The organism is Embleya sp. NPDC001921 (genome assembly GCF_053594475.1).
The window spans coordinates 1-47,623 of sequence record NZ_JBSFEO010000066.1; the positions used below are offsets into that span (position 1 = coordinate 1).

The window sequence follows — 47,623 nt, forward strand, 5'->3', positions numbered from 1 at the left end:
GTCGCGGACCGCCTCGCACGCGCGCCGGATCGCCGGGCCCACGTAGGCGACGGTCTGCGACCCGATCGACGGCGGCGCCTCCGGCACCACCGCGTTGTCCGACGGCCCGGCCGAACCGCGCCCGACGAGGCCGTTGCCGTACGTATCCCTCACCGGAGGCCGAGGGCGGATACCTGTGGCAGTCGCCTCAACTAGGTTGGCCCGCACATCGGTTGAGCAGGCAGCACGACGTCTTGTGGAGGAGATCGGGTGCACGGGGGCACGATCATCGGGGGCCGCTATCGCGTGGAACACGTCCTGGGAAGAGGTGGATTGGGGGAAGTCTGGGAAGCGCTGGACCTGACGCTCGACCGAAGGGTCGCCGTCAAGTTCGTCACCGGCGTGATGCAGTACCCGGAAGCCGCAACGCGGTTCGCCCGCGAGGCCCGGACCCTCGCCTCGCTCCATCACGCGGGCATCGTCACCGTCCACGACGCCGGGACGATCGACCACGACGGCGGGCCCCTGCCCTACCTCGTGATGGAGAAGCTGCACGGCTCGACCTGGGAGACCGCACAGGTGGACTCGGTCGTCGAGACCGGCGCGCGCCTGGCGGACGCGCTCGCGCACGTGCACGCGGCGAGGATCCTGCATCGCGACGTCAAGCCCGCCAACATCATGATCTGCCCGGACGGGCGCGTGGTGCTGATGGACTTCGGCATCGCCCGCGACGACGCCTCCCTCACCCGCACCATCACCGCCCCGGGGAGGGCCTTCGGCACCCCCGCCTACATGGCCCCCGAACAGCTTCAGGGCCATCCCGCCACGCCGGCCTCGGACGTGTACGCGCTCGGCCTGGTCCTGGTCGAGAAACTCACCGGCCACCGCCTGCCCGCCGAACAACTCACCGCACAGGTCCAGACCGCCGCCCCCGGGCATCTGCTGCCCCTGCTCACCCGCATGACCTCGCCCCGTCCCGACCAGCGACCCACCGCCGCCGAGTGCGCCGAACTGCTGCGGACGCCCGCGGAGCCGGTGAGGTCGCGCGACCCGGTGCGACACGACGCGTTGGAACGCTTCCTTCCGCCGGCGGTACTGCTCACGCTGTTCGCGATCTCCCTGTTCCTGCCCGCCTACACGTTCTCGGGGACGGGCGAGGCCTGGATCGACGACCAAGACGGGCAATGGACGGTCAAGGAGGCTTTCGGCGGCGGTGGCCTCGTCAAGACCGGCGCCTTCGTCGGATTGGCGACGACCCTGGTCACGACAGTGGTGCTCGTCCCGGGCTCCGGCGCGCGCACGCGGCTGGCGGGCTACGCGGGAGCGGCACTCGCCGTGGGCTGCCTCCTGTGGCTGGGCTCGTCCAACCCGCCCTACTACGACCTCGACGACGAGGAGCAGAAAGCGATCCGCTCCGGAATGTGGCTCTTCTACCTGACGACGGCCGCCGGCGTCGCCACGTACATCCGCCGCGATGTCCGTACCCGCAGCGGGACCGCACTGCCACAGGAACGGCTCGCCGCCCCGGCGATGCTGGTCACGCTGTTCGCCATCACCTTGTTCCAGCCCGCCTACTTGGACTCGAAAGGCTATTGGAGCGTCATGGAGGCCGTCGCCGGTGACGGCCTCACGAGCGTCGGCGTCTTCGTCGGACTGGCGACGACCCTGGTGGCGACGGCGGTGCTCGTCCCGGGCTTCGGCCTGCGCACGCGGCTGGCGGGCTACGCGGGAGCGGTGCTCGCGGCGGGCTGCCTCCTGCGGCTGCACGCGGCCCCCGACGCCGACCGCGACTTTGATCCGACCTACCTCGCGCTGCGGCTCTTCTACGTGACGGCGGCCCTGACCATCGCCACGTTCATCTACCGCGACACCACCAGGAAGACCACGGCTCATTAGGCCACCGACCCGCACTTCCACCGCGCCCTCGAGGCCACGTGCCTCGACTGGGATCGACGCACGCCCGACCCGACGTCCCGCAGGGCCTTTACGACGCCGGCCTCGCGTGGCGCAACGTTCGCATACAGGCAATGCGCCGTGAATCGGGAGGTGTCGCGTCCGATGCACCGGATCCGATCGGAGCGTGCATCGGCCCCGTCGGCGGAACGCGGACGGGGCGTGAGTGCGGGTCCCGCAGCTGATCTATCGCAACCCGCCTTTGGGCGCGCGGTGTCCAGGGCATCGCGTCGCTGCTCGTCCGTCCTCCACGCCCCGATCAGGTAAACCCCGGCGTACGGCTGCCGGCCGATTGGGCGTGGCCGCGCGTCGGACCCCGCGGCGGCAGATGCTCGACGCGGAGGCCGAGGAGACCTCCCGTCGGGCACCGCCGACCCCGGTCGTCGCGACCGATGGCGATGCGTCAACGCAAGCTCCGGCGCGGCCCGTTCGAGGGCCGAGCCGCGAAGTGGACCGACGGCCTCGCCTGGTCCCGCGCGGCCAGGCCTTCGGCGAAAGGACGTCCGCGCGCCGGTCGGGAACGCCAGGACGGGCCCGACGGGCGCTTGGAGTCACGAACGGCCGGACGTGTCGCGACGATCGCCGCTTCGACGCGGTCGCCACCTGGCCCGAGTGGGTCGACGCGCGCCAACGGATGCGCGGACGGGTGCGGGTGGTGCTCACCCAGGGGCACGAAGGCGACTCTGCCGAGAGAGGGCAGGCCCCCGCCGACGCCGCAACTGTGATCACGCTCTACCGACTTCTCGGCGACTTCCGCACTACGCGGGGACAGCCGGACGGTCTCGCCGGGGTCTTCCGGGATACCAGTCCTGGATGGTCACCCAGGACTGGTATCAGCTCGAAACAGCGGAGCCTGCCCGGAGCAGGCGAGGGGAACCGGTGTCGATAGACCTGTTCGTGGCGGGCGAAGCCGGCTCACCCGGCGGTCGATGACCGCCGTGTACGTCACCAGGGCACTACGCCGGCGTCGTCGAAGAACTTGCCGGTGGGGCCGTCGTCAGGAAGGGTCGCGAGGTTGATGGCGATCGCCGCGCCCTGTTCGGGGGTGCGCACGCCGCGGAAGCCGTTGAGGTCGGTCGCGACGTAGCCGGGACAGCCGACGTTGATCAGGATGTTCGTGCCGCTCAGCTCCCGCGCGTACTGGAGGGTGACGGCGTTCAGGAAGGTCTTCGACGGCGCGTACGCCACGGCCACCGGGCCCGTCGTCTGCTCGGCGGCGGTTCCCGACTGCCGGGTGAGGGAGCCGACGCTGCTGGACATGTTCACGATCCGTGGCGAGGCGGATCGGCGCAGCAGCGGCATCATCGCGTTGGTGACGCGAATGACGCCGATCACGTTCGTCTCCACGGCCGCCCGGATGGTGGCGGGATCGACCCGGGTGGGCTCCTGCGGCATGCCGCCGGTGATGGCGGCGTTGTTGACGAGCACGTCGAGACGCCCGGCCCGTTCCTCGATCAGCCGCGCGGCGGCGGTGGCGCTCGCGTCGTCGGTCACGTCCAGCGGTATGCCGAACGCGTCGACGCCGGCCGCGCGCAGTCTCTCTACCGCGCCCTCACGGCGCCGATCGTCGCGAGCGCCGACGCCGACGCTCCAGCCGAGGGCGCCCAGGCCCATGGCGATCTCGTAGCCGATTCCCTTGTTCGCGCCGGTGACCAGCGCAATCGTCCGTTCGCTCATGGGGACCATGCTGCTCTCGGACCCCGACCGCGGTCCAAGACCGATCAGGTGGCCGGCGATACCGTCAGGGTATTGATCCCGAGTATCGTGGCGAAATGGAGACCAGGGAACTGCGATATTTCGTCGCTGTCGCCGAGGAACTGCACTTCGGGCGCGCCGCGCAGCGGCTCGGGATCGCGCAGCCGCCCTTGTCACGGGCCATACAGCAGCTCGAACGCCGACTCGGGGCAGCATTGTTGGATCGGACCAGCCGCACCGTCACGCTGACCGAGGCCGGCTCGGTGCTGTTGGTCGAGGGCCGGGCGGCGCTCGACGCGGTCGACGCCGCCGAGCGCCGGACCCGACGCGCAGCCCTTTCCGTGACCGGCCGTCCCGGCCTGGCCCTGGTCACGAAGGCCAGCGCGTCCAGCGAGCTGCTGGCGAAACTGCTCGACGCGTACGCCGCCGAACCCGACGCGGTCCCCGTCGACGTCATCCTGTGCGGCCCGGCCGAGCAGCAACGACTCCTGCGCGAAGGCCGGGCCGACGTGGCGCTGCTGCACCGGCCGTTCGACTCGGCAGCCGGGTTCCACACCGAAGAGCTCAGCACGGAGGGCCAGGTCGCGGTCCTGCCGGCCGGGCATCCGCTCACTGCCCGGGCCCATGTGCACATGGCCGACATCACCGGGCTGCCGGGCCTGCCCCTGCCACGCTGGCCCGCCCCCGACGGCACCTACCCGCCCGGCCCCGGCCCACAAGTGCGCGACCACGCACAGTTGTTGCAGCTCGTCGCGCTCGGCCGGGCGTGCGCGGTCTCACCGGAGTCGTGCCGAGCCCAACTGCACGGTGACCTCGCCGCCGTGCCCGTGCTGGACGCGCCCCCGGTCACCACCGTGATCGCCTGGCCACCGCACAGCCGGTCCAGAGCCGTCGCCGACCTTGTCCGGACCGCGACACGTCTCTAGTGGCTCCGGCATGCCCGGCCGGGTTCCAGCTATCGTGTCCCGGCTCGAAACCGCCGACCGGCGCAGGTCGGTGCGAGCCGGGCGGGGCAGGTCGGTGCGAGCCGGGCGGCGCACGTCAACGGCCTGTGCGACGCCGCCGTGGAGGGGTATCTGTCCCTGACCACCGGCGTGCACACCGGCCGCATCGGGCCGACACCGAGGTTCACGACGCCCCACCCGCGTCGGACGGGTAGTGGGAGCACGTGGTCGAGGCGCCGTTCACTCCGCAGACGCGCACCGTGCGGCTCGAGCAGTGGGGGACGAGGACGCGTGCGGGTTCGAACTCGATCCGGTCGACCATCGGGTGCGTTACCGCGCGGTGGGGATGGACGAGGCCGGTGTCCGTCGCAGCGGTTGGTTCCTGGCGAACTGTGGGATCTGGTGACGCCCTTGCTGCCGCCGTTCAGGCCGCGTCCGCAGGGCGGCGGAACCGCGCCGGTGGACGAGCGGGCGGTCTTCACCGCCGTGGTGTACGTGTTGACCAGCGGCTGCGAGTGGCGGCATCTCCCCCCCGACGGTCGGGGTGTCCGCAGCAAACACCAACGACATCCTGGCGCTCAAGCACTTGGTGCGCGGAATACCGGCCGTGCGGTCCCGTCGTGGACCGCGTCGTCGACGGCCCGTCAAACTCCGCGCCGGCAAGGCGTACTCGGATCACGAATACCCAATGCCCCTGTCCCTTTCGGTGGGTCTCCTGGTGGGGGCCCCATGGGGATTGCGCAGATTTTCCCGCCCTGCGGAGGGATGCGAGGGGGCGCTTTCCGGATTCGCTCGATGACGCGGAGATCCTCCGCCGAGTTGCCTCCGAAGATCCGCTACTGGCCCTAGATATTTCCCGACATCCAGGTCTCGTGGTTCGCGCGCCCTGCCCGGCCCCGTCAATTCAAAACGGGTGGGAATATCACGACCTGGAGGCTCTCGTTCCCAAAGGAAGTAATCTTGACCCGGCCGTGGCCATTTCAGATATTGACGATTTCCAAAACTCCGTAGAACACCGTCTTTGACGATGGATATCCTGGCGCTCCCACCCCCATCCACATGGGCGCCCCAGTGGAACCCGATGTCGGCCGTTATGATGTCGCGCGTCTGGGCGGGTGTCACTCCCGGAAAGGTCGAAGAGCCCGGCCGCCCGTCGAAAAGTCGGATGTGCGTACGATCGTCGAGCCCGCCGTAGACCACCATCCTGATCGCCTGCAGGTCCGTGAAGACGGGCCTGGTGCCCAACGACGGATCCTGGTTTATGGGATGAGCGAAAAAATCCGGTGTCTTCAGCGAAGGCCCAGAGGAGACCGCAAACTCGGGCAGGTTATCCGCCCGTAAGGAGCCGATACTCTTGATGGCGAGGCGGTTTTCTCCCTTCCGGTTGACGTGCTCTTCCGGGCATCGGACCACAAGGTCATGGGCGAAAATGTCCATCCCGCCCTGCGGAGCGACGGCCACGGATGTGAACGTGCCATCCTCCGAAGCCATGAATCCGACGTCCGACCGTGATTCTGCGGCGGGCATGACGGGGGTGAAACGCGAGCTTTCGTCCAGGCACCTTTTGCTACCGGTCTTGGGGTCTCGTCTCAGGGTGACCCTGATGTTGCCGTTCCCATACACATGACTCTGCGCATCTCGGTCGGTCCTACTACCTGCCCAGGTCAGCGTCCTTCCGTTGAGCGATAACTCGCCACTTGCCGCTATGTGGTCCATCGCGAGCTCTCCGTCACGGATGTAGAGGGCCTCCCGATCAACCACGGGCATACCGAGAATTCGGCCTTCACTGATGATGAGATTGAGGCTGGCCTGCCGGGGAATAGCGGATGCTTCATCCAGAAAGGTGAAGAAAGTCGCCGAGGTGCTGGCTGAAACACCTGGAGCGTGAACGAGCATGCTTTCTGGACGTGGCGTGATGCGCATCGCCGCCCGGGCGTCTTCAGGCGCCCAGTTCAGGTCGTACGAGTTGGTGAACGTGCCATCGTCAAAGAAGTGTGGATGCATGTCCAACTTGAACCCGTTGTCGAGCGTGATCTCACAGGGTTCGACCGGGCGATCGACCTCGGTCTTCATGAACTCATGCGCATCGCGAAGTGACGAGAAGCGTCGGCTTTCAGGCCCCAAAACTTTTCACCAAAAATATGGATGGTTCATCGAGCGTCCATCTATTTACACGCGGCCACCATGGTCCGGAGGCCGGACTCGCCGTACGGTCGCCGCATTCCGGCGAACGTCTTCAGGCTTCGCACCCGGATGGCGTGAGACGGTCTCCGGCCGGGAGCAGGGCCTTAGGGCGGAGGCCGGCGGCGTGGCATCTCGGGGAAACGGCGACGCCAGAATCCGGCCGATCCGTTCTTCCCCTGGTGCCGATACGGCCCACGATCCTGCGGCTGCATTCCGCCGGGCCGGATAATGTCCAGCCAGCGCACTTCGTGCAGGGCAACGAGCAGGGAAGAGGCCGTCGAGGGATCGATCCACCAGACCTGGCCGGGTTCCGACGTGCGCGGCCGGGACAACCCCCCCGCAGGCTCGTAAAAGGAAGCCACAAGAACGAGCGGTGTCGCACAGTGCCACACAGGCGGCGGCTCCGGAGCAGGTCCGCGGTCGCGCAGGACCCGGGACTCGTCCGGCGTGCTGTACTCGAACATCTCCCCGGCCATCAGCAGCGACTGGATATCCACCCGGGCCCGGCAGGCATAATCCAGCCGAGCACTCAATCGCTGCGCGTCATCGGTGCAGTCCCCGTAGCTCTCGATGAGGAGCCCGAGAAGCCCATCGGGTGTCTTGGCGCGCAGACGCCGCCCGGCACACCGGACTTCCACATAACGAGCCGCGCTGTCCTTGCTCGCCGACTCGTCCGGCTGTTTCAGGAAGTGATCAGCCACGACATCCGCCACTCCTCGGAGATTAATCCACAGGAAACCCAGCCTGAGCCTACCGGCCGAGCTGGGTCCGTAAATCATAGCCGAATCTGATTGTGCCCAGACCTTCCGACAAATTGGTCAAACTGCAGCCGACAAGCGCTGTCAAATACGGTTATCAGGTATGTTCCACCAACTTGCCCATGACACCACGGATGGGCTTCCTATCGGACCCAGGGTCATTGCAGAAGGGGAGTTGTCCGGTTCGTGTCGATCGTGTGTGGCGTGACGCCATGCGCCGCCGACCTGCGCCGGCTGGACGCGGTGCCCGATCCGCGCGACGGACGGGGCCGCCGCTACCCGGCTGCCGTACTGCCGGCGGGCTGCCGACGCCGGTGCCGGCTTCGGGCTGCACGTGCTCGCCAGTGGTCGGCGCGCAACACCCGGCGGTGCAGCGGCTCCGGTTCTTCCTGTTCGAGTCGACCTGGGACCACGAGCGGGTCGACACCCGCCGCGTGGAGTTGTTGCTCGCGGATCCGGCGACCGCGCCGCACGCGGGCGGGGTCTGGGATCGACGATTCCGACGTGCGCGACCGCAAGGACGGGACGGCGACCGCGCACGTGGGCAAGCAGTACCCGGGATCCGTCGGGAGGATCGACCGCGGCGTCGTCACGGTGACCACCTGTTGGGCGGACGAGCGCCTCCACCATCCACTGCACGCCGTCCCCTACACGCCGGCCCATCACTTCGCGAAGGGGAAGGACGACCCCGGGTTCCGCACGAAACTGCAAACCGGAACCGCTGGCCCGTGAGGCAAAGCACGCGGGCGTGTCCTTCCGGGCGGTTGCCGCGGACTGCGCGTACGGCGACCAGGACGGCTTCCGCTGTGAACTCGCCCACCTCGTAGTGCCGTTCGTGATGGCGTTGAGACCGCGGCACGGGATCCGGGCACGCGCCGACCAGGCCCACTCTCCCGTCGACGCCGCCCGCGTCCCGGCCTGGGGCGGACCACGGGATCCCGGCGACTGGCACGCGGTGCCCCGCACCTTCCGTGACGGCCACACCGAGACGTGGTGGGCCGCCGACGCGACACTCGGGTGGTGGGGCCCGGACGGAACGACCCGACTGGTGGTGGCGACCGCCGACCCGGCGACCCTGCCGGCCAAGGCCACCTGGTATCTCGCCACCAACCTGCCCCGCCCGGGCGGGCCACGCGAGGACGAAAGCCCGCATCCCGCAGCCGACCCGACGGAGATGGTCCGCATCCACGGGATCCGTCATTGGATTGAACAGAGTTACAGGCAGGTGAAGGGCGAACTCGGCTGGCCCGACTTCCAAGTCCGCTCCGACACGGCGATCCGTCGCCATCAAACCCTGGTGAACTGCGCGTTCTCGTTCTGTTGGGAGGCCTGGTTCACCGAACGGGAGCCGACGAACACCCCGGCGCCGCAGCCCCGCGACGACGCCGGAGAGAGGGGACCCGAAACCACCCCGCCGCCCCCGCCGCCGTCCCGGCCCCGGGCGTTCCGGGCCGTCCGCGCCTGGACGACCCCCTGGATCGTGCCGCAACGCTACTGGCGGGCATGGTCGAACGCGCCCCCACCCACCCGGTTACAGGCCCTGATGAACTCGGTCGGTGCAGGCCATGGCCTGCACCTGTATCTCCCGAACCAACAATCCACCGGTAGGTGCGGCTGTCGGTGGGCACTCGACCGTGGCGGCCGATGTTCGTGGCGCTGCTCGACCCGGCCGAGGTCACGGGCGGGCTGGTGGATTCGGACGACGCCGATCCGGACGAGGTCTGCGACGACCCCGCCGCCCGCCTCGGCGCCGGCCTGTCCGACCTGCCCGCCTACGCCCCACCCGGGCGGCGTACGTTCCGCGAACGCCTCGCCGGAGCAACCGCCGTACGCCTCGTCCCGGACACGAATGGGCGCCGCGAGTGGCGCGCGTTCCCGGTCGCCGAGATCCTCTGCCGCCACCTCGAACACCGCCCTGCCCCCGAGACCCCGGAAACAGCAGGCGAGTTGGGCCGTTCGGCACCCACCACTCCGCCCGACGTCCTGGTCAGTCGTGCCTTCCACGCCGAAGGTCGTATCGACGTTCCTCGGCGGAGGCCATCGCGGTGATGCCGTCGAGCAGGGCGCGCAGGCCGAAGTCGAAGGCGTTTGCCCTGGCCTGGGCGGCGTTGCGGTCGAAGCCGCCGTCGGCCCACGAACGGGCGATGGCGGGGTAGCGGGCCGGGTCGAAGACCTCGTCCCAGAAGACCTGGCGGGCGGACCACCAGTCGTCCTCGGACTCGCCGCTCACGGCGGAGGCCCGCACGTGTTCGGCCTGGGCTGCCGCGGCGGCGTCGACGAAGGTGACGATCGCGTCGACCGCGGCCGACACCTCGGGCGGCGACAGGTCCGTTCGGGACAGTGCCGCCAACAGGTGGTTCTGCCGGGCGAACAGGCCCGGGCCCAGGGGAGGGCGGACGGTGGATACGGCGCGCAGCCACGGGTGCCGGACGTACAGGGCGACGGTCTGGTGGGCGTAGTGCGTGACCTGAGCGCGCCACGAGCCGGAATCGGAGAGGTCCAGGGACTGCCAGGCCGCGTCGACCATGAGGTCGATCAGTTCGGCCTTGCCGGGGACGTGCGTGTACGGCGTCATCGTCCCGACGCCGAGGACGGCGGCGACCCTGTCCATGGTCATGGCGTCGATGCCGTCCCGGTCGGCCACCGAGATCGCCGCGGCGATGATTCCGGACAGCGTGACCTTGGGTGGCCTGCCACGGCCTGACCTGGCCTTTTCTTGCTGCCACAGCAGACGCAGGGTCTCGCGGGGATCGCCTCCGCCACTGCGTTCCATCGCGCCTCCTTATTTTCCGTAGAGTGTATGGTAATCTTTATCCGTAGGGCATACGGAAAAGGGGTGCAAGGTGCGAGTACTGGTGACGGGCGCGACGGGCACCGTGGGTCGGCTGGTCACGGCCGGGCTGCGGGACGTCCAGGTCAGGGTGATGACGAGGGATCCCCGAAAAGCGCCCGCCGGAGTGGACGTGATGCAGGGCGACCTCACCCGGCCCGAGGAACTCGGGCCGGTGCTGGCCGGGGTGGACAGGATGTTCCTCTTCCCGGAACCGTCCACGGCCGACAAGGTGGTCGAGGCCGCGAAGCAGGCAGGCGTCCGGCGGATCGTCGTGCTGTCGTCCGGCGCGGTGACCGGCGGCCTCGACACGACGTTCCACCCGCCCGTGGAAGAGGCCGTCGAACGGTCCGGTCTGGAGTGGACGCACATCCGGCCCGGCGAGTTCGCGGCGAACAAACTCGCGCTCTGGGGCCCGTCCATCCGCGCCGAACGCGTGGTGCGGGACACCAACCCGGACAGCGGGTGGTTCCCGGTGCACGAGCAGGACATCGCCGATGTGGTGATCCAGGCGTTGCTGGAGGACGGCCACACCGGAAAGGCCTACGACATCAACGGTCCCGGCCTGATCAGCCTGCGTGACCAGGTGAAGGCAATCGCCGACGCGCTCGGCGAGGAGATCCGGTTCGAGGAGTTGACCCCGCTGCAGGCCCGCGAGGTCTACCGGGCGATGGGCGGCTTCGCCGCCGAAGCCGCCGACTTCATGTTGGGTTTCACCGACTATGACGGCAATCCCGTGGATCCTTCGGACAACGCGGACTTCGATCCGTCGGTGCTGGGTCCACTGCCCACTGCCGAGTCCGTGACGGGCAGGCCGGCTCGGACTTTCGCGCAGTGGGCGCGGGACCGGGCGGAGGACTTCCGGTAGGAGGCGAACTCGAGCCGGTTCGGGTGGACCGGTCCGGTGGTCGGTTTCCGCGAGGTCGCCGCGAAGCGTGGCGTCATCGACGGACGGCGCCGCCGAGGCAGGCGCCGTATCGATGCGGGGTGCGGCGCCGGCGGTGCCGGCCGGTGACCACGGGGCCAGGGTGGCCGTACAGTTCCGTAAGAGCCGGCCCGTGCAGGTTCGGCGTGTATTCGCTTTGCCTCAGCCGGGCCAGGTAGCCCGGATCGCCCCGGTGCACGTTCTGCGCGCACAGGGCGTGCATCGGTGCGCGGGCTGCGGGCTCGGCGTCACCGGGTCGGGGTTCGGGATACGGATTTCGGGGAGTCCCACGGGACCCGGTGCCGGACTGCCGGCCCGGCCCGATCCGGTCTCTACGCCGACCGTCGCTTCGGGAGTTCCGACAGGTCGCGGGAGTTCCGCACGTGACGTGCCACGCACCCGGCGTCCCCGTGTCACCGCGCTCATCACCCACACGAGCGTCGACAACAGCTGCGCCGGCACTCGGACCGGTCCGTGCCCGCAGGGTCGGCGGTCGGCGGCCCGGTCGCCCCGGGCATCCGTCGACGAACGGGGGCTCAAAGCTCCCTTCGCATGAGGACGCACATCGTCTCGTGGCGACGGATCGACCCCTCGGGGCCCTCCTCGTCCCAGGCGTCCGGGGCACGGCCGTACGCGACATAGCCCAATCGCTCATACAGGGCACGAGCTCGCGGGTTGTCCTCTTCCACCGCGAGTTCGGCCCTGTGCAGGCCGCGGCTTTCGATCCTTTGTTCGGCGGATCGGATCAGCAACGTTCCCAGGCCACAAGACCGAAGTGCCGGGTGCACGGCGAACTGCCACAGGGTTCCGGCCCCCTCGCGAACCCGGTAGTCGATACCGCCGATCGCTACCGGCAGGTCGCCCCTGGCGCACACGGCCAGGTAGTCCACCTCCCCGGCCGCCGCACGCACCAACTCCCGCTCCACGTGCCGCAGATGGGTGGCGCTGCCCGACCAGGCGCACTCGGGTAGATCCCGGAGCAGAAGGTCCCGCACCCCGACGGGTACAACGACGGTGGGCCCGGGGGTGTCGTGTGTGGTGGTCACGGCCGTGAGGATCCCGTCCGAAGCGCCTGCGGGGCAACGTATTTCTCCGCTGGAGATCGTGCCGGCCCATCCGGGGCGCAGCGCGGCGGGCCGTCGCTCCCCGCGAACGGCGACGCGTCCTCGCCGGAACTCGGTGAGCCACGACAGGGCTTCGCGTCCCGCCGCCGGCGCACGGTAGTCGCTGCGACCGGCGACGAGACGACGGGACGATCCGCTCTCGTTGTCACGTGAACCGGCAACGCCCGGGCGCCGCTTGCGAAATCAGGCAGACCCGGCGGGCCCTCCCAGGGCCTCGGCGTCGGAGAGGTCGCAGTCGACGTGGAGGCCGTGGTCCGGAAACCGTCCGCTCACTGTGCCGACCGCATGCGATGGATGGGGTCTCACGCGGAGGCCGAGCGCACGGCGATCCCGGTCACGTTCGCGCGTAGGAGATTGTGGCCCGACAGGCCGTCGACGTCTTCGACCATCACGTCGGCGTGGCGGCGTGGCTCCGCGACCGTCTCGTCCCGTTCCGTGTCGGGCGGGTGACGTGGTGAGGCAGATGGGTCGTGTGCGACCGGTCGTCGAGCTCGCGCCGGTGCGTCGGGATTCGGGAGCGGTCGGTATGGGTGGACGCTGACGACCCGGAGGCGGAACTGCAGTGGGCCGGTTGGGGATTGCGGGCGTGGTCGTACGGATACCGGTGGAGGCCAGGGACGGTTTCGTCCACGACCGGGTGGGGCCGGTTCTTGCACGCGTACGGCCCGGGGCGCGGACGTCGCTGACCTCCTGGAGCGGATGCGCTCCTGACTGCCGATGATCCGGGCCGGGATATGCGACCGGCGGCTTCGGCGTTCGAACGCGAGGTACCGAGTGGTAAGGCGAGTGGGGCTGCCGTGCGGTCATCCGAGCGGATCGTGTGCGGGCGTGAGGGGGCAACTCGGCTGGGGCGGTTGGCGGATCGGTGGCGGGGGCGTACCGGTGGCGACGCGGGGGCGCTGTACAGGAGTGGACTCGCACTGCTCCTGGACCGGCGCGTCGCGGAAGCGGAGCCGTTGTTGCGGAGGCCGTGCGTCTTGCGGCGGGGTGGTGTCCTCTGGAGCGGTGTAGCAGCGATCACTTCTCACGACTTGCTGCTACCACATCGCGCTACCACACCGCTCTGCGCGGATACGATTCGCGCACCGGACCGGCGGTCGACGGTACCTACCCCCAGCCCCGGCAGCCGGCCGACCCTGTTTATGCTCACGCCCATGGCACTCGAATGGGAACAGATCATCGTCGACTCCTCCGACCCCATCGGCCTCGGGCACTGGTGGGCCGAGGCCCTCGGCTGGGTAGTGGTCGACGAATCCGAGGAGATCATCGAGATCCGGCCCGAGCCGGACCGGATGCCGGGGCTGCTCTTCGTGCCCGTCCCCGAGGGCAAGACGTCGAAGAACCGGCTCCACCCCGACTTCCGCCCCGAAGACCAGGAGGCCGAGGTCGCCCGGCTGCTCTCCCTCGGTGCCCGGCGCGCCGACACCGGGCAGGACGAACAGCACTGGGTGACCCTCCTCGACCCGGAGGACAACGAATTCTGTGTCCTGGGTGAACGGAAGAGCTGAGCCGGACCGGGCAGCCGTTCGGGCGGAAGCGCCGGACGTTTTTCGCCCACCCGCAACTGCCCCGGCCGCTGCTCGCCGACCCGGCTGCGCCGGGCGCTCCGACCGTGGTCTCCGTGCGTGGCTCCGGCTGGTGCGTCGACGACGCGCGGCTCGGCCCGGACGACCTACGAACCACCGGATGGTGTCGCGCCGAGTGTGTACCGGTGATCGCGGTACAGCCCCTGGTCATGGGGCGGCCATCGCGCAACTCCCCGAGTAGTGCCGCTCGTTGAGAGGTGACGCGATGGCCTTGTCTCGTCGGCATGACCCACTCCGGTTGGCGGAGTCACCGCGTACGGCGGACGCCATCGAGTCGGTGCGGGTCCCGGCCCGGCGGATCCCGCAGGAACTCATCGAAGCCGAGGCCACCGCCCACATCGGTGCGGAGCCCGGCGAGCCCGGCGAGCACGCCGAGACCCGGACGACCCGGCGCAACGGGCACCGGGAGAGGGTGCCGACCACGCGGGCCGGGGACCTGGACTCGGCGATCCCCAAGGTCCCAACCGGCAGCTTCCTCCCATACCGCGACCTGGCGGGAGTTGCCGGTCTCGCACGCGAACCCGGCCGTGTGCCTGGGCCAGGACGGGCGGTACGACGAGGGCCTCGCGCGCAGATCGGGGCGACGGGTAGCTGCGAAGGTGCCGGCCGGGGAGGTGCTCATGTCCGGCCGTAGACCGCGCGCTGTTGCGCGGATCGGGACACATTTTTCACCGCTCCAGCACTGCTCCCTCGCCGTCCCGCACGCCGGACGGCCGTGTGGCGTCCGGCCCTTCTCCGAGTCGGCGTCGAGGGCCCGACGGTCCTCGGCCGTCACGGGGTGGTCGGCGTGCCGCGGAGCCGTCCGGGCGGTGGTCGCGGGGCGCACGGGCCTTCAGCCCGCAGGAGGACGCTCCGTAGGGGGCGCTCGGTGGGAGGACGCTCCGAGGGCCGTCCGTTCTCGCGCGGCTGCGCCCGAAGCAGGCGGAGCGTGGCGGCGCGGAGGTGGATCGCGGCTTCGTCCACGCTCATGCGGCCGGCTCCGACTTCGTCACCGGCGGCGTGTCCCAGGGCGATCACGGCCGCGACCAGCCAGGTGGCGGGTTGATCGGGGTCGAACTCCCCTGCGGCTTGCCCCTTCTCGATCAACCTGATCAGTCGGGGCGTGACGGGCTCGTGGCGGGCCCGGTCGGCTTCGGCGCGTTCGGGGGCGTTGCCGAGTTGGAGCAGGACGGGATGCCGTTCGAACAGTTGCCAGCCGATCTCCTGGAGCCGCAGAAGTGCCTCGACGGCGGGCCCGTCCTCGACCTCGGCCGCGTCCATCATCGCCATGGCCTCCCGGGTGACACGGTCGCCGACGCATTCCACGAGCGCGTCGCGGGTGCCGAAGTGGGCGTACACGGTCTGCCGGGTGACACCGGCTGCCGCGGCGATGGCCGCCATGCCCGCGTCGGGACGTTCGGCGAGGAGTCGGATCGCGGCATCGAGCACGGCCTCCCGGCTCCGTTCCGCGTCGGCCCGGCGGCGACGCGGTCCGGCGGAGGGATCGTCGGGGCGTTGCGAGGCAGTCAAATCTTACAACCTTGTCAAAGCTGATGGTCCCGCATATCTTACATCGATGTAAGTGATAGTAGCGGGGAGACCCGCCGGTCCGGCCGGAGCGCCATGAAGCCTTTGGAAACCAGGACACCCGAGCAGTTCGTCGCCGACTTCTTCACGTCCTTCACCGAGGCCGCCGTCCACGGGTCGCAGGACCCCGCCGCTCTCATGGCGCGGTACTACACCCGGGACGTCGTACAGATCGCCGACGGCGTACGACTCGACTGGGACCGGCTCGTCGCGCACCTCGGCCCTGTGCGCAGGAACCTGACCGAATTCCGGTTCGACGTGCACGAGGCGCTGGCCGACGGCAACCGCATCGCCGCCCGGTTCACGATCCACGCACTCATGCGCAAGCGCGGACCGGTCACCACAAGAGTGCACATGTTCGCGGAGTTCACCGCCGATGGCCTGCTTCGATGGGCCGAACAGCTCACCCGGACCATCGACTTGCCCGAACCACAGCACGGGAAGTAGCACGGATGCGCATCCGAGTCACCCAGGCAATCGCTCTCTTGTCCACCGGCGCCCTCGCGGGCGCCTTCGGCTACGGAGCAGCCAACCTGGTCCCTACGTTCAACGCCGTACCGCTGGAGACGAGACTCTCCTTCCACGCCGAGCTGATGAAGATGAACGGCATCACCGTGCAGGGAGCCATGGCCGCTTCGGCGCTCAGTGCGACAGCCTTGGCCGTCATGACCCGGGGCGCCGCACGGCGGCTTGCCGGTGGAGCGGCACTGCTGGTCCTGACGTCCTTCCTGATCACCCGGTTCGGCAACGTCCCCATCAACGGCAGGATCAAACAGTGGGCCCTCACCACGGCTCCCTCCGACCACGCGGAGATCCTGGCGCGCTGGGAAGCCTTCAACTACGCCCGCACGGGCACCGCCTTCGTCGCCTTCTTCCTGCTCATCCTCCTGGCTCTGCGTCCGCACCACACGGCACCCGAATCGAAGGCAACGGCATAGGCGTATGACCCACGGGGGTTGGTGACGGGTCGTACGGCGAAGCGGTGGCCGCAAGCGCCGGTACGGCCGCCCGACGCAACCATCGCGAACCGGGATCGTGGTACCCCGCAGGAATGCGTGGTCTCGCCCCCGTGCCGGCGAACCTGTTCCTCCACTACGCGTTCGACACCTGGATGGCCCGCCCGAACGGCTCAAGACGTACCGGAAGCCCAGGCGTGCCGGCAGCGCGTCACCAGCCAGTACCCTCGGGTCTTCGCCCACTGGCGTGGCTCGCCAATCCGAGATGATCAGGGTGGCAAGAGCCGTGTAACGGGGGACTGTTGCGCACGGTTCCGCGGGAGCGGGGGGTGGGATTCCCCCCCGGCCACCCGACCGAATAGGCGACTGTTCGCCGGGTCGGGTGAGCAGGCGGCCGATGTCGTGCCGGTCGGCCGGGCGCTCTGCGCGTCGGGCATCAGCGGGCCGGTGTCGCGGCTGTCCGGGGGTGGCCGGCGGCGTGGTGCGGCCGGCCGCCCCCGGTTCAGGCGGCGAAGCCTCCGTCCACGGCGATGGCGGCGCCGGTGATGTACCGGCCGGCCTCGCTGGCGAGGTGGGCGACGGTCGCGGCGACGTCGGAGGGTTGCCCGTAGTGGCCGAGGGCGGTGAGGTTCTTCTGGGTGTCGGCGCCCGGGCCGTGGGAGGGGTTCATGTCGGTCTCGATGGGCCCGGGGTGGATCAGGTTGGCGGTGATGCCTCTGGGGCCCAGTTCGCGGGCGAGGGATTTCGTCAGGCCGGTCAGGGCGGTCTTGCTCGTCGTGTACAGGGAGCCGCCGGAGAACGCGGAGCGCTCGGCCATGCAGCTTCCGATGTTGATGATGCGGCCTCCGTCGGTCATGTGCCGGATCGCGGCCTGGGACGCGACGAAGGGCGCCCGCACGTTGACGTCGAGCACGCGGTCGATGTCCGCCCGGGACAGTTCCTCGACGGGGCCCAGGACGCCGATGCCCGCGTTGTTGACCAGTATGTCGAGCCGGCCGAACTCGGCGGCGGCCCGATCCACCGCCTCGCGCACGGCCGTCGGGTCCGCGCTGTCGGCCCGCACCGCCCGGGCCCGGCGGCCCAGTGCCTTGATCCGGTCCACCACGTCCGCCGCGCGCTCGGCGTTGTACTGATAGGTCAGCGCGATGTCGGCTCCGTCCTCGGCCAGCCTGAGCGCGATCGCCTCTCCGATTCCCCTGCTACCGCCGGTCACGAATGCAACCTTGCCCTCAAGCACCGCAGTCATGTTCGCTCGTCTCTGTGTTGCGTTCGCGGACATGTCGATGCTCGTGGGTCCCGAGCCGGGAGTCTGGCGACATTCGGACCTCGCGTTGGCACGGCGGACGCACAGGCCGACCGGAAAAGGGTCCCCGGCTTCGGCGTCGGTCCGCGCCGGGGTTGGCCGTCCTGGGGTGTTTCCGGCGTTCGCGTCCGTGCTCTCGCCGCTGTGGGTTCCTCCGAATCCGGCACGGATGAGGCCGCCGATGCGGCTGACGTTGTTGGCCGCGCGCTCCCCGGCCCGACGTGCCGCGCGGTGCACTGGGGATCCGGGGCACCGCGCCCAAAAGGCGGGGCCGATACCGGCGCCACCGAGGCGAGTCACCTGTGAACCGACCGTTGATCCTCGACCGCATCCTCACCGCCCCCACCGCCGGGGCGGCGCGACCGCTGTCCGAGCACTGCTTCGACCCCCGACCTCGCGGCGAACGTGACCGCGGACGGGACGCTGCTGATCCACGCCGCCGACCCGGCCCTGGTCGCCGACTACGCCGGCGCCCAGGAGCGGAGCAGCATCAGGACGGATGACTGACGACGCCTCGGTCGTGGTCGTGGCCGCGGAGACGGGCCTCACCGCCGACCTGTGGTGGACCGGCTCGGTGGCCATGCCACCGTCGTGCGCCTGGACTCGGGCCGGCTGCGCGAGGACACCGAGGTCACGGGGGAGTTGGGCGCGGGCAGTGGGCAATGCCTCCTGCGGCACGGCGACCCGGTCGTGCCGCTGGACCAGTCGTGCGCGGTGTGCCGGCGCAAGCCCACGCGCCCCGACACCCTCGACACTTCGGCCGAGTGGTGGTGCGCCGACGCGAACACCACCGCGCTCCTGGGAGTCCTCGAGGGCCGACCCCTGAAGGCGTGCTGCCCCCGGCCGCCCTGCGCCGCACCGGCACATGTGCCGAGACTGGGATTCGCCCTACGAACCGGTCACGTGGACAACGCTGTTGGCCGGTGAGACCGCAGCGCTCGCCGGCCGCCGACGGCTGGTGTACGCGTGTGGCCACGAACGCCTGATGCGGAAGCGGGGCGCCCGGCCACGCTCTCCAGCCTTCGTGGACGCCGGCCACGGGTGGGGCGCAGCCGGTGGGTCAGCGGTCGGAGAGGCGGATGGGGGGTGGGGTCGAGGTCGTCGAAACAGGCGAGGAGTTCCCTGGCGTCGTCGAGGGTGCCCTTGGTCACGGCGGCGTGGCCTGCGTGTTCGGCCTGGGCGAGTTCGCGGCGTTGTCACGGCATGGACGGTCGTCCGTGGGCGTCGACGGTCGGCGGCAACGCCCTCAGGCGTTCACGGAGTTCGTCGCTGGTGCGTCCGTCGCTGGGCAGGACCCGGGCCAGGCGGTCGAGGCGCTCGCGGGTGGTTGCGCGCGCAGGTGTTGGGTGGGGATGTGATCGAGGAGATCGTGGGCGCGGGCGGCGGCGTCCCCGGGCGCGGCAGGGGCTTCGGCGAGGGCCGGGACGGCGGTGGCGGCCTGCCCAGCCTGGTGACGCGTACGCGGCGGTGGCTGTGGATGCGCGGGCGTGCTCGCCCGCCCGGTTGCCCTGCCGGAGGGTGATGTGGGGTTCGGTGGCGTGCAGGACGTATGCGGCGTGGTCGAACTCCGAACCCCGAACCCCGAACCCCGAACCGCGCCTGGGTCGCGACCGGCGCTGCGTCCAGGGCGGTTTCGGCGTGGGTGAGCACGCGTCGTGCGTCGTCGGCGTGTCCGAGGGCCGCGAGGGGCGGCGCGAGGGCCCAGGACAGGAGTTGCGCGTGTCGCAGGGGAGTGGTGGCAAGGTCGAGGCCGTGCTCGGCAGGCGCGAGCGCGCTGTCGTGGCGGTCGTCGGCGCGGGCGACGTGGCCGCGGCGCCACAGGTCCACGCGCGCAGACCGCCCTCCCCGCAGTGCTCGGCGAGGGGAGCGGCGGCGCCCAGGTGGGTGCGGGCGCCGGTGCGGTCGGCGAGGTGGAACGCGAGGTTGCCCAACAGGGCCGAGAGCCGGGCCGCGACCAGCCGCAGACCAGTCACCGTGAGTCCCCACTATCGGCGGCGCGTTCGAGCACGGGTACCAACATGCCGCGCACGAGGCGGAGTTCGTCGAGAGGAAGGGATCGGACGCCGGTCTCACGTTTGCCCGCGGTCCGGCCCGGGAGCCGGCGGGTCCGCCGGCGTCACGGTTCGAGGTCGACGACCCCCTTGCCGCCCGGCATGTCCAGCGGCACGGAGACTTGGTCGTGTGTGATCAGCCAGTCGCCGTCGATCTTCCGGAAGCAGAAGGTGACCCGGACCCACATGCCGGCCAGCGCCGTCCCGTCGGGCAGCGTGCCGCCGAGGCGGCCGAAGGCGTGCGTGAACGCCACGTCTTCGCCGACTGTGGGCGTCAGGTGGCGCACCTCGTAGGTCACATCCTGGAAGAAGGTGAACACGTTGGCCCAGTTCTCGAGTTTCGCGTCGACCCCCACGTGTTGGAGCGGCGGATCGATGTCGAAGGACACGACGTCCGTGGAGTAGAGCCGCCTCAGACCCTCGAGGTCCTTGGCCCGGATCGCGTCGATGATCCGGCCGATGTGGCGGCGGATCGCGGCTTCGTCCGTCTCGCGCTGTGTGGGCGTGGCCGTCCGTCCTTCCGTGCTGTGGGCGACGACGTGGTCCAGCAGTGTGTCCAGGGCGCTGACGTGGTGGGCGCCCGGGGCGAGTGTCGCGTGGTCCTCGAAGTCGGTGTGCAGGGACAGCGAGACCTGCGGGGCCACGGCAGCCATTTGCAGCAGCTCGCACAGTGTCCGCAACTGCCGGGCCGCGCGGGTGCCGCCCCCACCGCCGTAGGAGACGAACGCGACGGCCTTGTGGGTCCACTCCGCGTACAGGTAGTCGATGGCGTTCTTGAGGACACCGGGGATGGAGGCGTTGTACTCCGGGGTGACCATGACGAATCCGTCGAAGCGGGCGATGGTGTCCGCCCATGCCCGGGTGTGCCCGTGCCGATACCGCCCGGCGAGCGCGGGCAGCGGCTCGTCCAGGTGCGGCAGCGGGTGGTCGAGCAGGTCGATCACCTCGAATTCGGCGTCGCCGCGGCGGGCCGCCCGCTCGTGGACCCACCGGGCGACCTGGTCGCCCTTGCGGCCGGGGCGGGTGCTGCCGATGAGTATTCCGATCCTGGTCATCGCTGTCTCCCGAGGTGTCCTACCCGCGCCGGGCTCTCCGGGCCGGTGGTGTCTGTGAGCAGTACGACGACGCGGCCCCGCGGAACGTCAGGGGGAGTCGCGAACCTGACAATCGGACGTGCTGTCTCGTCGGACCGGCGAGGGACGATCCGAACTTGGGGAGCCACCGAAACCATGACCGATCACGCGGCATCACGGCACGACGAGTCCGACGCGGGCTTGGGCGCGATCATCAGCGAGCGGCGGCGGCTGATCGGTCTCGCCTACCGGCTCCTCGGTTCCCTGGCCGAGGCCGAGGACGCGGTCCAGGAGACCTACACCCGCTGGTACGCCATGTCCAGACAACGGCAGGACGCCATCGACTCGCCCGGCGCCTGGCTGACGACGGTCGCCACCCGCGTGTGCCTGGACCTCCTCGGCTCGGCGCGTGTGCGGCGCGAGCGCTACGTGGGCGAATGGATCCCGGAGCCGCTGCCCGAGCGGACCGACTGGATCAGCGGGCGCCCGGGTACCGCCGCGACCGACCCCGCGGACCCGGCCGACCGGGTCACCCTGGACGAGTCGGTGAGCATGGCGTTTCTCGTCATCCTCGAAACCATGACCCCGGCCCAGCGCGTCGCGCTCATCCTGCACGACGTCTTCGGCTTCTCGTTCGCCGAGATCGCCGACATCACCGGCCGCACCCCGGCGGCGTGCCGCGAACTGGCCTCCTCCGCCCGGCGCCGCGTACGAACCTCCCGACCCCCCGAGGCCCCGGCGGCGCACCAGGCGGGCCTCGTCGCGGACTTCAAGCGGGCGTGGGACGCACAGGACATCAACGCCCTCGTCGGCCTCCTCGCCCCCGGCGCCACCTTCACGGCGGACGGCGGCGGCGTGGTCGCCGCCGCGCTCCGCCCGATCGAGGGCGGCGAGGGGATCGCGCGGTACCTCGCGGACCTCGCCGTCCGGGCATCCGGCGGCCTGATGGTCCTGGAACGCACGGTCAACGGCCGGGCCGGTCTGGTGATCGAGCACGAGGGCGTCATCGTGGCGGTGTACGCGTTCGACGTCGCGGACGACCGGATCACGCGCATCTGGGCGGTGCGCAACCCCGACAAACTCCACCCGTGGACGGCGGGCTGACCACACGACCGGTTCAAAGTCCCGGCTGGTGGGGGAAGTTGCCGATCCCAGCGTGTCGACGATCGTGCGGAACGCCGTGCCTTCGGCGTGCAAGCTCCGGCCGGACCCTGTCCCGCAAGGGCGCGAGGAAGCTCTGGGTCCTGGATGCGGACCTGTCCAGCGCGTTCGACCGCATCAACCACGATCGCCTGATGCCTGATGCCTGATGCCTGATGCCTGCTGAACGCCATCGGAGGGTTCCCGGCGCGCCGGGCAATCGAAGAATGGCTGAAGGCCGGGGTGATGGAGAACGGCAGGTTCGCTCCCACGGAGGGAGGGAACGCCGCGGGGTGGGGTGATCAGGAGACTACGAGTTCCGGCGGAGCCGTTCCTCGGCTTCGGCGGGGGTGTCGTAGTAGCCGGGTCGGGCCAGGAGGACCGTGGTGAAGTAGTGGCCCTGTTCTTCGTCCGGGTCGTCGTCGGCTTCGAACGCACGCCAGAAGCTCAGCAGGAGGTCGGGGGCGATGAACGAAGCGGGGTCCTCCTGATCAGCCTCGATCGTGGTGTGTTCGCGCATGCGGGCAACCACCTCGCGGGCCGGTAGGGCGAAGACGTCCACGTCGTGGAAGACCACCCGGTCCGTCGTGGCCGTCGGGCGTGCGAGCTCGACCGCCTGGAGCACGTCCCGCATGCAGTGGATGCTGACCATCAGTCCGCTCGGACGGAAGATGTGCTGTCCCGACCGGTCTGATTCCGAGATCGCGGAGAGGTCTCGGAGCGAGTCCAGCGCGGTGTTGGCGTCCTGCCGGGTCATGCCGATGTGGAGCGGGCCGACGCCGGTGGGTGGTGCGAGGTGGAGATCCATGCAGGAATGATGCCAAAGGGCACTGTCAACATCGCGTGGGCTTCGGGACCGGTACTGCTCGGCGATGTAGCGCGGCACCTCGTCGGCGATCACCTCCACGACCAGGGTGATCAACTCCTCGTGGCGCCCGGCCGTCATGCCGGTGGGGTCGAGCCGTTTTGTCAGGTGCGCGTCCAGGGCGGTCGAGGCCGAGAGCGGGTGGGACCCGTGTTCCTCTCGGTGGCGCGGGCCTCGGCAGGGCGAGGCACGCGGGGGATGGGCGCCGTCCACGGGCGCCGTCCCGGGGGCGCCGTGCCCTCGTCGGTCGATCACGTCGGAGGGTCCATGTGATGGTGTCGGGGGAAGCAGCAACGCATGATGGTGAGTTCCGAGAACGTTTGAGGGGCTCAGCCGCAGCAGTGTCGGCGGGTTTCAGCAACACCAGGGCTCGTGAGGGGCGACTCGGTCTCGATATTCGAGTGACCGCACGGGATGAGCGTGCATAGGGTGACGGGCGTGGACCCGGCTGACTTCTACACTGGCATCGTCGCAGAGCTCTATGGACCGCTGAAGTCCTTCTCCCAGGACCCCGAGCCGTATGCGGCTTTCGTTCGGCAAGCCGGCGTGCCGGCGTTGGAGCTGGGATGCGGGGACGGTGACCCTCTGCTCGAACTGCGCCGACGTGGCCTGGAGGTCGAAGGCGTCGACTCGTCCGCGGACATGCTGGAGCGCCTCCGACACCGGGCAGATGATCTGGGTATCCCCGTCACTGTGTTTCATCAGCGTATGGAGGCACTGGACCTGCCTCGCCGCTACCGGGCGATCTTCCTCGCCGGGCCGACCTTCACACTGCTCCCCGACGATGCCACCGCCCTGGCAGCCTTGCGCCGTATTCGTGCCCACCTCGCTGATGAGGGCACCGTCCTGGTGCCGCTGTTCAACCCCGTACCGACCCCGGCCGAACAGATCGGCCACGTCCGTACGGCCACCGCACCCGACGGCGTCGAACTCCGGGTGTCCGTCGTCGCTGAGCAGCGTGACGAGCAGGCCCGGACACAGACGGCGCTGCTCCGTTACGAACGCCACGACGGCTCTGAAACCAGCGTCGTGGAGCGTCCGTGGGTCTTGCATTGGTATCCCCACGACGTGTTCGGGGACCTGGCCACGGCCGCCGGCCTGGCCGTGACCGCAGTCACCGATCGGCACGGCAAGCCCGTGCCCGCCCATGCCACCGACCTGCACGTCCGGCTCCAAGCCGCCGGTTGATCGCCTCTTTCTCAAGCGGGTCCGGGGGCCGGGATGCCAGCCGCGCCGGCCTCCGGGCGCCGCTCATGCTCGCGTTGCGGCGCCTCGTTCGGCGACGGCGAACCTCCGCCCATCGGTAGGGCCTTGTGGTTTTCCTCCGGGCCGACAGCCACGGCGGCCTCCGATGGAACGTGTCGGCTGTTCCGGGAAGCGTCCGGTCCTTCGCCGTCGAGGACGACGAAGCCGGCGGGCCCGACATCGGCGCCGGCCGGCCGCCGCCGCGGCGCGGGCGCACCCCTTCTGCACCCTCCCGCTCCGGAGGCTCCGCATGCACGTGTCCCTGCCACCCCCGTTGCCCAGATCGCCGCGACCCTCGCCCTGACGGCGTGGATGGTCACCGGGCTCGGTTTCAGGGCGGAGACGCCCGACGGCCCGGCCCGTCGGGCGTCTCCGCCCTGAAACCGAGTGTGGCCCGCTCGGGACCAAGGCACTCCGCGCCGGGCACTCTTCGCCGCGCCGCGCCCGGCCGCAGGCACGCTCGTGGGTCGGTTCGACGAGCATTCGGGCGCACGCTCGACAGCCCGCCGCCCGCAGGCTCCCGGGACCCTCGGGGCGCCCGTCGCCACTCTCTTGGACGTGTGTATTGGGCACTCCCGCAAGGGAGTTCGTATCGCGGTCGTCGCTGTTCACGCGCTGGATATCGGTCGTCGTCGGCATGGGAATCGTGGGTCGGGGCAGGCGCCGGTCAGGCAGGCACGACAATCGATCAGTACGGGAAGGGCGTCGACATGACGGGCTATGGCGGTTCCTACGAACGCACGGGTCGGGCGGCATCGGGCGCTCGCACCGGCACCAACGGTCTCGCGGTGGCGGGTCTGGTGTGTGGGGTTGTGGGCGTGTTCCTTTTCAACATCATCCTTGGTCCGCTCGCCGTGATCTTCGGTACGGTCGGGCTGCGGCGCAGCCGAACGGGCGCGGGTGGGCGGGGCATGTCGATCGCCGCGATCGTGCTGGGTGTCGTGGACGTCCTACTGTTCGTGGTCCTTCTGATAGCGGCAGCGAACAGCGGCGGCAGCTTCTACTTCAACTACGGCTGACCGCTCTGCGGTTTGCGCGAAATCGGCGGCGGGGCACACCCATTGCGGTCATGGGTGCGGCCCCGCCGTCGATTTCGCGCGTGAACCGCCACTCGATCGGTCCCGCTCCCGACAGGCGGATCGGGGCGGCGGGCGCACGCTGTGCATTGGGTGGAACACCCCATCATCGTGCCGGGTCGCGCTGCCTTGAACCTCCCCCGTGCGGGGGAGGCCGTCCCCACGGTCGGGGGATCCGGCGAAGCACCCCGACATCGCAACCTTGAGGCACCGCGGCAAGCGGACAGCCCGACCCGTGGGTCGACCCCACGACCCGACCGCACCTCAGGGAGCGAAGCACATGATTCGGATCCGGAACCTGACCAAGCGTTACGGCGACGTGCTCGCCGTCGACGACCTCTCCTTGGAGGTCGCCTCCGGCACCGTGACCGGCTTCCTCGGCCCCAACGGCTCGGGCAAGTCGACCACGATGCGGATGGCGTTGGGTCTGGACCGGCCCACGTCCGGTGGCATCACGATCGGTGGCCGGGAGTACACCGAGCTGCGCGAGCCGCTGCGACACGTGGGGGCACTGCTCGACGCCGGTGCTGTGCACAAGCGTCGCCGGGGGTACGACCACCTGCTCTACCTCGCGCAGTCCAACCGCATACCGGTCTCGCGCGTCGACGAAGTGCTGGCCGAGGTCGGCATGACCGATGCGGCCCGGCGTCGCGCCGGCGGTTACTCGCTGGGCATGCGCCAGCGCCTGGGCATAGCCGCCGCGCTACTCGGTGACCCCGAGGTGCTGATCTTCGACGAGCCGGTCAACGGCCTGGATCCCGAGGGCATCCGCTGGATCCGCGACCTGATGCGATCGCTCGCCGCCGAGGGGCGCACGGTCTTCGTGTCGAGCCACCTGATGAGCGAGATGGCGCTCACCGCCGAGCACATCGTGGTGATAGCCGGCGGGCGACTGCTCGCCGACACCGCACTGAACGAATTCGTCGGTACGGGCGAGGCATTGGAAGACGTCTATCTCCGGCTGACCGCCGGGCGTGAGCAATTTGTGGGAGGTGGCCGAGCGTGAGCACGATGACAACGGCGCGGATGGTCGAGACCGATGCGATGTTCCCGGCCGCTGTGCGGGCCGAATGGACAAAGATACGTTCGGTGCCCTCGACCGCATGGCTGCCCCTGGTGACCGTGGTTGTGATCGCCGGAGTGAGCACCCTCGTCAGCGCGTTCGTCGCCGAGGGGCAGCGCCGGGAGGACGGCGCCGAATACGACGCGTTCACCCTGGTGCACTACGGCGTCAACTTCGGGCAGATGGCGCTCGTGGCCTTCGCCGTCCTGGCCGTGGCCGGAGAGTACGGCAGCGGCACGATTCGCTCGTCGTTGGCGGCGGTGCCCGATCGTCGGGTGTTCGCCACCGCGAAGTTGACGGTGATCACCGCGATCGCCCTGGTCACCGCCGTCGTATCGAGCCTGAGCTGCACGCTGCTCGCCCGCTTGGTCATGCCCGCCGGCGACATCTCTCTGACCACGTCGGAGACTTGGCGCACGGCGTTCGGACACGCCGCGTACCTGACCCTGTTGGCCGTGCTGTGCGCGGGAGCCGCATTCCTGCTGCGCACCCCGATGGCCTCGATGGGCCTGCTGATGCCCCTGTTGTTTCTGGGCACGGCCGCGCTCACGGCCATACCCGGGGTGCGCGAGGTGGCCCGGTTCCTGCCGGACAAGGCGGGCCAACGCATCATGCGACTACGCGACTTCAACGCGCACGAGGTCGACCCGTGGCTCGGCATCGGTGTCATGGCCGTGTGGGCGATGGCGGCGACCGTCGCCGCGCTGGCCGCATTCCGCAGGCGCGACGCGTAACGGCCACGGCCGGGGCGATCGGGGCGGGCCGGGCGACCGGCCCAACCCTCACCACCACGCACCAGTGGCCCGGGGTCACTTTCGGGCACTCCAGAGCGCGTGTCCAGACGGCGGTGAGACGGTGAGACGGTGCGGCGGCCGGGGAGCCCGGCCGCCCACGCGGCCCAACCGCGAGTTGCCACTCGCCGCGCTGAGGGCCTCGCGTGCCGACCGGTGCCGAGCGGGGCCGCGACTTTGAGCGTAGGTCGGCGCATCTGCGGGGGAGGGGAAGCGTCCAGCCCGCCAAGGGTTGTCGCAGACTCCGCTTCGTTCGCCGGACGTCGCGTTCTCGACAGAGCGGATCGACTCAGGAACCCGAAAGAGCGGAATCGGGTCGTGCCGACGGCCCGATGCCGGAGGGATCGGGGCCGATCGACGGCGGATCATGCCCCCGGTGGCGGCGGCGGGGATTCTCCCGCGGCCGCGTGGCGGGCTCGGACACTCAGTCGATCGAGGTATTCGCGGAGTTCGGGCGGTTCGTGGGCCTCGAAGTCACAGCCCAGCATCAGCAGTCGGGCGGCGAGCCATTCCAGCGTGTCGGCGTGCCCGCGGAGGCGGCAGGTGTGCTCGTCGAGGGCTTCGACCTCGTTCGGGGCGGCGCCCAGGCGTTGCGCGGTCTCGGTCGCCGACAGGTGCACCGTGGCCAGGACTTCGTAGGTGGGGGCCATGCCGTACATCTTGGCTGTGACGAACGCCGCGGCATCCCCGTGGGGTGGTTCGCGGGGGGCGACTCGGGTACCCGTCGGCCGCGGATCGGTGATTCGGTCCGCCCGGAAGACGCGCCAGTCGTCGCGGTCGTTGTCGAAGGCGACGAGGTACCACCGCCGCCCGGACACCACGAGGCGGTGGGGCTCGACGTTGCGTTTGCTCTCCTCGCCGCCGCCCGCGCGGTAGGCGAAACGTACGCGCTCGTGATTGGCCGCGGACGCCGCGAGGCGAACGAGGATTTGAGGGTCGACGTCGGCCGTGTTCGTCGCCGGCATCGTGACGGTTGCCGCACCCAGCACGCGTACCCGGTGCCGCAGGCGCGAGGGAAGGACCTGTTCCAACTTGGTCAGCGCTCGCACCGATGCCTCCTCGATGCCGTCAATCGGATTGCCGGCGGCGCTGCGCAGGCCGACGGCGATGGCCACCGCCTCGTCGTCGTCCAGGAGCAGCGGCGGCATGGCCTTGCCCGCGGCGAGTCGGTATCCGCCGATCGCGCCCATCGAGGCCTCGACGGGGTAGCCGAGTTCGCGGAGCCGCTCGATGTCGCGGCGGATGGTCCTGGGGCTGACCCGCAGTCGGCCGGCGAGTTCGCTGCCGGGCCATTCGCGGGGGGTCTGGAGCAAGGACAGGAGGGAGAGCAGGCGGGAGGAGGTGTCACTCATGACGCCATCATGCCCGACCATCTAGGACAGGATCCGCCCTACATCGGAGTTAGGTTCTCGCTCGTCGGGCAAGCCCGGCCCCCACCGCGACATCTGCCGCGACAGGGACAGCCGCATCCGTCATCGAGGAGAATCATGAGCACCGCGATCCGGCCCTTCCGCATCGAGATCCCGCAGGCCGACCTGGACGATCTGCAGGAGCGACTCGCCCGCACCCGGTGGAGTCGGCAGTTGCCGGGTGGGGATTGGGAGCGCGGCGTCCCCGTGGCATACCTGCGCGAGTTGGCGCAGTACTGGCAGAGCGGGTTCGACTGGCGCCGACAGGAGGCGCGCTTGAACGAGTTCCCGCAGTTCATCACGGAGATCGACGGCCAGGACATCCACTTCCTGCATGTGCGCTCACCCGAACCCGACGCCCTGCCGCTGATTCTGACGCACGGTTGGCCGAATTCGTTCGTGGAGTTCGCGGACATGGTCGGCCCGCTCACCGACCCCCGCGCGCACGGCGGGGATCCGTCGCGCGCGTTCCACGTGGTCATCCCGTCGCTGCCCGGCTTCGGCTTTTCCGCGGCCCCGCGTGGCACCGGCTGGAGCGTCACGCGCGTGGCCCGAATCTGGGCCGACCTGATGCACCGCCTCGGGTACGAGCGATATGGCACCCACGGCGGGGACCTGGGCGCGTACCTCGCCCCGGCGGTCGCCGCCGTCGACCCCGACCATGTGGTCGGTGTGCACATCTGCGGCGGGTTCGGCTTTCCCACCGAGAAGGACGTGCCCGACATGGACGCGGGGGAACTCGCGCAGTACGAGATGATGAAGATGTGGTCCACCGGCGGTGTGGACCATCACGCGCTGCTTCGGGTCGCGCCGCAGACGTTCGCCTTCGGGTGGCACGATTCGCCGATCGCCCAGCTCGCGTGGCTCGCGCACAAGTTCCACGAGTTCATGGTGATCGTCGACGGTCCGGACAAGTGCATCGACCGTGATCAATTCCTGACCAACGCGACGGTGTACTGGTTGACGGGCACCTCGGCCTCGTCCTCCTGGTTCATGTACGAAAACAGCGAATTCCACTGGCCGAAGGGGCAATCCGAGGTCCCCACCGGTGTCTACGTCGGCCCGCCCGCCATTCGCCGGCTGGCCGAGCGCGAGAACACGATCATCCACTGGCCCGAGACCAACCCCGGCAAGGGCCACTTCCCCGCCATGGAGGTTCCCCAGGCCCTTGCCGCCGACCTCGGTGACTTCTTCGCCAAGGCCCGCCGTCTCAGCGACTGATCCTGCCCCGCGCTCAGGCACGAGCTCACCGACGACCGGATGGCCCGGACCAGCGCCCCGGGGTCGCGTGCCTCGCCGGCGGCGCTTGGAGGCGCACATCGGCGCGCCCTGCCGTCGCGGATGCCCCACGCGCAGTGGGGCATCCACCCGTCGGCATGCGGCTGCGGGGACCCGGCGTGGCAACACCGATCCCTGATTTCGGATTGCCGCGCTGCGTCGGCGTAACGCAACTCGGTATGGGGAACCACGACGGAGCCTTCCTGTACAGGGCGTTCTCGGCGGTCAGCCGCTCCCTGCGGTCGGGCATGAGCGGTTCGGCCGCACTACGGCACCACGGGTATGTCCGCCCGCCCGATCCGCTCCAACTGCCCCAACGCGTCGGCCGTGCCCTGCTCGACCCGTGGCCTCCACCCGCGCGGCCGCGTCCAGCGTCACGCGCTGGGCCGTGGCCTCCGGCTTCGGGTGGCGCAGCACGATGTCGAGCATCCGGGCCGAGGCGGAGGCCGGCGGCGATCCACCGTGGTGCGCGTACACGGTCGTCGGCGGCGGTCCGCGCCCGCTGGTACTGACCGACCTTGGACAGGGTTTCGGTCGTGAGGTCGTTGCACGCGGCCAGGCGTGCGAACGCGCTCTGATCGCCTGCGGCGGTGCCGGTGTGGGTGTGCCCGGGCCGCGAGCAACGGCCGATCCCGACTCCGGCTCCGGTGGGGTCCCGGCGGTCGGCCTGGGTATCGACGACGTGCGCAAGAGGTGGGCGCGTCCGGTGGCCGACGCCGCCGCCGGGGCGTGGATTGTGATCCACCGGGGCGTGGATTGTGGTCCACGGTTCCGGCGGCGGGGTGCGGGCCGTGCCGGCGCTGCTTTCGCCGGAAGTCCTGGCCGTGCAGGGTGGGTTGCCGGCGTTGACGATGACCGAGGCGCGGCAGCACCTGGGGCGCTTGGTGTGCGCCGCCGCCGAGGGAACTCCGCAACTCGTGTTGCGCTACCGTTCCGCCCCGGATCACCCACCTCGCCGCCCCGGCCCCGTGACGGAGCCAGCCCTCGCGGCGGTCGGGGAGGGCGCGGCCGAAGCGGGGAAACCCCCAGGACCCCCCCACGACACCGCGCATGCGTCCCGCGACACAACCGACACCGCCGTGCCGGTTTCGGCGCCTGCGGTGCGGCGTCGGGTGGCGGGGTTCGCGACGGCGGTGGCCGAGGCGGCCACCGCCCGCCGACGCGCGGTCTCGTTCGGCCCCACAGCGCTGGACGAGGCCCTGGGCGGTGGGGTGTCGCCGGGCAGGTTGGTCGTGGTGGTGGGCGCGCCCGGCGCGGGTGCCGGCCTGTTGGCGGCGGGCGCCGTGTTGTCCGCGACCCTCGCCCCGGCCGACGACCCCGACAAGCCGAATGCCGTGCTGCTGTACACGTCCGGCCGCCCCCGCGCCGACATCGCCGCCCGCCTGATCGCCGCCGCAGCCGGAGTGGACCACCGCAGGCTGCGCGCGGGCACCCTCACCGACACCGAACGCGCAACCGCCGACGCCGCGTCGGCGGGCCTGGCCGCCGGGGGACTGTTCCTGGACGAGGGCGACGACCTCACCCTGGCCTGCTCCGGGAGACCGCCGCCGACATCGCGGGCCTGCGCCCGGTCGCCGTGGATCCGCTCAACCACCTTCTCCCGGGCGCCGTCGGCCCCGATGTACGGGAGGCCGTGGCCGTGTTGCGCCGCCTGGCCGGGGACCTGGACGTGCCGGTGGTGGCGGTGTGGGAGACCGGCGCGGGTGAAAGGCCCGAAGTCGTGGCGGCGTTGGCCGACGCGGACACGTGGTGCATCCGAGGGCGAACTCGCGTTGCGATCGTCGCGGAAACGGGACTCGGCCCGGTCGCCGGAGCCGCGCTGCACGCCGACCTCGCCCACATCCACTTCACCGAAGCCACCACCCCCGGCACATCCACGACCACACCGGCAACAGCCCCCGCGGCCCCAACAACCGCCCCCGCTCCCGATTCCGGAACCGGCACGCCGGCGACCACGCCCACCTCGCCCCCCGAACCCGCCCCCACCGCACGGCGATCCCCGCGCACACCCCCGCCCGACCGCCGGCACCGGCGTCGAAGGCGCGCCGGGTCGTCGCCGACACCGACGAGGACCCCTGCCCGGGGCGATCGCCGGCACCGTACAAGACGAACTCGCCGCAGCCGAAGGCGACGTCGGAGCCGCCGCGCAGGCGCTGTCCAAGCGTGCGATCCCCGACGTGATGAAACTCTTCGACCCTCCCGGGCCGGCGCCCGCTACGAACACACCAGCTACCCGCCCCTGCCCGACCTGTTCCGCAAGCCACATTGGCCCCCACGCCCGGCCCGGGACAGGTAGCGTGCCGGCATGAAGAGCGATGACATCCCCGTGACGGTGGAACAGATCGGCGCGGCTCTGGCCGCGTTGGGCGTCTACGAGGGCAACAACTCACCGGCGGAACACGCCGAAAGGGCAGCACAGTTCGGCAGCCCCGACATCTACCGGCTGCGTCTGCTCAACACCCTGCTGGGCGCGGTGCAGGGACAGGCGAAGCTTGCCGACGAGGCCGAGGAGGACGGCGAGGACCTGTTCACCGCATGGTTGGAGCAGTTGAAGGGCGGCGGCACCTGGGACGACCCGGCCAAGCAGATATCCTTCTTGGGCTGGCAGGTCCGGCGGGTGGGAATGCCGCTCTTCCTCCTCGCCAACGATCCGGACACCGGGCCCATCGTGGACGCGGCCGCGCGGGCCGCCGAGGCACTGCACATCTTGCTGGGCGTGATCGGCACACTCGAAGAGGCGGACCCGGCCGTCGACTTCGTCACCATCATCAACCAGGGCGGGATGCTGAAGGCGGGCCGGGAGCTCCTGGCAACCGCCCTCGACAACACCGACACCGCGCTGGAAACGTTCAAGTAGGCCCGGTCCGCAGCCGTCCGGACCCCGGCTGCCCGGCCGGGGGCTGCCATCTGTTTGTGGTCGATCATGAGACGGTGTTCCGGTCCCTGGACGGTGCCGCGCTGTTCGGCAGGGTCTGCTCGGCGGAGACGCCGACATCGCCCGCCTGTCCCGCCGAAGTCCGCGCACATCGACTCCACGGCCGCTACGGCTTGGCTCTGCCCGCCGAGGTGGCCGGCGGACGGCAGCGGCCCACCCGCAAGCCCTCCGAGGCCGAGGTGCTCTTTCAGGAAACCGCGCCCGGCTCGCCGGCCGCCTTCCGGGCGGCGAGCCGGGCGCGGACCTTCTCGTGGGACAGGCCCGCCTGCCGGCCGATCTGCCGCAGCCGCGAGGATCTGCCACGCAGCCGAGAATCCGGAGCGATGCCATCCGGTTGAGAATCGGCCGAAGCCACAGGTCACTCGGTCACTCACATGGCATCGAGGCTGAGAACCTACAGCCGTTGTAGGGTCTCAGCCCGCGTGTCCTAGTCTCACGACGGATGTCCTACGAACTCCAGGTGGGCCTCGAAACGAACGCCGACCTCCACACCCGACGGCCCCGTCCCAAGCACGCCCGACGCCCGGCGCCGTCCGCCACCGGCCGTCCCGCGCCGGCGGAACCACCCCGGCGTGGCGGAGGACGCCGGGCCGATCCGTGACGACGACAACCGCTACCCCCCACCGCATCCCGAGCGCGGTCAGGGCCTCGACCCGGTCCGCCGCCCAAGAAGCCTGTCGCTGTCGTGCGTTGGCGAGAGCCGCGAGCGTGTCCGCCTCTCGGCCTTCCAAGATTTTCGTAGTCGGTAACTGGGTCAACGGGCGTGGTGTGTTGGTCAGTTGAGCACCGCCTCGCATTCCTGTGCCTGCGCCGGGCCCGAGCGAGGTGGACGCGGGAATGCCCGCGAGATCGCCGGGTTCACGGTCGAGGAAATTCGGCGGCCGGTGCGAGCTCGTCCTTCCAGACGGCCCGGCGGGGGCTCGGCGTGCCCGGGACGGTCACGGTGGGCAATCCCCCCGGTGCGGCGGACGACCGCACCCGGGATGACGCGGGCGTGGCGACGAATCGGGTGACGTTCAGGAGGTCACCCGGGGGTCGGACGGCCTCGCCCTACGCGTCGGGGTCGAACTCGTTCTCGAAGACGTACCTTCCCGGCGCGGTGCGGCACGGGCTTCCGGCCGGCGCCGCGCACTTGGGGCAGTCGTGGCGCTCGACCGCGTCGGCGGGCCGATCCGGGTCCATTCCATGCGATCAGCGTCGCAGAACCATCTCGCACACGCGCGAGGTTGTGCGAGGGATTGTGCGACCGGAACGGGGGGCGATTCGGACACGTTTCGCGGGCTCGGAGGCGGTGTCTCATCCGACCGTTTGTGGGAGGTCGGAGTGCCGGGCCATGCGCGCCGTTGTCCGGCCCGCGCGGCATGGCCCGGCCCATCGTCTCTTCAGTCCAGGTCGGACATGTCGAGCACGAAGCGGTAGCGGACGTCGTTTCGCCGGAGGCGGTCGAGTGCCGTGTCCACCTGTGACGACGGGAGCACTTCGATGTCGGCGGCGATGCTGTTGTCGGCGCAGAATTGGAGCATCCCGGCTGTCGCCGGGCGGCCTCCGCTGCCCGCGGAACTGAGCTTCTTGCGGCCTATGAGCAGGTCCGTGGCCTCGACGGTGACGGGGCCCAGGTACCCGAGGAGGCTGAGGGTGCCGTCCATCGCCACCAGCTTCAGATACGGGGCGAGGTCGTGAGGGGCGGGGATGGTGTCGATGACGACGTCGAAGGTGTCGCGTGCCGTGGCCGTCTGCCGGCTGTCGGTGGAGTCGACGAGGTCGTGAGCGCCGAGCTTGCGGGCGTCGTCGAGCTTGTCCCGGGTGCGGCTGATGACGGTCGTGGTGGCGCCGAGTGCCACGGCCATCTTGACCGCGAGGTGGCCCAGGCCGCCGAGGCCGGCCACGGCGACGCGACTGCCGGGGCCCACGCCGAGGGAGCGCAAGGGTTCCCACACGGTGACGCCGGCGCACATCAGCGGGGCGGCCGCGGCCGGGTCGAGGCCGGAGGGGAGCGGGTAGGCGAAGGTGTCGCGCACGACGTACTCGCGGGAGTAGCCGCCCAGGGTGGTCGACCCGTCCTGCCGGTCGGTGCCGCCGTAGGTCAGAGTCGGGAAGGAGTGGCAGAAATTCTCCTGTCCGGCTTCGCACATGCCGCACACGCCGCAGGAGTCGACGATGTTGCCCACCGCGACGCGGTCGCCGACCGAGAAGGTGGTCACCTCCGGGCCGGTCCCGGTCACCACGCCGGTGAATTCGTGACCGGGCACCAGGGGCGCTTTCGTGTGCTGGTCGTAGGCGTGCAGGGCGTGCAGGTCGCTGTGGCACACGCCGCAGTAGTCGACCTGCACCGCGATGTCGTCCGGGCGCAGGTCACGGCGCTCGAGCGACGTGCGCCGCAGCGCCGTCGGGCCGGCCGCCCGCCATCCGGTGGTCGTTCGCATACCCACTCCTTAAACAGACTGTTCGGTCTGCCGCAGTCTAAATGTGACTTGTTGCATCTGGCAAACAAACCGTTCTGTTTGGTAGGGTGGCGGGCATGCCGGAACAGCCCCAGACCTCGCGAGGCGCCGCGACCTACCAGCGCATCCTGGACGCCGCCACCGAAGAGTTCGCCCAGCACGGCATCGCCGGGGCGCGCATCGAACGCATCGTGACGGCAGCGCGCACCAACAAGGCACAGCTCTACGCCTACTTCGGCGACAAGGAGCGACTCTTCGACGCGATCTTCCTCAGCTCGCTGGAGCGCATCACCAACGTCGTGCCCATCGACGCCGACGATCTCGCGGAGTGGGCCGTTCGTCTCTACGACGAATACCTGCGCCGCCCCGACCTCATCCGGCTGGCGACCTGGACACGACTGGAGCGCCGACCTGCCGGGCACCTCGTCGAGACGCACCGGCACTACGACGACCGCAAGCTCACGGCCATCGCCGAGGCCCAGGCCGCCGGGCGGGTTCGCGCAGGTGACCCGTTCGACATCATGGCCATGGTCATCGCCATGTCCATGGCCTGGTCACCGGTCAGCAACGTATATGCGGCCGGCAGCCAAGAACCCGACGACGTACACGACCGGCGCCGCGCTCTGCTCCGCGACTGCGTCCGAAGCGCCACCGCGACCGGCAGAGGCAACGTATCCCCCTCATGACTGCCACCAACACACCCGTCACACGGAGAACTCGCGACAGTTTGATCAAATACCAGGCACTAAAGCGCTCTCACCAGTCCCGGACCCCAACGACGGGCCTGTTGTGCACAGGTCACTCCCGTCGACGTCCCGACCGACCACCCCAACTCCCGCAGCCGGCCTAGGATCCTCGCGCGCCGCCGACGAAGCCCGGCACCGACACGCAGCCGCGTGGCCGGCCTCCCGACCACTCAAGATCATCTCGTTGCGCCTTTTCGGCTTACCTGGGCTCGACCCCGACTACGTCGTGGACCGCCTCCCACGCAAAGGCGGCCGCAGTGTCACCCTCGTCCCACCCCAGGAGTTCCACGACGCGCTGCCGCTGCCGATCCGCGCGCCATGCACGTTGCCGCTTCACACCGACGAGGACCACCCCTGGACCGGCCAACCCTGGCCGCAGTTGCCCGCCGCCGACTTCCTCGTCTTCCGCGCCGTGTGCCGGCGCCTGATCGCCGGCGACACCTTCCGCGCCCTGGACCGCGTCTACCGCGACGAGTTCCACCGCGCCCGCCAATGGATGCGACGCCGCGAACTCGAACGGACCCGGCGCCGACGCCGCCTTGACCGAACAGCTCAACGCCTACCTGCGCGACCACCGCATCGGCCCCGCCGAAGACCCCACCCTCGCGCCTGTCACGGCCCAGATCGCATCCGACACCCTGAGGTGGTACCTGCGCGGTCTGCGCGAGGCGGGGCAGGGTGCGGACGCCGAGGCTTCCTGGTGTCCGTCGCCCGGGACCACGCCCCAGTTGGCGGACGCGCGCCGTGGGCCGATCCGGGACTCTACGGGCGGCCGGGCGGGTTCGCGAGCTGTGCCTCGAGGAGGAACGGGTCCTCGTCCCGATAGCTGTCGGCCGGCGCGTGCCGCAGTCTCTCGCCGGTGGCGACGGACATGGCCCTTACTCCCATGGACCGGGCGAGGGCGACGAAGTCGACGCGGGGGTGGTCGAGGTCCATGGCGAGGTATTTATGGTCGCCGGGGGTGTGGATCTGCCAATTGTCCTTCAGGACGCGGTATTCGCGGTTGTTGACGACCACGTAGGTGATCGGCAGTCGGTGTCGGGCGGCGGTCCACAGTGCCTGCGGCGAATACAGGGCGGACCCGTCGCCCACGACGCACAACACGCGCCTGCCGTCGCGGGCGTGGGCGATGGCCGCGCCGACGGCGGCGGGCATGGCCCAGCCCAGGCCGCCGGCGACCCAGTGGTAAGCGGTTGGGCCGGTTCAGGCCCAGTACGTGACGCAGTTCGGCGGTCGTTACGGGAGCCTCGTCGAGGATCACGGTGTCGTCGGGCGCGGTGGCGGCCGGGACGTGAGCGATGGAGCGCGCGTCGAGCGCATCGTCCCGGGCGGCCGGCACGGCCGTCTCCGGGCGGGGGGACGAGGGAGTGACACGGCGCCGTGGTCGGTCGGCCAGGGTGGTCAGGAGCAGCGCGATCGTGGCGCGCAGGTCTCCGTGCAGGACCAGGTCCACGGGGGTGGTGCGTCCGGGGTCGTCGGGTTCGTCGCTGATTTGGACGACGCGGGTGTTCGTGTCGGTCACGGGGCCGGGGCGTAGGGGAAGTAGGTGAGGAAGGCGCGTGCGCCGAGGACCAGGACCAGTCGGCTGTTCGCCGGCGTCTCGTGGATGTCCTCGGTGGTGGGGGGCAGGTATCCGCGCCACAGGTGCTGGGCGGTGGGGAAGGGGTTGGCGGACGGCCAACTGGCTCCCCACACCGGGGCGTGCAGGGTGTCGGCGAGGGCGATGCCCTCGTCCGGGGCCAGGCGGGCGACCTCGTCGCCGTAGACGAGGGCGATCTCGTGCGGGGGTGTCCCGGTGAGGAGGTTCGCCAGTTCCTCGACCGGGGCGGCGCCGCGGATGCCGGCGGGGGTGCGTTCGGGGGCGGTGGGGCCGTGTTCGTCCAGGAGGTTCATCGGCAGGGACAGGAACACCGGGCCGGTCGGGGGGCTCAGGGCGAGGCGGAATGCGCGGCGCAGGCAGTCGCCCAGTTCGGCGCGGGTTCGGACCTCGTGGGCCCATTTGACGGTGGACGCGGCCAGGCCGGTGAGATCCCCGGCCAGGACGGGTTCGCTCAGCAGGTGGCGCAGGTCCTGCCGGCCCGCGGTGACGACCATGGGGACGTGGGCGGCGGCCGCGTTGGTCAGGGCTCCGATGCCGTTGCCGAGTCCGGCTGCGGCGTGGAGGCTGACGAAGGCGGGGCGTCCGGTGAGGCGGGCCATGCCGTCGGCCATCGCGACCACGGTCGCCTCCTGGAGGCCCAGGACGTATTCGAGGTCGTCGCGTCGGGCCAGGGCCTGGATGAACGGGATCTCGGTGGTGCCGGGATTCCCGAAGACGTGGGTCACGCCCTCGTCGACGAGGACGTCGCAGACGAGTTCGGCACCGGTCGGGTCGAGGGAACGGTCTTGTGTCATGGGCTGGGCCTCTCCCGAAGCATGAGGGTCCGGAGGGCGGCCGTTTTTCCCGGCCGATTCCGGGACGTTCCCACCGTGAAGTGTCCTCGAGGTGGATGCCGGCGAAGAACAGGTCGATGCCTTTGATCGTGACGTCGTAGTTGAGGCCGACAAGGCCCAGATGCCCGCCGGGGCGGGTGGCGCCGATCGCCTGCATGGTCGACTCCTGGGTTCCGACGGCCTCGACGACCGAGTGCGCGCCGAGCCCGTTGGTGAGTTCCTTGATCCTTTCGACGCCGGCGTCGCCGCGTTCGGTGACGATGTCGGTCGCGCCGTAGAAGCGGGCCAGTTTCTGCCGCTCGGGGTGGCGGGACATCGCGATGACCCGGTCCGCGCCCAGGTGTCGGGCGGCGAGGACGGTCATCAGGCCGACCGCGCCGTCGCCGACGACGACGGTCTTGCCGGGGCCGGCGTGGGCGGCGTGGGCGCCGTACCAGCCGGTGCCGAGTACGTCGGAGGCGGCCAGCAGGGAGGGGATCAGGTCCGGGGCCGGCTGCCCCGGGGTGGCCACGAGCGTGCCGTCGGCGTGCGGGATGCGGGCCTTCTCGGCCTGGGTGCCGATCGTCTGCCCCACCAACTCCCCCTGTACGCAGCCGGACTGGTAGCCCGAGCGGCAGATCTCGACTCGGCACCTCGGAAGGCGCGTTCCACCATCGGCAGCGGCGGTTGATGGCCCCGGCCTTCCGGCACGAAAGCCTGCAGACCCGGCGGGTGGCGGCCTGCACGGCGACCATCGCGTACGGCACCGATGCCGGGATGTTCCCCCATCGCGAGAACTGGCGCGAGTTCCCCACGATGACGTCGGCGTGCCTGACTCCCCTCCGGGCCCTGCGCTCGGCCACCGTCTCGGCCGCCGAACTCCTGCGAAGACCACGGCTGGGACGCATCGCCGCGGGCGGCGCCGCGGACCTGATCGCAGTGCCGGGAGATCCGTTGCGCGACATCGACACCATGAGTCGCGTCGACTTCGTCCTCCAGGACGGCCGTGTGCACGTCGACCCCGCCGACGCGGGCCGTCGTGAGCACACCGCGGAGCCGATGCGGGACGACACAAAAGCCGACGACGCGACTCTCCCGCTCGCGACCCGGCCCGAACCCCGCCCGCTTCGAAGCCCCCCGTGACATCGCCACTTCCGACCGACCGACCGTCCGTCCGACCGTCCGTCCGTCCGGAGATCGCATGCGCGTCCCCGTCGAAGAGGACCTGACCATCGCGAACGAGCCCCGCACAGCCGAGGGTTCCGCAGCCGATCGAGCCCTCCTGGACGACCTCGCTTCCTGGATGCGCGACGAGCGCGCCCACTCGATCGGCGCACCCGTCAACCCGGACATCGACCACCGGCACCCGGCGCCGTTCCCGGCGGTGCACGGCAACAACGCCGGAAGCCCCTGCGGAACCAGCGAATACCGCCTGCACACCAAGCACTTCGAGCGCGCCGTCGTCGACTTCTTCGCCATGTCGGCGGGCGCGCCGTCGGGCACCGCGTTCGGTTCGTGACCAACGGCGGTACCGAAAGCAACCTGTTCGGCGCGTTCGTCGGCCGCAAGCGACATTCCGACGCGAGACCGCGCCGCCGTCGGGCGAGGCCGCGTCGACGATGCGGGGCAGGTCGGCGGCCGGCGCGGCGGCGAGTTCGCCGCTTTCGCGTCCGAGGCGGGCGGCAGTGCGGGCGAGATGGTCCTCGCCGACCGCAGTGATCTGTGCGTCGGTGACGGGCTCGTTGGCGCCGGGGCCGATCCAGGACAGCAACTGCGGTTCCAGGCCCGCGTCGGAGAGGTCCTTCGCGGAGATCGCCAGGTGTTCGGTGCCGCGGCGGCGTCGTGTGCGGGCGTCACGGGTTCGCTCATGGGGCGACCCACTCCCACCGAACGTCCGCGGGCCCTCGTGCGCCGATCGGCGATCCCTTGCTTCGGAGGTCGTTGCGGGCGGGCGGGCATGGTGGCGCGCTGTTCCCCCTGTTTCCCGACCGGGGAGGGGCGGCGTGTGGTGGGTGGGCGTCTCCGCACGGCGGGGGAGGAGGCGCCCGACCGCACGCTCAGGTGCCGCGCCCGGTGCTGCGTCGGGCCTGCTCGACCAGGTCGGCTGAAGCGTCCTATGCCCGTGCCACGGAGTCGAGTAGGGCCTGCCCGGCAGGGCTGAGGGTATGCAGCACTTGCCTTCCCTGCCGGGTGAGGGTGGTGAGTCCGGCATTGCGCAGGACGCCGGCGTGTTCGCTGGCACTGGCAAGTGAGACGTGCGCATGGGCCGCGAGCTGGCTGGTCGAGTACCCGGAAGCCTCTGCGATGGTGCACAGCACGTTGGCGCGAGTCCGGCCGAGGAGGGCTTGCAGGGACTTGGGTACGTCGGCCAGGGCGCCTGCGGTGAACGAGGGCGGAGCGAGGGTGCTGTCCGCGCCGTCGCGGATGGGGAAGGTGATCCAGGGCTGCCCGTCGACGGGGTTGTCGAAGGCCGGGTAGTGGGCACCGAACACCGTGGGGATCAGGAGCAGCCCCCGCCCGGCGAGGTGAATGTCACCGTCGCGGCCAGAGGCAGTCGTCAGATGCAGGATGGGCGGCGCCCACGTGATGTAGCGCGGGTTGAGCTCACTCAGGAGCCGCTCGATTCCGTGATCGGCCAGTCGATGCAGCCGCCAGGACCGGTCCGCGGCAGCGCACTGCTCGATGCGAGGCCAGTACGGTGCGATGAACCCCGAGTGGGCACTGTCAACGGCGTCCGCGATGTGGCGGATGAGCGACGGGTCCTGTCGCAGTCGACGCGCCGACTGCGAGACGCGTTGAAACCCCGTGCCCCACTGCTCCAGCTCCCGCACGATCGCGCGCGCCGGCACCGAGCGCAGTCTGTCGGTGAAAACCGCCGGCTGCTCAGGGCCGCTCAGGTCCAGGAAGCCTGCGCTCGGCCCAAGAGCGGGGATGAAGTCGAACAGGGGGCCAAGTTGCGGAGGCAAGCTCGCCGCAGCTCGTCGTCGCCACGCATCGAAGCGCACCGGGTGGCTCCGCTCCTGCAGCAACCGGATACCTATCTCCAATTCCATCAGCGGCCGGGGTCCCGAGGCCAAGCGGGTGCGGGCCAGGTCATTGCCGGTGAAGTGAAGGCGCATCGTCATCGGCAGAAGTCTTCACCCGGCTGTCGAGTCGGACGAGCCCGAAACGAGTCGACCCTTCGGTGGCTTCCAGCCGAATCCGGTGAGGCGGCACCGGCCCGTTCCCGCATCATCCGTTTGTGGTGGCCGCGCCGGCTGTGCCCCGGCGTTCGGCGGCATCAGGACTCCGGTCGCTCGCTCGCTCGATCGGGGTCCTTCGCTGTGCCTGCTACGCGTCGTCCGGCCTCGACCATGCGCGCGGCCATCTGCCGCTGTACGCCGACATCCGGTTCGGCGGCCGGCCACCGCAGGTGGTCGACAAGGTCCTGGACCACCAGTCGCCGCGAACCCTCCGACTCAGCGGGCGCCTCTCCATATCCCCGCCTCGAACCGATGACCGACCGGTGGATCGGGGCTCAGGCGCCCAGTCCTACCGCGCGCTTCACCCCGACCCGCCCATACCCCCGCCGTGGCCTGGTCAGCTGTCGTTGTAGATCCAGGGACTCAGGGCAGTGCACCTGTTGAAGCTGCACGCTTTATAGGCGATCCTGCTGCCGTAGCCGCCAAGGGCGTTGTGGCTCCTGTTCTCGTAGAAGTCCTTGTTACACGTGCCCCACGTGCGAGCGCCGAGGTCGTTGATGCACTCTCCCGACCGGTAGTTCACCCACGCGCCGCTGGAGTTCTTGAGTTGGTTCACCCACTGCACGGAAGTTCGACTGGTTTCCCAGTACGACCTTGCTACATACAGGATATCGCCGTACTTCTGGAAGCAGACCCATCCTGGCCCGTTGTCCGGGTAAACGAGTTGGTACGCGCACTGCGCAGCGGTATCGGAAACACGGGAGGCATAGTCGGTCTCTGCGGCTGCGGCTGCGGCTGCGGTTGCGGCTCCGGCCGAGCCGGGGACACTCAGGATGGTGGCGGCCGCGCCCATTATCACGGCCGGCGTGGATACACCCGTGCGGAACGTACGTTTCATGGAAGTCCCTTCCCCATATCATCGATCCCTCCCCCGTAGCCGCAGCGGTGGGCGGCGGCACAAGGCCAGGGCGGCCGACCTTCCAGGCCGTGCTGTTCGCCTTGGAATAGATTCTGGTGATGAGGAACCATGGGCCCAAACCCTTTCGGCCGTCGCCGAAATGCCTGTCGCAAAAGCTATGCGAATCGCGACGAATCCGCGCGGCAGCGCCCCACGCGCTTCCAGTAGGGCGGCTGCGCGAGCGGACGTTCGACTCCTACACCACCGCCGTCGACTGGACCGACGCCGACCATGTCGCCCACGCGCTGCGGGTGTTCGAGACCCGGCTGCGCTGGGTCGACCGCGATAGCCGCGCGGCGTGGTTGTGACGCCGCACGTGATGTTCTCCCGCAATGAAGACACGGACGCGGCCGTTCCGGAAGCCGATGCACTTCGTTGGGGAACAAGCCTCCGGGAATTCGAAGTGTTTCTGACCCGTCGATACCACCCGGCCTGCCGCAGGTCCGGACGATCGAGGGGCGGCCGCGTGAAGACCGCCCCTGATGGGCCACCGGCCCCCTGTACTCAGCGCGCGCCCCCTCTGAGTAGGCAAGACATAGAAGTCCTGCCGGAGTACCGGCCGGACGCGGTCGTCGTGCCGCTGACCCGAAAGCCCCTGGCGCCCACAGCCTTGCGGATCAGCAGGTGTGGGTCAGCAGGTGGGGAGTGTGGTGGAGACTCCGTGCGAGGTCGTTGCCTGTAGTCCGTCCTGCAGTTTCCACAGGTTGGCGTAAATGCCGCCGAGGGCCAAGAGTTCGTCGTGTGTCCCGTGTTCGGCCACGTTGCCGCCAAAACCCATGACGTAGATGCGGTCGGCGCTTCTGACTGTGGACAGTCGATGTGCGATGACGACCATGGTGCGGTCGGTTCCGAATGCCTGCAGGGCGTGCTGGATGGCGGCTTCGGTCTCGTTGTCGACGGCGGAGGTGGCCTCGTCGAGGATGACGATCGGGGGGTTGCGCAGGATGGTGCGAGCCAGCGCGATGCGCTGTTTCTGTCCGCCGGACAGCGCGGCTCCGCGCTCGCCCACCAAGGTCTCGTAACCGGCGGGCAGATCGGTGATGAACGAGTGTGCCCCGGCGGTGCGGGCGGCGGCGACGAGTTGTTCGTCGGTGGCGTCGAAGGTGCCGTAGCGGATGTTGTCGGCGATCGTGCTGTCGAACAGGAACGGCTCCTGGGTGACGTACCCGATGGCCTGGCGCAAGTCGGGCAGGTCGAGGCCTCGTACGTCGGCGTCGTCGAGGAGCACTTGGCCTTCGGCTGGGTGGCGGAAGCGCATGAGGAGTTTGGCGACGGTGGACTTGCCCGCTCCGGTGGTGCCGACGATGCCGGTGGTCCTGCCGGGGGCGATGGACAGGGAGGTGTTTCGGAGGGTGGCGGGTCGTCCGGGATAGGCGAAGGTCACCTTCCGCAGTTCGATCCTCCCTGTGACCCGTTGCGCGGGGAGCCGACGGCCTTCGATGCCGGATTCGATGGGCAGGTCGTGCAGGCTCTCCACCCGGTCCAGGGCGGCGAGGGTGCGCTGGTACTGGTCGGTGATGGAACCCAATCGGGTCAGCTTCCCCAGGGCATTGGCCGGCATTTCGATCAACGGGCCGAAGGCTTCGGCGGGAAGTTGACCGTCGAGGACGGCTCGGCCGCCCAAGAGCAGGGTGCCCACCAGTGCCGAGCAGGCGGACAGCCGCAGAATCTGGGTTTGGGCCGCGGCGCTGCGATCGGTGGCGTTGTTGGCTTCGCGGTAGTCCCGGCTCAGGTCGCGGATGCGAGTGCTCTCGTGTTCCTCCGTGCATACGGCCTTGATGGTGGTGTGGGCCTGAAGGTTGTCGGCCATCCGGTTGGTCAATCGACCTCGGTGCTCACCGGAGGCGATGTGGTCGGCGACGGCGCGCTCGTGGAATCGGAAGGACAGCCAGGCGACCAGCGGGACCGGCGCGAAGGCGACCCATGCGAGTTGCGGCGCGAGCAGCATGTACACGGGGATGAGCACGGCGAGGCTGGTGGCCAGTTGGACCACCTCGTGCAGGTTGCTTCCGACGAAGCTCCCCAGTTGGCTGATGTCCTCGGTGAGCACCGTGTTGACGCGACTGGTGCGCTCGCTCTCCAGATCCGCCGGGGCCAGTTGTTGCACGTGGGCGTAGGTTTGGGTGCGCCAGTCGTCCTCGACCGTCTGACCCAGCCGGCGCCAGGCGACGTCGGCGCCGTAGCCCAAAGCGGCCATGGTGAGGCAGGCCAGCGCGGCGGCACCGACGAGGACGTGCAGTTGGGTGGCGACGCCCGCGATGCCGAGCCGGGCCAGGATCGTGCTCTCGCCTCTGGCGAGCAGCAGGACGATCGAGGGGACCAGAGCGTAGAGCGTCATCTCCGCCAACTGGGCAAGTACGGACAAGGTCGTTGCCGCGCCGAGCTTGCGCTTGTGCCGGCCGATGATGCGTCGGAGCGGCCGGCGGCGTGGGGTCGTTTCACCCGGCTGTGGCGGTGTCCGGTCGGCTTGTCGCCACGCCTTTCTGACCACGATCGCGGTCGCGGCGGCGGCCAGGCCGAGACTGACGAGCGGGTTGACGAGCAATGTCATGCCGAATTTGCCGCAGGTCGCGATCGCGACGGCCGCGACCGTGCCGCGGACCACCGTTGCCGACCGCTTGCCGCGTCGCGTTGGGGCGGACGGATCCCCCTGGGGCCGAGCGGGTGCCGAGCCGTTCGCCGTATCCGGTGATGTGAGTGGACGGTTGGCGTGTGTACGCGCGTACTCCAGGCTCCGTGCGACCGCCTTTCGCACGTAGTCGGCGATGTCCCGAGAGGGGACCTCCGGGTCGTGCAGGATGAGCATGCGCCCGGTGGCCGGGTTCGCACGCGCGTCGAGGATGTTCTCGTGCCGATTGAGGTAGGTCTCGAGCAGTCGGGCGAGGACGAGGTTGCCGTACAGGCCCGCGACCTCCCAGCGTTGCCTGCCCGGGATCACCGAACGGGCACGCGGTGTTGTCCGAGGACCCGGGTTGCGGGTCACCGGGTTGTGGGCGCGTTTGGCTGTTGGCAAGGACATCGCGACAATCACCGGTTTTCGGGATCGGGCGTCGCACGGTGCGGCGCCACGGCGAGGCACTGCGACGCCCTGCGGCACAGGGGATGGCTTGTTCCGCGGACGGCTGGGGCCGGCCGGCACGGGAAGGGCAGGAGCTCCATCGAGCTGTGGTCCGTGCTCATCGCTGTTCGAACGCACGTGTGCGGAAGCCTTGGTCGCACGCGTCGACCATGGGAGTCGCCGCGTCCGCCAACCTGCTCAGCGGTTGGTGGGGGGACTGTACGGCTGCTTCCAGCAGTCGTACCCAGCGCACGCAGAGACCCTCGACTGTCTCCCGGTCGAACAGGTCGGTGCTGAACTGGATGAAGCCGTCCACTCCACAGTGGTTGCCGTCCGCATGTTCACGCTCTGCCAGGCTGATGCCGAGCTCCGATTTCGCCGTTCCCGTCGACGTGGCGATCTCGCTTACCCGGACCCCCGGTAGATCGAAGTTGTAGTCCGGGGTGTTCTGCAGCACCAGCTTGACCGGAAACAGCGGCTGGCGGGCCGGGGACCGGGTGGGGCTGAGGGCCTGCACCAGGTGTTCGAAGGGCAGGTCCTGGTGGGCGTAGGCGGCGAGGGCCCTTTCGCGGACGCGTTCCAGGAGTTGGGTGAAGGTGGGGTCGCCGGAGGTGTCGGTGCGCAGCACCAGGGTGTTGACGAAGTACCCCACCAGGTGGTCGAGGGCCTGGTCGGTGCGTCCGGCGATGGAGCTGCCGACGGGAATGTCGCTGCCCGCGCCGAGCTTGGTGAGCAGGGCGGCCAGGCCCGCCTGGAGCACCATGAACAGGCTCGCCCCGGAGCGACGGCCCAGTTCGGCCAACGCCGTGTGCAGTTCCGCGTTGATGTGCAGGGGAGCTTCGTCGCCGTCGTGCGAGGTGTGCGCGGGGCGAGGCCGGTCGTAGGGAAGCGTGAGTTCGTCGGGCAGGTCGGCCAGTGCGTTGGTCCAGTAGGTGAGTTGATGGTTCAGGAGGCTGTCCGGGTCGGCGGGGTCGCCGAGCAACCGGTGGTTCCATTGGGTGTAGTCGGCGTATTGGATCGGCAGGGACGCCCAGTTGGGCTCCTCGCTCCGCGAGCGGGCGGTGTAGGCGGTCGTGAGGTCGCGGGCAAGAGGCATCATCGACCAGCCGTCGGCCGCGATGTGGTGGATCACGATCAACAGCACGTGCTCGGTCGGGCTCAGCACGAACAGCTCGGCGCGCAAGGGAGGTTCTGCGACCAGGTCGAACGCGTACCGGGCAGCTTCCGCCAATCGATGTGGCAGTTCCGCGTCGTCGACCGCGGCGGTACGCAGCCGAGGCCGGACCGCGGAGGCGTCCAGCAACCTCTGGAAGGGCTCACCATCGGTCTCCGGGAAAACCGTACGGAGCGTCTCGTGCCGGGCCACGACATCGCCCAACGCTCTCTCCAGAGCGTCCCGGTCGAGGTCGCCGGACAGGCGCAGTGCCAGGGGGATGTTGTAGGTAGGGCCGGGGCCCTCAAGGCGATACATGAACCACAGGCGCCGCTGCGCGAACGACAGCGGCAATCTCTCGGGTCGTGGCCCGGGCAGCAGTGCAGCACGGGCAGGCACCGCGCCGGCGTCGAGTCGGGCGGCCAACTCGGCGACGGTGGGGGCCTCGAACAGTGCGCGTACGGCTACCTCCGCGCCAAGGGTGGTGCGGATGCGGCTGGTGAGTCGGGTGGCGAGGAGGGAGTGGCCGCCCAGGACGAAGAAGTCGTCGTCGATTCCGACGGTGGGTACGCCGAGGGTTTCGGCGAACAGCTCGCACAGCACCCGCTCGCGTGGGGTGCGCGGAGGGCGGCCGCTTCCTGCCGTCGTGGTGAGATCCGTTGCGGGCAGGGCGGCCCGGTCCAGTTTCCCGTTCGCAGTCAGGGGCAGCGCGTCCAACACCGTGAACACCGACGGCACCATGTAGTCGGGGAGGATGCGGCGGAGATGGGCTCTCAGCCGGGCCGGTTCCGTGTCGGAGCCGGGGGCCGGCACCACGTGGGCGATCAGGTGCGTGTCCCCGCGGTGGTTCTCGTGCGCGATGACGACGGCTTGGGTGACGGTGGGGTCGGTGGTCAGGGCGGTCTCGATCTCGCCGGGTTCGATCCGGTGTCCGCGGACCTTCA

General features: G+C 70.0%; 37 protein-coding genes and 7 pseudogenes. 24 read left to right on the forward strand and 20 right to left on the reverse strand.

The genetic code is table 11. From position 1 onward, the window contains the following. Window positions 1-249: 249 nt before the first annotated feature. Window positions 250-1,875 carry a serine/threonine-protein kinase gene (locus ACWCPW_RS46050; RefSeq protein ID WP_449767612.1) on the forward strand — a complete coding sequence of 542 codons (1,626 nt, stop codon included), beginning with the start codon at window positions 250-252 and terminating at the stop codon, window positions 1,873-1,875. Window positions 1,876-2,877: 1,002 nt separating this feature from the next. Here the strand turns inward: ACWCPW_RS46050 and ACWCPW_RS46055 are convergent. Then, window positions 2,878-3,609: an SDR family NAD(P)-dependent oxidoreductase gene (locus ACWCPW_RS46055; protein ID WP_449767613.1), complete on the reverse strand. Its 732-nt coding sequence runs from the start codon at window positions 3,607-3,609 to the stop codon at window positions 2,878-2,880. Window positions 3,610-3,704: 95 nt separating this feature from the next. Between ACWCPW_RS46055 and ACWCPW_RS46060 the strand changes: the two genes are divergently transcribed. Together ACWCPW_RS46060 and ACWCPW_RS46065 are read left to right on the forward strand one after the other, a co-directional pair. Beyond that, window positions 3,705-4,553 (forward strand): LysR family transcriptional regulator, encoded by an 849-nt coding sequence (locus ACWCPW_RS46060; RefSeq protein ID WP_449767614.1) that lies wholly within the window; start codon window positions 3,705-3,707, stop codon window positions 4,551-4,553. 309 nt (window positions 4,554-4,862) lie between these two features. Further along, window positions 4,863-5,099, forward strand: a pseudogene (locus ACWCPW_RS46065) (transposase); the annotation flags it as partial. 147 nt (window positions 5,100-5,246) lie between these two features. Here ACWCPW_RS46065 and ACWCPW_RS46070 read toward each other — a convergent pair. Both ACWCPW_RS46070 and ACWCPW_RS46075 read right to left on the reverse strand, forming a co-directional pair. Next, window positions 5,247-6,644 (reverse strand): hypothetical protein, encoded by a 1,398-nt coding sequence (locus ACWCPW_RS46070; RefSeq protein ID WP_449767648.1) that lies wholly within the window; start codon window positions 6,642-6,644, stop codon window positions 5,247-5,249. Between the two features lie 215 nt (window positions 6,645-6,859). Continuing rightward, the gene (locus ACWCPW_RS46075; protein WP_449767615.1) at window positions 6,860-7,456 is read right to left on the reverse strand and encodes a hypothetical protein; all 597 of its coding nucleotides are present in this window, start codon (window positions 7,454-7,456) and stop codon (window positions 6,860-6,862) included. Between the two features lie 398 nt (window positions 7,457-7,854). Between ACWCPW_RS46075 and ACWCPW_RS46080 the strand changes: the two are divergent. Together ACWCPW_RS46080 and ACWCPW_RS46085 are read left to right on the forward strand one after the other, a co-directional pair. Then, window positions 7,855-9,121 (forward strand): annotated as a pseudogene (locus ACWCPW_RS46080) (IS701 family transposase); the annotation flags it as partial. 12 nt (window positions 9,122-9,133) lie between these two features. Next, on the forward strand, window positions 9,134-9,562 hold the full coding sequence (locus ACWCPW_RS46085; RefSeq protein ID WP_449767616.1) for a hypothetical protein: 429 nt from the start codon (window positions 9,134-9,136) through the stop codon (window positions 9,560-9,562). Here ACWCPW_RS46085 and ACWCPW_RS46090 read toward each other — a convergent pair. Further along, window positions 9,501-10,286 (reverse strand): TetR/AcrR family transcriptional regulator, encoded by a 786-nt coding sequence (locus tag ACWCPW_RS46090; RefSeq protein ID WP_449767617.1) that lies wholly within the window; start codon window positions 10,284-10,286, stop codon window positions 9,501-9,503. The two genes, ACWCPW_RS46085 and ACWCPW_RS46090, sit on opposite strands and share 62 nt — an antisense overlap. 82 nt (window positions 10,287-10,368) lie before the next feature. Between ACWCPW_RS46090 and ACWCPW_RS46095 the strand changes: the two genes are divergently transcribed. Continuing rightward, window positions 10,369-11,211 (forward strand): NAD(P)H-binding protein, encoded by an 843-nt coding sequence (locus ACWCPW_RS46095; RefSeq protein ID WP_449767618.1) that lies wholly within the window; start codon window positions 10,369-10,371, stop codon window positions 11,209-11,211. A gap of 593 nt (window positions 11,212-11,804) precedes the next feature. Here the strand turns inward: ACWCPW_RS46095 and ACWCPW_RS46100 are convergent. Further along, a complete protein-coding gene (locus tag ACWCPW_RS46100) occupies window positions 11,805-12,326 on the reverse strand; it encodes a GNAT family N-acetyltransferase (RefSeq protein ID WP_449767644.1) in 522 nt (173 codons plus the stop codon). Between the two features lie 1,220 nt (window positions 12,327-13,546). Between ACWCPW_RS46100 and ACWCPW_RS46105 the strand changes: the two genes are divergently transcribed. Next, a complete protein-coding gene (locus tag ACWCPW_RS46105) occupies window positions 13,547-13,900 on the forward strand; it encodes a VOC family protein (RefSeq protein ID WP_449767619.1) in 354 nt (117 codons plus the stop codon). Between the two features lie 283 nt (window positions 13,901-14,183). Further along, window positions 14,184-14,459 (forward strand): annotated as a pseudogene (locus tag ACWCPW_RS46110) (transposase); the annotation flags it as partial. Between the two features lie 290 nt (window positions 14,460-14,749). On the opposite strand, the gene ACWCPW_RS46115 reads toward ACWCPW_RS46110, so the two are convergent. Beyond that, window positions 14,750-15,406 carry a TetR/AcrR family transcriptional regulator gene (locus ACWCPW_RS46115; RefSeq protein ID WP_449767620.1) on the reverse strand — a complete coding sequence of 219 codons (657 nt, stop codon included), beginning with the start codon at window positions 15,404-15,406 and terminating at the stop codon, window positions 14,750-14,752. Window positions 15,407-15,580: 174 nt separating this feature from the next. On the opposite strand from ACWCPW_RS46115, the gene ACWCPW_RS46120 reads away from it, so the two are divergent. Next, complete coding sequence (locus ACWCPW_RS46120) at window positions 15,581-15,991, forward strand: nuclear transport factor 2 family protein (RefSeq protein ID WP_449767621.1); 411 nt, start codon at window positions 15,581-15,583, stop codon at window positions 15,989-15,991. Window positions 15,992-15,996: 5 nt separating this feature from the next. Next, entirely contained in the window at window positions 15,997-16,482 is a 486-nt protein-coding gene (locus ACWCPW_RS46125; protein WP_449767622.1) for an anthrone oxygenase family protein, read from the forward strand. Between the two features lie 520 nt (window positions 16,483-17,002). Here the strand turns inward: ACWCPW_RS46125 and ACWCPW_RS46130 are convergent. Then, the gene (locus ACWCPW_RS46130; RefSeq protein ID WP_449767623.1) at window positions 17,003-17,746 is read right to left on the reverse strand and encodes an SDR family NAD(P)-dependent oxidoreductase; all 744 of its coding nucleotides are present in this window, start codon (window positions 17,744-17,746) and stop codon (window positions 17,003-17,005) included. 648 nt (window positions 17,747-18,394) lie between these two features. Here ACWCPW_RS46130 and ACWCPW_RS46135 point away from each other — a divergent pair. Further along, window positions 18,395-18,730 (forward strand): hypothetical protein, encoded by a 336-nt coding sequence (locus tag ACWCPW_RS46135; RefSeq protein ID WP_449767624.1) that lies wholly within the window; start codon window positions 18,395-18,397, stop codon window positions 18,728-18,730. Window positions 18,731-19,919: 1,189 nt separating this feature from the next. Here ACWCPW_RS46135 and ACWCPW_RS46140 read toward each other — a convergent pair. Continuing rightward, the gene (locus ACWCPW_RS46140) at window positions 19,920-20,909 is read right to left on the reverse strand and encodes an NAD(P)H-dependent oxidoreductase (RefSeq protein WP_449767625.1); all 990 of its coding nucleotides are present in this window, start codon (window positions 20,907-20,909) and stop codon (window positions 19,920-19,922) included. Window positions 20,910-21,083: 174 nt separating this feature from the next. Between ACWCPW_RS46140 and sigJ the strand changes: the two genes are divergently transcribed. Beyond that, on the forward strand, window positions 21,084-22,031 hold the full coding sequence (sigJ, locus tag ACWCPW_RS46145; protein ID WP_449767626.1) for an RNA polymerase sigma factor SigJ: 948 nt from the start codon (window positions 21,084-21,086) through the stop codon (window positions 22,029-22,031). Window positions 22,032-22,377: 346 nt separating this feature from the next. Here the strand turns inward: sigJ and ACWCPW_RS46150 are convergent, their stop codons facing one another. Beyond that, window positions 22,378-23,013 (reverse strand): hypothetical protein, encoded by a 636-nt coding sequence (locus ACWCPW_RS46150; RefSeq protein ID WP_449767627.1) that lies wholly within the window; start codon window positions 23,011-23,013, stop codon window positions 22,378-22,380. Window positions 23,014-23,370: 357 nt separating this feature from the next. Between ACWCPW_RS46150 and ACWCPW_RS46155 the strand changes: the two genes are divergently transcribed. From ACWCPW_RS46155 to ACWCPW_RS46170, 4 genes and pseudogenes are all read left to right on the forward strand, one after another. Then, window positions 23,371-24,120 carry a class I SAM-dependent methyltransferase gene (locus ACWCPW_RS46155; RefSeq protein ID WP_449767645.1) on the forward strand — a complete coding sequence of 250 codons (750 nt, stop codon included), beginning with the start codon at window positions 23,371-23,373 and terminating at the stop codon, window positions 24,118-24,120. Window positions 24,121-24,887: 767 nt separating this feature from the next. Further along, window positions 24,888-25,196, forward strand: a complete 309-nt coding sequence (locus ACWCPW_RS46160; RefSeq protein ID WP_449767628.1) for a DUF4190 domain-containing protein — start codon at window positions 24,888-24,890, stop codon at window positions 25,194-25,196. 337 nt (window positions 25,197-25,533) lie between these two features. After that, a pseudogene (locus tag ACWCPW_RS46165) lies at window positions 25,534-26,178 on the forward strand (ABC transporter ATP-binding protein); the annotation flags it as partial. An 86-nt stretch (window positions 26,179-26,264) separates the two neighbouring features. Further along, window positions 26,265-27,050 (forward strand): ABC transporter permease, encoded by a 786-nt coding sequence (locus ACWCPW_RS46170; RefSeq protein WP_449767646.1) that lies wholly within the window; start codon window positions 26,265-26,267, stop codon window positions 27,048-27,050. Between the two features lie 422 nt (window positions 27,051-27,472). Here the strand turns inward: ACWCPW_RS46170 and ACWCPW_RS46175 are convergent, their stop codons facing one another. Further along, window positions 27,473-28,459 carry a helix-turn-helix transcriptional regulator gene (locus tag ACWCPW_RS46175; protein WP_449767629.1) on the reverse strand — a complete coding sequence of 329 codons (987 nt, stop codon included), beginning with the start codon at window positions 28,457-28,459 and terminating at the stop codon, window positions 27,473-27,475. 135 nt (window positions 28,460-28,594) lie between these two features. Here ACWCPW_RS46175 and ACWCPW_RS46180 point away from each other — a divergent pair, with 135 nt between their 5' ends. The 4 genes from ACWCPW_RS46180 to ACWCPW_RS46195 all read left to right on the forward strand — a co-directional run bounded on the left by ACWCPW_RS46180 (window position 28,595) and on the right by ACWCPW_RS46195 (window position 33,067). Next, window positions 28,595-29,737: an epoxide hydrolase family protein gene (locus ACWCPW_RS46180; RefSeq protein ID WP_449767630.1), complete on the forward strand. Its 1,143-nt coding sequence runs from the start codon at window positions 28,595-28,597 to the stop codon at window positions 29,735-29,737. A gap of 908 nt (window positions 29,738-30,645) precedes the next feature. Then, a complete protein-coding gene (locus ACWCPW_RS46185) occupies window positions 30,646-32,103 on the forward strand; it encodes a DnaB-like helicase C-terminal domain-containing protein (protein WP_449767647.1) in 1,458 nt (485 codons plus the stop codon). Beyond that, window positions 32,100-32,651 (forward strand): DUF6245 family protein, encoded by a 552-nt coding sequence (locus tag ACWCPW_RS46190; RefSeq protein WP_449767631.1) that lies wholly within the window; start codon window positions 32,100-32,102, stop codon window positions 32,649-32,651. Before ACWCPW_RS46185 ends, ACWCPW_RS46190 begins: the two co-directional genes overlap by 4 nt. A gap of 74 nt (window positions 32,652-32,725) precedes the next feature. Next, window positions 32,726-33,067: a hypothetical protein gene (locus ACWCPW_RS46195; RefSeq protein ID WP_449767632.1), complete on the forward strand. Its 342-nt coding sequence runs from the start codon at window positions 32,726-32,728 to the stop codon at window positions 33,065-33,067. Window positions 33,068-33,779: 712 nt separating this feature from the next. On the opposite strand, the gene ACWCPW_RS46200 is transcribed toward ACWCPW_RS46195, so the two are convergent. Both ACWCPW_RS46200 and ACWCPW_RS46205 read right to left on the reverse strand, forming a co-directional pair. After that, window positions 33,780-33,911 (reverse strand): zinc finger domain-containing protein, encoded by a 132-nt coding sequence (locus ACWCPW_RS46200; RefSeq protein WP_449767633.1) that lies wholly within the window; start codon window positions 33,909-33,911, stop codon window positions 33,780-33,782. A 200-nt stretch (window positions 33,912-34,111) separates the two neighbouring features. After that, window positions 34,112-35,152, reverse strand: a complete 1,041-nt coding sequence (locus tag ACWCPW_RS46205; protein ID WP_449767634.1) for an NAD(P)-dependent alcohol dehydrogenase — start codon at window positions 35,150-35,152, stop codon at window positions 34,112-34,114. 95 nt (window positions 35,153-35,247) lie between these two features. Here ACWCPW_RS46205 and ACWCPW_RS46210 point away from each other — a divergent pair, with 95 nt between their 5' ends. Beyond that, on the forward strand, window positions 35,248-35,856 hold the full coding sequence (locus tag ACWCPW_RS46210) for a TetR family transcriptional regulator (RefSeq protein ID WP_449767635.1): 609 nt from the start codon (window positions 35,248-35,250) through the stop codon (window positions 35,854-35,856). Window positions 35,857-36,678: 822 nt separating this feature from the next. Here the strand turns inward: ACWCPW_RS46210 and ACWCPW_RS46215 are convergent. The 3 genes and pseudogenes from ACWCPW_RS46215 to ACWCPW_RS46225 form a co-directional block, all read right to left on the reverse strand. Next, a pseudogene (locus ACWCPW_RS46215) lies at window positions 36,679-37,089 on the reverse strand (thiamine pyrophosphate-dependent enzyme); the annotation flags it as partial. Between the two features lie 345 nt (window positions 37,090-37,434). Next, the gene (locus ACWCPW_RS46220) at window positions 37,435-38,310 is read right to left on the reverse strand and encodes a thiamine pyrophosphate-binding protein (protein ID WP_449767636.1); all 876 of its coding nucleotides are present in this window, start codon (window positions 38,308-38,310) and stop codon (window positions 37,435-37,437) included. An 88-nt stretch (window positions 38,311-38,398) separates the two neighbouring features. Beyond that, a pseudogene (locus ACWCPW_RS46225) lies at window positions 38,399-38,971 on the reverse strand (zinc-binding dehydrogenase); the annotation flags it as partial. 47 nt (window positions 38,972-39,018) lie between these two features. On the opposite strand from ACWCPW_RS46225, the gene ACWCPW_RS46230 reads away from it, so the two are divergent. Both ACWCPW_RS46230 and ACWCPW_RS46235 read left to right on the forward strand, forming a co-directional pair. Then, window positions 39,019-39,471: an amidohydrolase family protein gene (locus ACWCPW_RS46230; RefSeq protein ID WP_449767637.1), complete on the forward strand. Its 453-nt coding sequence runs from the start codon at window positions 39,019-39,021 to the stop codon at window positions 39,469-39,471. 58 nt (window positions 39,472-39,529) lie between these two features. Continuing rightward, window positions 39,530-39,847, forward strand: coding sequence for a hypothetical protein (locus ACWCPW_RS46235; RefSeq protein ID WP_449767638.1), 318 nt, complete (start codon window positions 39,530-39,532; stop codon window positions 39,845-39,847). Window positions 39,848-39,928: 81 nt separating this feature from the next. Here ACWCPW_RS46235 and ACWCPW_RS46240 read toward each other — a convergent pair. The 3 genes and pseudogenes from ACWCPW_RS46240 to ACWCPW_RS46250 form a co-directional block, all read right to left on the reverse strand. Beyond that, a pseudogene (locus ACWCPW_RS46240) lies at window positions 39,929-40,540 on the reverse strand (YidB family protein); the annotation flags it as partial. Further along, window positions 40,443-41,453: a winged helix-turn-helix domain-containing protein gene (locus ACWCPW_RS46245; RefSeq protein WP_449767639.1), complete on the reverse strand. Its 1,011-nt coding sequence runs from the start codon at window positions 41,451-41,453 to the stop codon at window positions 40,443-40,445. The gene ACWCPW_RS46245 and the pseudogene ACWCPW_RS46240, both read right to left, overlap by 98 nt. Window positions 41,454-41,907: 454 nt before the next feature. Continuing rightward, on the reverse strand, window positions 41,908-42,408 hold the full coding sequence (locus ACWCPW_RS46250) for a hypothetical protein (RefSeq protein WP_449767640.1): 501 nt from the start codon (window positions 42,406-42,408) through the stop codon (window positions 41,908-41,910). Window positions 42,409-42,527: 119 nt separating this feature from the next. On the opposite strand from ACWCPW_RS46250, the gene ACWCPW_RS46255 reads away from it, so the two are divergent. Beyond that, a complete protein-coding gene (locus ACWCPW_RS46255; RefSeq protein ID WP_449767641.1) occupies window positions 42,528-42,776 on the forward strand; it encodes a hypothetical protein in 249 nt (82 codons plus the stop codon). A 323-nt stretch (window positions 42,777-43,099) separates the two neighbouring features. Here the strand turns inward: ACWCPW_RS46255 and ACWCPW_RS46260 are convergent, their stop codons facing one another. Beyond that, window positions 43,100-45,487, reverse strand: coding sequence for an ABC transporter ATP-binding protein (locus tag ACWCPW_RS46260; protein ID WP_449767642.1), 2,388 nt, complete (start codon window positions 45,485-45,487; stop codon window positions 43,100-43,102). Window positions 45,488-45,644: 157 nt separating this feature from the next. After that, a partial coding sequence (locus ACWCPW_RS46265) for a condensation domain-containing protein (protein WP_449767643.1) occupies window positions 45,645-47,623 on the reverse strand: 1,979 nt, incomplete at its 5' end.

Bases quoted from the DNA above. Each gene is read 5' to 3' on its own strand.
- ACWCPW_RS46055 (WP_449767613.1), bottom strand. From the start codon at position 3,609: ATGAGCGAACGGACGATTGCGCTGGTCACCGGCGCGAACAAGGGAATC.
- ACWCPW_RS46060 (WP_449767614.1), top strand. From the start codon at position 3,705: ATGGAGACCAGGGAACTGCGATATTTCGTCGCTGTCGCCGAGGAACTG.
- ACWCPW_RS46070 (WP_449767648.1), bottom strand. From the start codon at position 6,644: ATGAAGACCGAGGTCGATCGCCCGGTCGAACCCTGTGAGATCACGCTC.
- ACWCPW_RS46090 (WP_449767617.1), bottom strand. From the start codon at position 10,286: ATGGAACGCAGTGGCGGAGGCGATCCCCGCGAGACCCTGCGTCTGCTG.
- ACWCPW_RS46105 (WP_449767619.1), top strand. From the start codon at position 13,547: ATGGCACTCGAATGGGAACAGATCATCGTCGACTCCTCCGACCCCATC.
- ACWCPW_RS46120 (WP_449767621.1), top strand. From the start codon at position 15,581: ATGAAGCCTTTGGAAACCAGGACACCCGAGCAGTTCGTCGCCGACTTC.
- ACWCPW_RS46125 (WP_449767622.1), top strand. From the start codon at position 15,997: ATGCGCATCCGAGTCACCCAGGCAATCGCTCTCTTGTCCACCGGCGCC.
- ACWCPW_RS46130 (WP_449767623.1), bottom strand. From the start codon at position 17,746: ATGACTGCGGTGCTTGAGGGCAAGGTTGCATTCGTGACCGGCGGTAGC.
- ACWCPW_RS46140 (WP_449767625.1), bottom strand. From the start codon at position 20,909: ATGACCAGGATCGGAATACTCATCGGCAGCACCCGCCCCGGCCGCAAG.
- sigJ (WP_449767626.1), top strand. From the start codon at position 21,084: ATGACCGATCACGCGGCATCACGGCACGACGAGTCCGACGCGGGCTTG.
- ACWCPW_RS46150 (WP_449767627.1), bottom strand. From the start codon at position 23,013: ATGACGGCCGGGCGCCACGAGGAGTTGATCACCCTGGTCGTGGAGGTG.
- ACWCPW_RS46160 (WP_449767628.1), top strand. From the start codon at position 24,888: ATGACGGGCTATGGCGGTTCCTACGAACGCACGGGTCGGGCGGCATCG.
- ACWCPW_RS46170 (WP_449767646.1), top strand. From the start codon at position 26,265: ATGACAACGGCGCGGATGGTCGAGACCGATGCGATGTTCCCGGCCGCT.
- ACWCPW_RS46175 (WP_449767629.1), bottom strand. From the start codon at position 28,459: ATGAGTGACACCTCCTCCCGCCTGCTCTCCCTCCTGTCCTTGCTCCAG.
- ACWCPW_RS46180 (WP_449767630.1), top strand. From the start codon at position 28,595: ATGAGCACCGCGATCCGGCCCTTCCGCATCGAGATCCCGCAGGCCGAC.
- ACWCPW_RS46185 (WP_449767647.1), top strand. From the start codon at position 30,646: ATGACCGAGGCGCGGCAGCACCTGGGGCGCTTGGTGTGCGCCGCCGCC.
- ACWCPW_RS46190 (WP_449767631.1), top strand. From the start codon at position 32,100: ATGAAGAGCGATGACATCCCCGTGACGGTGGAACAGATCGGCGCGGCT.
- ACWCPW_RS46200 (WP_449767633.1), bottom strand. From the start codon at position 33,911: ATGGACCCGGATCGGCCCGCCGACGCGGTCGAGCGCCACGACTGCCCC.
- ACWCPW_RS46205 (WP_449767634.1), bottom strand. From the start codon at position 35,152: ATGCGAACGACCACCGGATGGCGGGCGGCCGGCCCGACGGCGCTGCGG.
- ACWCPW_RS46210 (WP_449767635.1), top strand. From the start codon at position 35,248: ATGCCGGAACAGCCCCAGACCTCGCGAGGCGCCGCGACCTACCAGCGC.
- ACWCPW_RS46220 (WP_449767636.1), bottom strand. From the start codon at position 38,310: ATGACACAAGACCGTTCCCTCGACCCGACCGGTGCCGAACTCGTCTGC.
- ACWCPW_RS46230 (WP_449767637.1), top strand. From the start codon at position 39,019: ATGGCCCCGGCCTTCCGGCACGAAAGCCTGCAGACCCGGCGGGTGGCG.
- ACWCPW_RS46235 (WP_449767638.1), top strand. From the start codon at position 39,530: ATGCGCGTCCCCGTCGAAGAGGACCTGACCATCGCGAACGAGCCCCGC.
- ACWCPW_RS46245 (WP_449767639.1), bottom strand. From the start codon at position 41,453: ATGACGATGCGCCTTCACTTCACCGGCAATGACCTGGCCCGCACCCGC.
- ACWCPW_RS46250 (WP_449767640.1), bottom strand. From the start codon at position 42,408: ATGAAACGTACGTTCCGCACGGGTGTATCCACGCCGGCCGTGATAATG.
- ACWCPW_RS46255 (WP_449767641.1), top strand. From the start codon at position 42,528: ATGAGGAACCATGGGCCCAAACCCTTTCGGCCGTCGCCGAAATGCCTG.
- ACWCPW_RS46260 (WP_449767642.1), bottom strand. From the start codon at position 45,487: ATGTCCTTGCCAACAGCCAAACGCGCCCACAACCCGGTGACCCGCAAC.